A 55,381-nucleotide genomic window follows, 5' to 3' on the forward strand; every position below is an offset into this window, starting at 1 on the left:
GAAATAGCTAAAAACGGTAGTAAAAACACCCCTCCCCGACGTTTGTTTAACGTAAGGAGAGGTGAATCAGGCGGGGTAACTTAGCGGGCAGCCTCGTAGATACGGCGGCTGACGTCAAGGGTGATATCCTGATGCTCGCCCAGTTTGGTCATGCCGTGCTCTTCCAGTTTCGCCAGCAGCGCCGGGATGGAGCTCCCGTCGAGACCGTAATCGGAAAGGCGGGTCGGCACCCCCATCTGCTCGAAGAACTGGCGCGTCGCGGCGATGGCGGCATCGATGCGCTGGTCGTCGGAGCCCTCGGTGATATGCCACACGCGCTCAGCATATTGCAGCAGCTTCTCGCGCTTGGTATCGCGCTTCTCATTCCACAGCGCCGGCAGAACGATAGCCAGCGTCTGGGCGTGATCGAGACCATGCATCGCCGTCAGTTCGTGACCAAGCATATGCGTTGCCCAGTCCTGCGGCACGCCAGCGCCGATCAGGCCGTTCAGCGCCTGGGTCGCGGCCCACATAATGTTGGCGCGCACGTTATAATTTTCCGGCTCCTGCAGCGCTTTCGGGCCATCCTCGATCAGGGTCAGGAGAATGCCTTCGGCGAAGCGGTCCTGAATTTTGCCGTCAACCGGGTAGGTGACGTACTGTTCGACGGTATGGACGAAAGCGTCAACCACGCCGTTGGCGACCTGGCGCGGCGGCAGGGTATAGGTGTAGACCGGGTCGAGGATCGCGAACTGCGGCTGAACGTGCGAAGACATAAACGCGCGTTTGTCGCCGGTAGTTTTCCGCGAAATCACCGCCCCTTTGTTTGATTCAGAACCGGTCGCCGGCAGAGTGAGAACCGAGCCCATTGGAATGGCGCTGGCGATCTTACTGCCATAGGTTTCCAGAATTTCCCACGGATCAATGTTGGCGTCATAGTGGGCTGCTGCCGCGATAAATTTGGTGCCATCCAGCACCGAACCGCCGCCGACCGCCAGCAGGAAAGTGACCTTCTCTTCGCGGGCGAGCTTCACCGCATTCATCAGGGTTTCGTAAGACGGGTTCGGCTCGATGCCGCCAAATTCAAGGACGTCCAGGCCATTCAGGGCGGTCAGTACCTGATCCAGGACGCCCGTTTTTTTCACGCTGCCGCCGCCGTAGGTGATCAGTACGCGAGCTTCCGCCGGGATCTGTTCACGCAGCTTTTCAATCGCGCCTTTGCCAAACAGAATGCGGGTTGGGGTATGCAGGTCAAAATTATTCATTGCTTGGGTCCTCCAAAGAGTAAAACTGCCGACAGGGACGATACCGCTGCCCGATGACGGTTATTGTGGTCCTCGCGCCGTTGCCCCTCAATGCACATTTCTGCCTATGTCTTGCCTATTTCTCCATATGGCTGGAGAATCCGCGGCGACCTGCGCACAATATATAGGTGAAGAAACATCGGGAGAGACGGTGGCAATGCAACACGCAGAGATATGTCGGACACTGACAGAGAAGGTTAACCAGCTGAAAGATAAGCACGAAATGTTAAGTTCGCTGCTACCTGACGTTCGCCTGCTGTACGGGACGCAGCCGGGACCGCGGATGCCGGTGATGTACCAGCCGGGGATCGTTTTTCTCTTTTCTGGCCATAAAATTGGTTATATCAATGAGCGGACGTTTCGCTACGATACAAACGAATATCTACTGCTGACCGTACCGCTGCCCTTCGAGTGCGAAACCTTTGCCACCCCGGAGGTGCCCCTGGCCGGGATGCGCCTGAACGTCGATATCCTGCAGCTGCAGGAGCTGCTGATGGACATTGGCGAGGATCCGCTGTTTCAGCCCGCCGTTGCCTCCAGCGGGATAAACTCCGCAGTGCTTTCGGAGGACATCTTGTGCGCTGCTGAACGGCTGCTCGACGTGATGGAACGGCCGTTGGACGCGCGGATCCTTGGCAAGCAGATCGTCCGTGAAATCCTCTACTATGTGCTGACGGGACCCTGCGGCGGCGCGCTGCTGGCGCTGGTCAGCCGGCAGACCCACTTCAGCCTGATTAGCCGCGTGCTCAAGCATATCGAGAGTCAGTACACCGAAAACCTCAGCGTCGATCGGCTGGCGGCCGAAGCGAATATGAGCGTGTCGGCGTTTCACCATAATTTTAAAGCGGTGACCAGCACTTCGCCGCTGCAGTATCTGAAAACCTACCGTTTGCACAAGGCGCGCATGCTGATGATCCATGACGGCATGAAGGCCAGCGCGGCGGCGATACAGGTGGGCTATGAAAGTCCTTCCCAGTTCAGCCGCGAGTTTAAGCGCTACTTCGGGATGACGCCCGGGGAAGACGCCGCGCGTATTCGTATGATGCAGGGGATGTAAGACCGGGGGAGGGAGCAGGCCGGGCGGGCGCAGCCCCCCGGCAGTCAACGTCAGGCGCTGCAGTATTTCTTTTTGATCACCACGAACAGCGTGCCGAGCAGGCCAGCCAGCAGTAGGGCAATTGGCAGGATCATCAGGCAGGTCATCACCTGATCTTCATGACGTTTCACGAACGGGATCATGCTCAGCGCATAGCCGAGGCCCGTGACCACGCCGACCCACAGCAGGGCGCTCAGCCAGTTGAAGAACTGGAAGCGGCGGTTCGGCAGACCGGAAATCCCCGCCATGGTTGGCAGCAGGGTACGGACAAAGGCCAGAAAGCGGCCCGCGAGCAGCGCCAGCAGACCGTGGCGGTCAAACATGCAGGTGGCGCGCTGATGGTACTTATGCGGCAGGTGCGCCAGCCAGCCTTTCACCGTTTGCGTATTGCCCAGCCAGCGCCCCTGTACATAGCTCAGCCAGCAGCCGAGGCTGGCGGCGGCGGTCAGAATGGCGATAGTGGGCACAAAGTCCATGACGCCTTTAGCAATCAGCGCGCCGGCGAGCAGCAGCAGGCTGTCTCCAGGTAAAAAGGAGGCAGGCAGCAGCCCGTTTTCCAGAAACAGGGTCGCGAACATAACCAGATATACAACGCCCACAACATGAGGGTTCGCCAGTGCGGCAAAATCATGTTGCCACAGCGCGGCGACAATCTCTTGAATGACAACCATGGACTTTCCTAAGTGGTACCGTATTGTTGACTAGTGTACTCCTGAAGAGACCCGAGCACCTTGATCCCGGGCGCAACAAAAGCGGCCGCTCCGATAAAAAGCGTCCGCTATTGTTGCCACTGACTGTCACTTTACACGATACGCGCGAAGCCCGCTGCTAAATCCGCCTGCAGATCGTCAACATTTTCGAGACCAATGTGCAAACGGATCAGCGTGCCGCTGAAGTCGACTTCCGCATCCGGTCGGATGTGAGCGATTTGCTCCGGCTGATTGGCCAGTATCAGCGATTCAAAGCCGCCCCACGAGTAGGCCATGCTGAACAGGCTGAAGTTGTCGAGATACTCTGCCAGCTCAGCGTCGGTGAGACGCTTGTTGAGCACAAACGAGAACAGCCCGCTGCTGCCGGTAAAATCGCGTTTCCAGAACTCATGGCCTTTACTGCCGGGCAGGGCGGGGTGGTTGACCCGCGCCACCTGCGGATGCTGCGCCAGCCACTCGGCGATGCGCAGGCTGCTTTCATGATGCTGACGCAGGCGGACGCCCAGAGTGCGCAGGCCGCGGCTGGTCATATAGGCGGTATCGGCGTCCAGCATTTGCCCCATCAGATAGGCATTCTCACGCAGCTGCGGCCAGCAGCGCGCGTTCGCCACCGCGGTGCCGACCATGGCGTCGGAGTGGCCAATCAGGTATTTGGTGCCTGCCTGGATGGAAATATCAATGCCAAAATCCAGCGCTTTGAACAGGATCCCCGCCGCCCAGGTGTTATCGATCATGATAATCGCTTCCGGCGCGACCTGACGCACGGCGGCGACAATCGCTGGCACATCATGCACTTCCATGGTGATGGAGCCGGGCGATTCCAGGAACACCACGCGGGTCTCCGGCCGAATAAGTTGGGCAATATCAGCGCCGATTAAGGGATCGAACCAGCTGGTGGTGACGCCGAGTTTAGCGAGAATTTTGGTACAAAAGTCCTGGCTTGGCTCATAGGCGGTATTGGTCATCAGCACATGGTCGCCCTGCTCGACAAACGCCAGGATAGTGTTGGCTACCGCGGCGGCGCCGCAGGGGAAGAGGGCGCAGCCGGCGCCGCCTTCCAGCTCGCACATCGCTTCCTGCAGCGAGAAGTGGGTCAGGGTGCCGCGACGCCCGTAAAACAGCTCGCCGTTGGCCCGATTGCGAGTGGCGTGCTTTTTGGCCTCTACGGTGTCGAAAACCAGCGATGACGCGCGCTGGATCACGCTGTTCACTGAGCCCTGGGTGTACTTTTTGCTCCGCCCGGCGTTGACCAGCGCGGTATCAAGATGTTTATCAGCCATGTTGATGAACCTGTTTTTATACGTCTGGACGTCTAAACTAGCATGATTCTTCTTTTCTGTACCAGCGCGCTGCCGATACAGGCGAAAATTTTACCAGGCCCGCGGTTAGCCACTTTTTTACTGCGTAAGCGCAAGGAAAATAAACGTGATTTGCTGCACAGTGTAAATACTAATGAGAACCACTATCAATTCGATGTCGTTTTGATATTATTGAGGGCAGATTTTGTGATTATCGTCGTGGAGATAGAGCGTGGGTAATAATTTGATGCAGGCGGATCTCTCCGTTTGGGGTATGTATCATCATGCTGATATTGTCGTTAAGGTGGTGATGATTGGCCTGATTCTGGCGTCAGTCGTCACCTGGGCCATCTTCTTCGGCAAAGGGGCGGAAATCCTCGCCAGTAAGCGTCGCCTCAAACGCGAACAGCAGCAGCTGGCGGAAGCCCGCTCTCTCGATCAGGCCAGCGATATCGCCAGCGCCTTTGAGGCGAAAAGCCTCACCACCCAGCTTATCAATGAAGCGCAGAACGAACTCGAACTCTCCGCCGGCGCCGAAGACAATGAAGGCATCAAGGAAAGAACCGGTTTCCGCCTTGAACGCCGCGTCGCGGCCGTCGGTCGCCATATGGGGCGCGGCAACGGCTACCTGGCCACCATCGGCGCCATTTCGCCGTTCGTGGGCCTGTTCGGGACCGTCTGGGGCATCATGAACAGCTTTATCGGCATCGCTCAGACCCAGACCACCAACCTTGCGGTGGTGGCGCCGGGCATCGCGGAAGCGCTGCTGGCGACGGCCATCGGCCTGTTCGCCGCCATCCCGGCGGTGGTCATCTATAACATCTTCGCCCGCATGATCGGCAGCTATAAGGCCTCGCTCGGCGATGTCGCCGCTCAGGTACTCCTGCTGCAAAGCCGCGACCTGGACCTCAGCGCCAGCGGCGTGAAGCCGGTGCGCAGCGCGCAGAAATTACGGGTAGGTTGATCGGCTATGGCGATGCGTCTTAATGAAAATCTGGACGATAACGGCGAAATGCATGAGATCAACGTGACGCCGTTTATCGACGTCATGCTGGTTCTGCTGATTATCTTTATGGTGGCCGCGCCGCTGGCGACGGTCGACGTGAAGGTGAATCTGCCGGCCTCCTCCAGCCAGCCGCAACCGCGACCGGAAAAACCTATCTACCTGTCGGTGAAGGCGGATAAGAGCATGTTCCTCGGCAACGACCCGGTGACCGAAGCGAATATGATTAACGCCCTGGATAGCCTGACCGCCGGCAAAAAAGATACCACCGTCTTCTTCCGCGCGGATAAAACCGTCGATTACGAGACGATGATGAAAGTGATGGATACCCTGCATCAGGCGGGATATCTCAAGATCGGGCTGGTGGGCGAAGAGACCGTCAAAGCGAAGTAACCTACCCCTTTTCACTTATCTCCTCAGGCTGGCCTTGCGCCAGCTTTTTAATAGGTGATGCAATAACTTGTAAGACCAATCTTATAGATGTGTGACAACTTTCTCAGTTAACAGAAAACATAAACCCGTTGCGAAAAATGACAATAGGATAGTTTTTATCCTGCCTCTACAGTGAATACCACTTCATCTGAGAGGGGTTATATTGTGAATCACGATAATAAACTGTCATTTGCGGAGAAGCTGGGATATGGCATGGGAGATGCAGCCTGCGGTATCGTTTACTCTTCGGTAACCATGTTTTTGACATGGTTTTATACGGATATTTACGGGCTCTCAGCTGCCGCAGTCGGAGTGATGTTCCTGGTGACGCGGGTTCTGGATGCGATTACCGATCCGCTAACCGGCATTGTTGCAGACCGTGTAAAGACCCGCTGGGGCCATTTTCGCCCGTGGCTTATCTGGTTTGCCGTACCTTATGCCGTGCTGGCGGTAATGACCTTCACGACCCCGGAATTTGGCGCATCGGGTAAACTGGTTTATGCCTACCTGACCTACACCTTACTCATGCTGTGTTACACCTTTATCAATATTCCTTACTGCGCATTGGGCGGAGTCATTACGCGTGATGAGAAGGATCGCCTTTCAGCCCAGTCATATCGTTTTACGATCTCTTCTCTGGCCGGTCTGATGGTTTCTGTCGCAACCCTGTTCCTGGTGGATTTTTTCGGTAAAGAAAATAAGCAGTTTGGTTTTCAGGCCACAATGGGAATCATGGGCGCGATCGCTATTGTAATGCTGGCTTTTTGCTTTTTCTCTACCAAAGAACGCGTGGCTCCAGCTGTTGAACAGCAGGGGAGCATACGCGAAGATCTCCGTCAGCTGCTGGCGAATGACCAGTGGCGTATTGTGGCGATAATTACTTTTTTCTCCAGTATGGCCGGGGTTATGCGCAGCGCCGCCACGCTCTATTATGCAACCTACCTGATGTTAGGCGGCGTGGAGTCAGCGGCAGGAACGGCCATGAAATCAGCATTTGTTTCCACCAGCGTCGTTGGCACGATTATCGGCAGCATCGCCGCCGGATGGCTGGCCAAGCGCTATCGTGCGGTATCGCTGTTTAAAAATATCAACCTCCTGCTGGTCCTGGTTGGCGTCGTAATGTTCTTTGTGCCGCCGACCTGGCTGCCGGTGGTGTTCCCTTTATACTTCCTGGTCGGCTTCTTCCATCAGATGTACCAGCCGTTTAAATGGAACATGATGGCCAACGCTGCCGATTATGGCGAATGGAAGTTTGGCCGTCGCATCACGGGATTATCCTATTCCGGTAATCTGTTTGCTTTGAAAATGGGCATGGCGGTTGCTGGTGCCGCCGTAGGTTTTTCGCTTGGGCTATTTGGCTATCAGGCGGGCGTAACGGCGCAGACTCCGCTGGCGACAATGGGAATTGTGGGGCTGTTAACGCTCGGTCCATCACTATCTTACCTGCTCCTGTGGTGGCTGGCGCGTTTCTATAAGCTGGATGACAAAATGATGCAGACAATTCAGCGCGAGCTGTCCATGCGTCAGCAGCAGGGGCATTCAGAGACGCATTTGCCGCTAAACGCCGTTCCGGAAAAGGCCTGAGGAGATGCGAAACATGACCCCTTCTGAATACCAGAATCCTATCTTATGCGCCGATTATTCCGACCCGGATATCGTGCGCGTAGGCGATGATTTCTTTATGGTCTCTTCCAGTTTTAACCATATGCCCGCTTTACCGATCCTGCATTCAACGGACCTGGTTAATTGGACTATCATCAACCACGTTATGGATGAACTGCCGCTACCTGGTTATGACCGGTATCAGCCGGGTAAGGGCGTATGGGCGCCGTCGATTCGCTGGCACGATGGCAAGCTGTGGGTCTGCTTCAGCACGCCCGATGAAGGTATTTTTATCTGCCATACCGAGGATCCATGGGGGGAATGGAGCGCTCCGCACTGCCTGCGCGAGGCCAGAGGTTGGATAGATCCCTGCCCGTTCTGGGACGACAATGGTCAGGCCTGGTTGGTACATGCCTTCGCCCATAGCCGCAGCGGCATCAAGCATAAATTGCAGTTGTTTGCGATGGCGCCGGACGCCAGCGAATTGCTGGGCGAAGGGCAGATTATCTATGACGGCTGCTGCGATTTACCTACCCTTGAGGGGCCAAAGGTTTATCAACGCGCCGGTTGGTACTACATCTTTGCTCCTGCGGGCGGGGTTGAAAATGGCTGGCAGACGGTACTGCGCGCGCGCCAGATGACGGGGCCTTGGGAAGCCAAAAACGTGCTTTTCCAGGGAAACACGTCGATAAATGGACCACATCAGGGCGGCTGGGTGGAGGGAGAGAAGGGCGAATGCTGGTTTGTTCATTTCCAGGACTTACATCTCTATGGCCGCGTGGTTCACCTCCAGCCGATGTACTGGGGCAACGATGGCTGGCCGCGTATCGGTGAGCAGGTTGGCAACTGCGGCGTCGGACAGCCGGTTTTACGTTGGCCGCGTCCTAAAGGGTTAACGCCTTCACCGGCATTGGCGCCGCAAACCAGCGACTATTTTGCGCAAGGCCAACCGGGTATACAGTGGCAGTGGCAGGCTAACCCCAGCCCTGAGTGGCTGTTGCCGGCGGAAGGCGAACTTCGATTACGCTGCGTCCCATTATCCGAAGTCGATGGACAGAGAGCGTTATACTGGGCGCCGCAGCTGTTGCTGCAGAAATTTCCGGCGCTAACTTTTAGCGCGAAAACAAGCGTAACGTTATATGCCGCTCAGGACGGTGATGCCGGAGGCCTGATCGTATACGGCGAACGCTACGCCGCTTTGCTGGTGGAGTTTGGGCAAGGGAGTTACCGGCTCGTGTGGCGACACGGTTGGATGAGCGATGCGGGCGTAGTGCGCGAAACTCGTCAGGTTCTTGCTGAGCTTAAGTGCGGCAAGTGTCAGCTGCAGGTTGCCGTAGGCGAAGGCGGCCTGTGTCAATTTTCCTGGCGAGCCGAGGAGGAGTGGCGGAAGGTTCCTCTTTGTTTTGCTGCCGGGAAGGGAAAATGGGTCGGTGCGAAATTTGGCCTGCTGGCTGCTTCAATGGTTGGCCTACAAAGCGAGGGCTACTCCGCTTTGCAGGACTTTGAGGTCATACTTTAAAGCAACCGTTTCTGGCCGCCTGCAGATGACGCGGGCGGCTGATGTTGCATAAGCGTTACCCTGTTGCGATATAATGGCGGCCGTTTATGTTAACTGACAGGATCTTATGGAACGCTTTCTGGAAAATGCTATGTACGCCTCGCGCTGGCTGCTGGCGCCGGTTTATTTTGGCCTCTCGCTCGGTCTGATTGCGCTGACCATCAAATTTTTTCAGGAGATCTTCCACATACTGCCGCATATTTTTAGCGTCAGTGAGTCGGATATGATTCTGACCCTGCTGTCGCTGGTGGATATGACCCTGGTGGGCGGTTTGCTGGTGATGGTGATGTTCTCTGGATATGAAAATTTTGTCTCGCAGCTGGATATTAACGAGGGTAAAGAAAAACTCAGTTGGCTGGGCAAAATGGACGCGACTTCGCTGAAAAATAAGGTTGCCGCCTCCATCGTGGCGATCTCCTCTATTCACCTGCTGCGGGTGTTTATGGATGCGAAAAACGTCCCGGACAATAAGCTGATGTGGTACGTGATTATCCACCTGACCTTCGTGCTGTCGGCCTTTGTGATGGGCTACCTCGATCGTCTGACCAAAGTGAAACACTAATCCCTTCTCTCCCGGCGGTGGCAGCTGCCGGGCTTTTTTCTCCCCGTTTCTGCTTTACTGCGCTGGCGTATGTCCGGGCTTCTGCTTTGCTTAAAAGGCGATAAACAATGGAGGCAGGGTGATGACGCGATTAACGGCCAAAGATTTCCCGCAGCAGCTGCTCGAGTATTATGACTACTATGCCCACGGTAAAATCAGCAAACGCGAGTTTCTCCAGCTGGCGGGGAAATATGCCGTCGGCGGGATGACCGCGCTGGCGCTGTTTAATCTGCTGAAGCCCGACTATGCCCTGGCAGAGCAGGTACCGTTCACCGACCCGGATATCCGCCCGGAGTATATTCATTATCCCTCTCCTGACGGCCACGGCGAAGTGCGGGCTTACCTGGTGACGCCGACGAAAATAGCCGATAAAGCGCCCGCCGTTGTGGTGGTACATGAGAACCGCGGCCTGAATCCCTATATTGAAGACGTCGCCCGGCGGGTAGCGAAAGCGGGGTATATTGCGCTGGCGCCGGATGGCCTGAGCTCCGTCGGCGGCTATCCGGGGAATGATGATGAAGGCCGCGCGCTCCAGCAGAAAGTCGATCCCGTGAAGCTGATGAATGATTTTTTTGCGGCGGTCGCGTTTATGGCGAAGCATCCGCAGGCGACGGGGAAGGTCGGTATCACCGGTTTTTGTTACGGCGGCGGCGTCAGCAACGCGGCGGCGGTCGCCATTCCGGAGCTGGCCTGCGCGGTGCCGTTTTACGGCCGCCAGCCGCCGCTGAAGGAGGTCGATAAAATTCAAGCGCCGCTGCTGCTGCACTATGCCGGCCTCGATAGCGGCATTAATGAAGGCTGGCCTGCCTATGAACAGGCGTTGAAGGAACACCATAAAGTCTACGAGGCCTATCTCTATCAGGGCGTGAATCACGGCTTTCATAATGATTCTACGCCGCGCTACGATCGGGCTGCGGCTGATCTGGCCTGGCAACGCACGCTGGCATGGTTTGATAAGTATTTACGCTAACGCAAACGTCATAAATAGCACTACCGCTCGCTCAAAAAAACGCTATATAATTTATTATATAACGATTGGGAGAGCTTGATGGAAAATCATTTTGGCAAAGGCTTAATGGCGGGGCTACAGGCATCCTATGCTGATACCGCCGCGCATGCGGCGAATTTTTGCGCCGACTATAAACGCGGGTTTGTGCTTGGTTACTCGCACCGCATGTTTGAAAAAACCGGCGACCGCCAGCTCAGCGCGTGGGAGGCGGGGATCCTGACCCGTCGCTATGGCCTTGACAGAGATATGGTGATGGACTTCTTCAAAGAGAGTGGTTCCTCGACCGCGATGCGCTACTTTATGGCGGGCTATCGGCTGGAAAGCTAACAACCGGAGGCGGTTGCCTCCGGTGGGTCAGAGCGTTACGCCTGGCGCTTATCTTCCGTTTGGGTGTCAAAGTCGCGGGCGTCGTGGCGCTCATGCAGCTGCTCATTGAGCGGGCCGTTGGTGCGGTTCACGATGCGTCCCCGCTTGACCGCCGGGCGGTTGCCCACATCCTGCGCCCAGCGCAGCACGTTTTTATAGCTCCCGGCGTCGAGAAACTCCGCTGCGTTATAGACATTGCCCAGCACGACGTTGCCGTACCACGGCCAGACAGCCATATCGGCGATGGTGTACTCCTCGCCGGCTACATAGCGACCGCGGGCGAGCTGTTTGTCCAGCACGTCGAGCTGGCGTTTGGCTTCCATCGTAAAGCGGTCGATCGCGTACTCGATCTTCACCGGCGCATAGTTATAGAAGTGGCCGAAGCCGCCGCCGAGGAACGGCGCCGCGCCCTGCAGCCAGAACAGCCAGTTGAGGGTTTCGGTGCGACCGGCAGGATCTTTCGGCAGGAAGAAACCAAATTTTTCCGCCAGATAGAGAAGAATGTTGCCGGACTCAAATACCCGGGTCGGCGGCGTGGTGGAATGGTCGCTGAGGGCCGGGATCTTCGAGTTCGGGTTGATGTCGACAAAGCCGCTGGAAAACTGATCCCCTTCGCCAATGCGTATCAGCCAGGCGTCGTACTCCGCGCCGCTGACGCCTAACGCCAGCAGCTCCTCCAGCATGATCGTCACCTTCTGGCCGTTGGGCGTGCCGAGTGAGTATAGCTGGAGCGGATGGGTTCCCACCGGCAGGACGCGTTCATGCGTCGCGCCGGAAACGGGACGGTTGATGTTGGCGAACGCGCCGCCGCTGTTTTGCTTCCATTCCCACACTTTTGGTGGCTGGTAGTTTTGCTCTGACATGCTGGTTTGCCTTTTTCGTGGATGTACAAAAAGTGTAGCAGGTGACCTCAGGCCATAATCCGCGCGGCCCACACGCTGACATCATCGCCGCTGCCCAGATCCGGCTGCACCAGGCCATTGACCATAAAGGTCGGCGAGACATGGATGCCGTTCTGGCGGGCATATTTACTGTGCCATTTGATCACGTCCTGCAGCTCCGGGCGGGCAAAGGCGGCCCCCAGCAGCACGTGACTGTAGCGCTCAATGCGTTCAATGATTTGCTGCGGGGTGGCATTCATGTTCGGCCCGCTGCAGTGATCGGTAAACTCAAACTCTTCCCGATGGTCTGCCACGGCCTGCATCACCTTATGCGCCTGCTCTCTGCCATGCGGCAGGGTGGACGCGGCGAGGATGCAGCGGACAATCACCCCAGAGAACAGATGCCACGGCTGCGATTGCAGCCGTATCTTGATGGTTACGTTATCGGCGCCGACCTCATCGAGCAGATCGTCGAGTTTATTAAACGCGCGGACAGAGTAGGGGCAGGTGGGCTCAAGGAACACCTCAAACGTCCGCGGGCCGTGTCCCCAGACCAGCGGTTGGGCATTCAGATGCGAGGGTGTGCTCATTGTCGACTCCTGATGTTGCGTTGTTTTTTGTTATATCACCGATAACGATATCACTTCTGCTTCCGGCTGCAGGGTTATTTTCCTTAACGGCACGATTAGCGAAACGAATGAGTGGTATCATCGTTACACCTCTGTCTGGTAAGTGCCTGCGGCAGGATAAGAAGAGGGAGTTTTGTTTCGCCAACTGCCCGGGCTGCATTAATTTGAGGTCAGGCTAAATGAGCAAAGGATCGACAAGCAGTGACGCCCCGTTTGGGACATTGTTAGGCTACGCGCCCGGCGGCGTAGCGATTTATTCATCGAATTACAGTAGCTTAAATCCACAGGATTATCCGGATGACGCGACGTTTCGCAGCTACATCGGCAATGAGTATATGGGGCATAAATGGCAGTGCGTGGAGTTTGCGCGCCGCTTTCTGTTCCTGACCTACGGGTTTGTCTTTACCGATGTGGGGATGGCCTATGAAATCTTCTCCCTGCGCTTTCTGCGCGAAGTGGTCAATGACAACATTCTCCCGCTTCAGGCCTTCGCCAACGGCTCCCGTCGTCCGCCGATCGCTGGTTCGCTGCTGATCTGGCAGAAGGGCGGCGAGTTCAAGCACACCGGCCATGTCGCGGTGATCACCCAGCTTGTCGGCAATAAGGTGCGTATCGCCGAGCAGAACGTCATTCACTCGCCGCTGCCGCAGGGCCAGCAGTGGACCCGCGAGCTGACCCTCGAGGTCAACGCCGGCCGGTACACCATCAAAGATACCTTTGCCGATACCGAAATTTTAGGCTGGATGATCCAGACCGCCGATACCGAACACAGCTTGCCGCAGCCGGTACTGCCGGGTGAGGCGATGGCGATCAAGGGCGCGCGGCTGCCGAACAACGGCCAGTTCCGCGGCAAATGGCTGAACGAGAAAGATCCGCTGCAGAAAGCCTACGTGGCGGCCAACGGCCATTTTATCAATCAGGATCCTTATCAGTATTTCACTATCAGCGAAAGCGCCGAACAGGAGCTGATTAAAGCCACCAACGAGCTGCACCTGATGTATCTGCACGCCACCGATAAGGTGATGAAGGATGATAACCTGCTGGCGCTGTTCGATATCCCGAAAATCCTCTGGCCGCGTTTGCGTCTCTCCTGGCAGCGCCGTCGTCATCATATGATCACCGGGCGCATGGATTTTTGTATGGACGAGCGCGGGCTGAAGGTATACGAGTACAATGCCGACTCCGCCTCCTGCCATACCGAAGGCGGGCTGATCCTCGAGCAGTGGTTGAAGCAGGGCTACTATGGCACTGGTCACAATCCGGCGGAAGGTCTGCTCGATGAGCTGGCGGGAGCGTGGAAACACAGCCGGGCGCGGCCTTTCGTGCACATCATGCAGGACAAGGATCTGGAAGAGAATTACCACGCGAAGTTTATCCAGCGTTCGCTGACCCAGGCCGGTTTCGAGAGCAAAATTCTCTTTGGCCTCGATGAACTGCGCTGGGATGCGGCCGGCCAGCTGATTGATGCCGACGGGCGGCTGGTCAACTGCGTCTGGAAAACCTGGGCATGGGAAACCGCCATTGAGCAGGTGCGCGAAGTCAGCGCCGATGAGTACGCGGCGGTGCCGATTCGTACCGGGCATCCGCAGAATGAGGTGCGACTGATTGACGTCCTGCTGCGTCCTGAAGTATTGGTATTCGAACCCCTGTGGACGGTAATCCCGGGCAACAAAGCGATCCTGCCGGTGCTGTGGTCGCTGTTCCCGCATCATCGCTATCTGCTGGATACCGATTTTGTGGTTAACGACGAGCTGGCGAAAACCGGCTATGCCGTGAAGCCCATTTCCGGGCGCTGCGGGAACAATATCGACCTGATCGGCCCTCAGGATGAGGTTCTGGATAAGACCAGCGGCCAGTTTGTCGATCGCAAGAATATCTACCAGCAGCTGTGGTGCCTGCCGAAAGTGGATGGCAAGTATATCCAGGTGTGCACCTTTACCGTCGGCGGTAACTACGGCGGTACCTGCCTGCGCGGCGATTCGTCGCTGGTGGTGAAAAAAGAGAGCGACATAGAGCCGCTGATCGTATTGAAAGACAAAGCGTGACGTGCTGACCCCGGATAGCGGCTCCTGCCCTGTCCGGGGAGAGCGCAGAGACACGAACAAGGATAGCCCGGACTGGTAAGCGCCGCCGGGGAACACCTGCAACAAAGCCAAGATAATTAACACAACAACAAGACAGAAAAGGAAAATAGTATGCACGATCGGCGTCTCGCCGCCCGCGCGGGTGAACTCAAGCCCTCCGCCGTCCGCGAACTTCTCAAGCACAGTAAACTGCCGGGCGTGATCTCGCTTGGCGGCGGCATTCCGGCCCCGGAACTGTTTGATACCGAAGGCCTGGAGCTGGCGGTGCAGAAGGTGATGAGCGAGCGTTTTCATGACGCATTTCAGTACGGTCTGACGGAAGGCTACCCGCCGCTGCGTCAGGCGGTGAGTGAAATCTGCCACTCCCGTGGCGTGACCTGTTCAGCCGCTCAGGTCTATATCACCTCCGGCTCCCAGCAATCGCTGGATATCGTTGCCCGCACGCTGCTCGATCCAGGCGATACTATCGTCGTTGAGCGACCCACCTATCTGGCGGCGCTGCAGGTGTTTCAGCTGGCGCAGGCCAATATTCTCAGCGTCGATACCGATGATGACGGGATGCTGGTGGAGCAGCTGGCTGACCTGCTGGAGACCACCCGCGTCAAAGCTGTTTACCTGGTGCCGACGTTCGGCAACCCCGGCGGTAAAACGCTGAGCGAGGCGCGTCGTCGCCGGCTGGTCGAGCTGGCGAAAAAATATGACTTCGTCATTCTGGAAGACGATCCCTACGGTGAAATTAGCTTTACTGACGCCGTGCGACGCCCGCTCTATCAGCACGCCGTTGAGCTGGGCTGTGAAGATCAAGTGATTTACACCTCGACGTTTTCAAAGATCCTCGCGCCGGGGATGCGTATCGGCTGGATCGTCATGCCGGACTGGCTGGCGCAGCAGACGGTGATCGTGAAGCAGGCGGCGGATCTGCATACCAATATGCTGTCGCAGGTGATCACCGCGGAATACCTCAGTCTGAACCGGCTGGATAACCAGATTGCGTTGATTCGCGAAGACTATCGCAAGAAGTGCGTGGCGCTGGCCGATGCGCTGGAAAGCCGCCTTTGCGAGCACCTGGAATTCAGCCGCCCGCAGGGGGGGATGTTCCTGTGGGCGCGTTTCCGCTATCCGTTCGATACCATGGAATGGATGAAGAAAACGCTGGAAAACGGCGTGGTGTACGTTCCGGGAGAAGCGTTTTATCACGATAATCCGGATACCCGTACCCTGCGTCTTTCCTACTCAACGGTGTCGGAAGCCGGGCTGCTGACCGCCGTTGAGCGGCTGGCGGCCTCCCTGTAACGGCCCTGCTGTGCGCCGCTTACCGGCGGCGCATCCTCTTCGCTTCAATAGCGAGAGGGAGTGACGCTAGCGTTCAGCGCTGGAATCACTCCGTATCGACGATGCGATCATCCAGCCAGACCAACATCAGCGCTGCGAGAAAAGCTACCGCAAAGGTACCAATAAACAACCACATAGATGTCCCTCACGGGTTTATTATTTTGCTGATTTTACCGGAGAACGATCGTTTCGGTCGGAGATGGAGATTTTTGTCCCAGCCGAATGGCTGGCGAGAGAGAAAAAGTCATCGGCATCAATATCGAAGTTAAGAATAATTTCCCTGTATTCCCCACCGTTAATTAACGCTTTGGCTTCTTTAACACTACTGGCAATAATGACAGGCATCAGTTTTATCTCATTTTGAAAACTGAGAAGCAAAATAAGAGTTAGTTCGTACCAGATCAACTACTTTTTATCGTATACGACTGCAGAAAAAAATGTCCTCCTGTGGCTCGGTGATAGAGGAGGATTTTGTGACAGCGATCGGCTCGTCAACAGCGGGATCTTATCGGGCGCTGTGACGGGCTGCGGTTTCGCCAGCCCGCCGGGATTATTTACCCTGCTGTTTTGCTCGTAATATCTCGCCACAGCGCTGCTGGTCCTGACGCAGCGCCTGCTGTTCCTGCGGGCTGAGCTGATGCCAGGTGTCCAGCATCCGCTGCCCCAGCGCCGGCAGGTAATGTGCTTTATGCAGCGCGTAGTCAGAATTCCCCCCCTCGACGATATTCTGCATATCGTGGAGGAACTGGCGGCTGTCGTCATGATCGATCACGCAAAATACCGCCCGGTAGTAAGCTTCGTCTTCCTCGGTGTAATGCGGAGTGAACCACCAGACCAGCAGCACGGTAAGCGCCAGCAGCGGGATAATAAAGAGTAATTTTTTCAACATCAGTTTTTCGGCCGGAGACAATCAGCCGTCAGTGTACCTGCAACAACGTCAGGATGTAAGCGCCGGCCCCGGCGGGCCGGCACTGGCTAGTAGCCGACCGGGTAGATGCGGCCGGTTTGCACCCCTTCAATGCTGCGGCGATAGGCCTGTGCTACGGCGGCGGCGGGAACGCTGGCAAAGCCCGGGAAAAAGTCGCCGTAGGCCGCCAGCGACTCGCTGAGCACGGTGGGGCTGATGAGATTGATGCGGATCCCGCGCGGCAGTTCGCAGGCGGCGGCCCGTACAAAGCCTTCCAGACCGGCGTTGACCGTCGTGGCATTGACGCCCTGAGCAATGGGTTCCTGCGCGACAATACCGCTGACCAGAGTAATCGACCCGCCGTCGCGCAGAAAATGCTGGCCGACCAGCGCCAGGCGAATTTGCCCCAGCAACTTGTCCTGCAGACCGAGGTTGAACTGGCTGTCGGTCATGGTGCTTAACGGCCCAAAGTGCAGATTGCCGGTGGTGGAGACGATGGCATCTACTTCACCCGTTTGGGCAAATAGCGTCTCGACGCTCTCCTGCGAGGTGATATCCACCTGATAATCTCCCCGGGTGCGGCCAACGCGGATAACGTCATGTCTCTGACTCAGTTCTTCGCTGACCGCGCGACCGATGGTGCCGCTGGCACCGATAACGATAATTTTCATGGCAGACTCCTGATGAGGTGAGAGGCTATTCTTTAATAAAACGGATATCGGATAAACTGGCTAAAAGTTAGAACATTACTAACCAGAGGTTAGCAATATGGATAAGCTGCGAGGGATGGAGACGTTTATTGCCGTGGTGGAGTGCGGCAGCTTTACCGGGGCGGCGTCGCGCCTGGGGCTGTCGGCGGTGATGGTCGGGAAATATATCGCCCAGCTGGAAACCCAGCTGGCGACGCGCCTGCTGGAGCGTAACACCCGACGCCAGAGCCTCACCGACGCCGGGCGGGTCTATTTTGACGAAGCGAAACGGGTGATGGAGCAGGTCTCCATCGCCGAAAGCGCGGTCGAGCGGCTGCGGCTGGCGCCCGCCGGCACCCTGCGGGTGAGCGCGCCCACCTCGTTCGGCGCCAGCGTGATTGCGCCCCTGACCGCCACCTTTCTGCAAGCCTGGCCAGCGGTCCGGGTGGAACTGGATCTGACCAACCGGATGGTCGATCTGGTAGATGAGGGTTTCGACCTGGCGATCCGCATTGGCGAGATCCATCAGGAGGATCTGGTGGCCCGCTATCTGGCGCCCTATCGGATGGTGATCTGCGCCGCACCGGCTTATCTGGCGCGTTACGGAACGCCAGGGAGGCCGGAAGATCTCGCCGATCATCTCTGCCTGTCCCATACGGTCTGGACCGCCCGCAACGAGTGGCGGCTGCCGGGCATGGAGGGGGAAGTGCGCTGGAAGCGCGATGCGGTTTTGCGCTGCAACGATGGCTATGCGCTGCGCCAGGCGGCGATCGCCGGGGCTGGGCTGCTGATGCAGCCGGAGGTGCTGCTGGCCGATGCGCTGGCCAGCGGCAGCCTGGTGCGGGTGCTGGAGGCGTGGACCCCACAGCCGCGGCCCGTGCATCTGCTCTGGCGCCAGGATCGCCGGCCCCTGCCGAAGCTGACGCAGTTTATCGCCCACCTTCAGCAGGGAATGCCTGACGCGCTGGCGACGACCTGCGCGTCGGAATAATCACTCCTCCCGAAGCGCCTGCTGCCAGTCGGCAATCAGATCGTGAGGATCTTCGATCCCGACCGACAGGCGGATCAGCTGCGGTGTGATGCCGTTCGCCAGGCGCTTCTCCAGCGGGATCGAGGCATGGGTCATGCTGAAGGGCTGGCTCACCAGGCTCTCGACGCCGCCCAGACTCTCCGCAAGGGTGAACCAGCGCAGCTTGCTGATGATGCGTTCGGCGTAACCGTCATCGCCTTTCACCACTACCGAAATCATGCCGCCGGGCAGGGCCATTTGCCGGCGCGCCAGCTGATGGTGCGGGTGCGAGGCCAGCCAGGGGAACCAGACTCGCTCTACCTCCGGCTGCTGTTCCAGCCATTCGGCGAGCTGCAGCGCGTTCGCGCTGTGGCGCTCCATCCGCAGCGCCAGGGTGCGGATGCCGCGCAGCGTCAGGAAGCTGCTGAACGGGTCGAGTACGCCGCCTACCGCATTCTGCAGGTAGCCAAGCTTCTCCGTGAGCGCGGCGTTATCGCCGACCACCGCCAGGCCGGCGACGACATCGGAATGGCCATTGAGGTACTTAGTCGCGGAGTGGACCACAATATCAAACCCGTGCTCCAGCGGGCGATGGATCGCCGGCGAGGCGAAAGTGTTATCGGCGACGCTGATCAGGTTATGGCGGCGCGCGATAGCGGCGATAGCGCTGAGATCCGCCAGCTTCAGCAGCGGGTTGGTGGGCGTTTCCACCCAGATCATGCGCGTATCGGGGCGGATCGCCGCTTCAATTCCCGCCAGGTCGTCGGGTTTCACCCAGCTCACCTGCAGACCAGCGCTACGGCGGCGTACGTTTTCCAGCAGGCGGTAAGTGCCGCCATACACATCATCGACCGCCACCAGGTGACTGTCCTTATCCAGCAGCTCCAGCACGGTGGCGATGGCGGCCAGCCCGGAGGCGAACGCGTAGCCACGCGTACCGTTTTCCAGGTCGGCGATCGCCGTCTCCAGCGCATGGCGGGTAGGATTCCCGCTGCGGGAATATTCATAGCCAGTATGCTGCCCCGGCGCCGGCTGAGCGAAAGTGGAGGTGGCATAAATAGGCGGCATCACTGCGCCGTGGCTGTCGGTGAAGGTTCCGCTATGTACGCTCAGGGTGTGGATAGATGACATAAAAAATTCCTTATTGTGCTACTTGGTTACGCCAGGCGGTCAGTACATCGCTGCGGGTGACCAGGCCAAGAAAACGCGCGTTGTCAGCGATCACCGCCACCAGACCGCGATCGAGAATGGCCTGCAGTTCGCTCTCTGGCGCACGCTTATCGAGAGTTTCAACATGGCGGCTCATCGCTTCGCTGACCGGCAGGGAGAAGCGTTGGCGATCGCCCTGTACGTGGCGGATCAAATCCCACTCATCGACGATGCCGACCACGCGGCCATCCTCCAGAACCGGCAGCTGGGAGATGTCATACAGCCGCATGCGGGTAAAGACCGCGGCCAGGGTGTCGTCCGGCGCGGCCGTGACGGTAGCGCCTTCGTCATGGCGCAGGGCGATAAAATCACTGAGATCGCCCTGTTCGGGGCGGGCGATCAGCCCTTGCTGGCGCATCCAGTCGTCGTTGAACATTTTTGACAGGTATTTATTGCCGCTGTCGCAGGCGAAGGTCACCACCCGCTTCGGACGGCTTTGCGCCCGGCAGTAGCGCAGCGCGGCGCTGAGCAGGGTGCCGGTGGAGGATCCGGCCAGCACACCCTCGACCTGCAGCAGCTGGCGCGCGGTGTGGAACGCTTCGCGGTCGCTGACGCGATAGGCGGTATGCACCCCCTCCAGCCTGGCCAGCGGCGGGATGAAATCTTCTCCAATCCCTTCGACCAGCCAGGATCCCGTTTCGCCGTAGCGTCCGGTATCAACCTGATCGGCAAGGATCGAGCCCGCCGGATCGGCGAGGATAAATTCCGTTTTCGGCGAGTGTTCTGCAAACCAGGCCTGAAGCCCGCCCAGCGTGCCGCCAGAGCCAACGCCGACGACGATGGCGTCGATGTCGCCCTCCAGCTGCTGGAAAAGTTCTGGCGCGGTGGAGGTCGCGTGCGCCAGCGGATTAGCGTCGTTGTTAAACTGGTCGATATAAAAAGCCCCCGGCGTTTCATCGGCAAGGCGGCGGGCATAATCCTGGTAATAGGCCGGGTGACCTTTATTGACGTCGGAACGGGTGAGCAGCACCGTCGCGCCCAGCGCCCGCAGGTGAAAGATTTTCTCGCGGCTCATTTTGTCCGGCACCACCAGGATCAGGCGGTAATTTTTCTGCGCCGCGATCAGCGCCAGGCCGAGGCCGGTATTGCCGGCAGTGGCTTCGATAATTGTCCCGCCGGGCGCCAGTTTGCCCTGACGCTCGGCTTCGTTAATCATCGACAGCGCAACCCGATCTTTAATTGATCCGCCCGGGTTCTGATTTTCCAGTTTTAAAAACAGACTGCAGGGCCCGGTATCCAGTTTGTGCAACTGGAGCAGGGGAGTATGACCGATCAGGTCGCTCACGGAATGAAACAGTGACATAACCATTTACCCACTCGTTTAAGATATTTTTGCATGGTAGGTCTGTGAAATCGGTAATTTAAAGAACATTTATCTGTCATTTAGCGCAAAATGGAATATAAGATGCTGTTCAGCCATCCGGAGGGAAAGCAGGGTAGCCGCCTGGGCGGATCGATTGCCAGAAAAGGGCGTTTTTAGCCGCTTTTAACGACAGAATGGCGATTTGAATCAGCGGGTTATCTGATATTTGAAAATGTATTTGCGAAAAGATTCTATGGGGAGAGGCGGTCTGCGCTGGCCGTTAAGTGGCAGCTGGCTCACCAGGAGAAAAGTGCAGCAGAGAATCACGGGTTAGCGATGTTCGATGAAGAGTCTGGCTACAGAAAAGCAAAAAACTGCCTTGTGGGCGGGTTCTTTAAATAATAGTGGTGCCCGGACTCGGACTAACGCCGCAGGCGTTGAACAGCGCGCGTGTCGCGCTGGCCCCGAAGGGGTGAGCCGCTGTGCGGCGAATAATCGAACGCAGTTCGATGGAGAGTCCGGCTACAGAAAAGCAAAAACCCAGCCATAGGCTGGGTTCTTTAAATAGTGGTGCCCGGACTCGGAATCGAACCAAGGACACGGGGATTTTCAATCCCCTGCTCTACCGACTGAGCTATCCGGGCAACGGGGCGCATTAAACCGTAATCGCCGCGCCTCGTCAACGAAATTTATCTGTTTTGCAGCAGACTGAACAATCTATCACCACATTGCGCTAAAAGCACGCGTCTTCAGGCAAAAAACAGCGTCCAGGCCGCTGAGATCGGCATCGCCAGCACCAGCGCAGGCAGCATATTCACCACGGCAAACATTTTTATTCCGCAGATGCGCAGCCCGGTGGCCACCAGCAGCATACCGCCGACGGCGCTGAAATCCGCCAGCATCATCGGCGTGGTGAGCGGCATAATGATCGCCGCGCAGGCCGCGAGGGTCAGCTGGATAAGTAGCATCGGTACGCTGATGGCGGCGACGGCAATGCCCAGGGTACAAGCGAAAATGGTGGCGGTGAAAAAATCGAGAAACGCTTTGGCAATCAGAATGCTGGCGTCGCCGGTCATCCCTTCGCGCATGGCGCCGAAGACGCCGGTGCCGCTGGCGCAGAACAGGACGATAATCGCCACATAGCTCTGAATATAGGAGTCATGAGCCGAGGCTTTTTTCTTACCCTTCGGCGTCAGCAACTGCTGGAGCTGACTGACCAGCGTATTAATCCCTTTTTCCATATTACAAATTTCGCCGAGCAGCGTTCCCACCAGGGTCGACAGCACCATCACCGGCAGATTGGCGCATTTGATCACCAGTAAAATGCCGATGCCTAATGACGCCAGACCAAAAATTGAGGTCATGGATGTGCGGATCCGTTCCGGCAACCGCTGGCTGAGTAAGGCGCCTAACACGCCGCCGACCAGCACCGCGCTGGCATTAATAAAAGGTCCTGTAACCACGCTGACTCCTGTTAAATATCCCTGATAACCGAATGATTATGACGTTAACCCGCCGTGAAAGCTTGTGTATCCGTGATATAAGTGCATACGGTTTTCATCTTGCGCCTGTCGGGGAAAGGTGCCATGATTGCGCGAATTTTCTCCTCCCTGATATGAGGCCGCCGATGACGACACTGCCATTACCTCGCCAGCGACGCCGCGCACAGATGCGTGGGCTGCCTCATCTTGCTACGCTTACCCCTCTGTTCACCATGCGGTGAAGGACACGTATGCTCACTGTAGGGCAACAGTAAGATCGGACGCGTCTGCTTTTACTGATGTCCGGCGGTCGGAGCTGAATCCGTCAGACCCGGACACATCGTTGGGCAAGGTTTCCCTTGCCTGAGATTTTTACACTCCCGATACGGGCATTTGCGCTTATGAAATCCATGCACATTGCCGCCAGCTGCGAGCTGGTCACCCGCTTGTCCACCCACCGTCGCGTTGTGGCGCTGGACAGTACCGATTTTACCGATGTGGCGGCAGTCGTCATCACCGCGGCGGACAGTCGCAGCGGTATCCTCGCCCTCCTCAGGCGTAGCGGATTTAACCTGCCGGTCTACCTGCTGAGCGAGACGGCGGTCGATAAGCCGGAGGGGGTACAGGCGGTGATCGCCGGTAAAGATCAGGAGTGGCTGGAGCTGGAAGCGGCGGCCTGCGATTATGAAGCGCGTCTGCTGCCGCCGTTTTTCAATACGCTGACCCAGTACGTCGAAATGGATAACAGCACCTTTGCCTGTCCGGGACACCAGCACGGGGCCTTTTTCAAAAAGCATCCCGCAGGCCGCCAGTTCTATGACTTTTTTGGCGAAAACGTCTTTCGCGCCGATATGTGTAACGCCGACGTAAAATTAGGCGATCTGCTGATCCACGAAGGGTCGGCCAAGCACGCGCAGAAGTTCGCCGCGAAGGTCTTTAATGCGGATAAAACCTACTTCGTCCTTAACGGCACCTCGGCGGCCAACAAAGTCGTGACCAACGCGCTGTTGACCCGCGGCGATCTGGTGCTGTTCGATCGCAACAACCACAAGTCAAACCATCACGGGGCGCTGATTCAGGCTGGAGCGACGCCTGTCTATCTTGAAGCCGCGCGCAATCCGTTCGGCTTTATCGGCGGTATTGACGAGCGCTGCTTTGATGAGCGCTACCTGCGGGATCTCATCCGTGAAGCGGCGCCAGAGAAAGCCACGGCCTCTCGCCCGTTTCGTCTGGCGGTGATCCAGCTCGGAACCTATGACGGCACGGTCTATAACGCCCGCCAGGTGGTCGATAAAATCGGCCACCTCTGCGATTACATCCTGTTCGACTCGGCGTGGGTGGGCTATGAGCAGTTTATCCCGATGATGGCCGACTGTTCGCCGCTGCTGCTGGAGCTGACCCCGGACGATCCGGGCATTTTTGTCACCCAGTCCGTTCACAAGCAGCAGGCCGGTTTCTCGCAGACGTCGCAGATCCATAAAAAGGATAACCATCTGCGCGGCCAGGCGCGCTTCTGTCCGCACAAGCGGCTGAATAACGCCTTTATGCTGCATGCCTCTACCAGCCCGTTTTATCCGCTGTTCGCCGCACTGGACGTCAACGCCAAAATCCACGAAGGCGAGAGCGGCCGCCGCCTGTGGGCCGAATGCGTGGCGCTGGGCATCGAGGCGCGCAAAGCGATCATCGCCAATTGCAAGATGATCCAGCCTTTTATTCCGCCGATAGTGGCGGGGCGCCCGTGGCAGGATCACCCGACTGAGGCGATCGCCCGGGAGCGCCGTTTCTTCAGCTTCGAACCGGGCGCGCGCTGGCATGGCTTCGAGGGCTATGCCGACGACCAGTATTTTGTCGACCCGTGCAAGCTGTTGTTGACCACCCCGGGCATCGACGCGGAGAGCGGAGAGTACAGTGAGTTCGGCATCCCGGCGACCATTCTGGCGCATTACCTGCGGGAAAACGGCATCGTGCCTGAGAAGTGCGATCTCAACTCGATTCTGTTCCTGCTGACGCCGGCGGAAAGCGCCGAAAAAATGGCGCAGCTGGTGGCGATGCTGGGGCAGTTTGAACAGCATATTGAAGCGGATACGCCGCTGGCCGATGTGTTGCCGACCATCTATAACAAATATCCGGTGCGTTATCGCGACTATACCCTGCGCGAACTGTGCCAGGAGATGCACGATCTGTACGTCAGCTTTGACGTGAAGAGCCTGCAAAAAGAGATGTTCCGTAAACGGAGCTTCCCGCGGGTGGTGATGAATCCCCAGGATGCCAACCGCGAATTTATCCGCGGCGACGTGGAGCTGGTGCGTCTGAGCGAGGCGGAGGGCCGCGTCGCGGCGGAAGGGGCGCTGCCGTATCCGCCGGGGGTATTATGCGTGGTGCCCGGTGAGGTCTGGGGTGGCGCTGTACTGCGCTATTTCCTTGCGCTGGAAGAGGGGGTTAATATGCTGCCGGGCTTCTCGCCGGAGCTGCAGGGGGTATATAGTGAGACGGATTCGGACGGCATTAAGCGGCTGTATGGCTACGTGCTGAAGGGATAAAAAACGCCCCGCTGAACCGGCGGGGCGTTTTGCTTTTGACGATCACGCGCTCTGCTGCGCGGCGGTCGGTTGTCTGACGTGTTTGTATTTGAACAGCGCCACGAAGGCAAAAGCCAGCACCAGCGAATAGCCGGCGAAAATCAGCCACACGCTCTGCCAGTTAGTGATCCCTTCGACGGTAAAGTGCTCCACCACTTTGCCGCTCACCATGCCACCGAGAATACAGCCGAAGCCGTTGGTCATCATCAGGAACATGCCCTGGGCGCTAGCGCGGATTTCCGGACGCACCTCTTTCTCCACGAACACTGAACCAGAGATGTTGAAGAAGTCGAAAGCGCAGCCGTAGACGATCATCGACAGCACCAGCAGCACGGTGCCGAACGGTGTCGGATCGCCGAAGGCGAACAGGCCGAAGCGCAGCATCCACGCCACGATACTGATAAGCATCACGTTCTTAATGCCGTAGCGGCTGAGGAAGAACGGAATGGTCAGGATAAACAGCGTCTCGGAGATCTGCGAGATCGACATCAGCACCGAGGCGTGTTCGACGATAAAGCTGCCGGCAAACAGCGGATCTTTATCGAAGCTGTGCAGGAAGGTATTACCGAACATGTTGGTGATTTGCAGCTCGGCGCCTAGCATCATCGAGAAGATAAAGAAGATTGCCATGCGCTTGTTTTTAAACAGCGCAAAAGCGTTAAGCCCCAGCATCTCCGTCCAGCTTTGATTACGCTGGGCGTTAGCCACCGGGATCGTCGGCAGCGTCAGGGTGAACAGCGTCAGCAGGACCGACAGCGTCGCGCCAATGTACAGCTGCATATGGCTCAGTTCGAAGCCGGAGAAGCTGACGCCCCACATGGCGAAGATAAAGCCGATGGTGCCCCAGATCCGGATCGGCGGGAAATCGGTGACGATATCCAGCCCCGCCGACTGCAGGCGGTAGTAAGAGATGGTGTTAATCAGCCCCAGCGTCGGCATATAGGCCAGCGAGTTGAGGAGGATCACAAGGAACATCTCGCCCGGCGTGGTGACCTGCGCCGCCAGATACAGCGTCAGCGCGCCCACCAGGTGGCAAGCGGCATACACCCATTTGGCGCTGATCCACTTATCGGCGACGATGCCGAGCAGCGTCGGCATCAACACCGCGGCGATACCGAGCGAGCTATACACTGCGCCGATAGCCGCGCCATCAAACTTCAGCGTGACAAACATGTATGAGCCAAGCGTGGTGAGCCAGCTCCCCCAAAGGCAGAACTGCAGGAACGACAGTATTTTGAGCTGCAGCTTAAGATTCATGTAGTTATCCTCACGAATGTGGGCTTGTTATGTTTTTAAAATAACATTAATCCCGTTATTTTGATGCGATTCTATCATTCACCAGCTGAAGGCTTCTGTTAACTGCCGCAGAAAACCGAAAGATATTCCACAGTATGGCGCAGAAAAAAAGCGGCCTCAGCGCGTGGCAGAGGCCGGTGTCAGGAGGGGGTTATTTACGGCGGTAGCTTTTCTGCGCCGTGTTAACTTTATACAGATAGCGGCGCGATTCCGCCGACGGATGACGGGTGGTCAGCGTCTGGTAGACGTCACCTGGCGCCATGCTGTTGATGATATTGGCCGCCTGGACTTTATCGCTGGAGAAGACCCGCAGCACGCTGCCGGCGCCGCCGTTATAGGCGGTGATCACCGCGTAGCGACGCGAGGTGGGGTTATCGATGCCAGCAAGGTAGACATTGTTCAGCATCGCCAGGTAGGCAGTACCGGTGTCAATGTTATTCGCCGGGTCGAACAGATAGCTACGGCTTGGCAGGCCCGATTTACCCTGGGAACGGAAGACGTCTCTTCCGGCGCTGTGCTGGACTACCTGCATCAGCCCCATGGCGTCGGCATGGCTGACCGCATAAGGGTTAAAGGAGGATTCGGTCTGCATAATCGCGAGGATCAGCGACTCATCAACCCCGTACTTACGCGAGGCCTGACGCACCATGCCGAGGTATTTATGCGCACGTTTGTCGAGGTGGTTCGGCACCAGGTTGATGGTGATGCTGTAGACCACGCGCAGGCCGTTGTTGCGGCTCTTCAGGCGGGTTTGCAGCAGATAGTCGGCAAAGCGCGCGGCGCGCCACTCCCAACGAATCGATGCCCCGGTGTTATCCACCACCTGGCCATAGAGGAACGGCTCTTTGGAGATCTGAATGTCATCGACATCGGAATAGAGGTCGATGGAGTTGGGGTCATCGCCCATCAGCAGGGTTTTGACGATCGCCTGGCGCAGTCGTCCGCGCGGATCGGTGCCGGCGATGGTCTCGACGGTGATCGTCCCTTCATCGAAGTTGATGTGGCTGCGGGTTTGATACTGGTCGGTGTATTTGACGTAGTCCTTCGGCCCGGCGAGCAGGACTTCGTTGTACCCCCAAATGTTCTCGATGTTGTGGGCAAACTGGCCCATCAGGATATCAAAACCGTTGGTATCCTTGACCCAGGCCTCGTTGTATTCGGCGCCTTTTTTATTGGAGCTGGAACACGAAACGAGCAACGGCGCAATCAGCGCGAGCGCTAAGTATTTTTTCATCATTCCGGGCGTGCGTGTTGTGTTTGTTTTTAAAAGGCCGCAGGGCCCTTACTGTTTTTCCGGCGGCGTATAGCCTTCGATGTGCACGTCTTTCCCTTCAAACAGGAACTGCACCATTTCCTGCTCCAGCAGCTTGCGGTGCTCCGGGTTCATCATGCTGAGCTTTTTCTCGTTGATCAGCATGGTCTGCTTGTGCTGCCACTGCGCCCAGGCTTCTTTGGAGATTTCGTTGTAAATGCGCTTCCCGAGTTCGCCCGGATACAGCTGAAAATCCTGGCCGTCCGCTTCACGCTGCAGGAAGGTACAAAAAATGGTTCTGCTCATAATCAATCCTCTTTGATAGCCGAAAATTTATACCGGCGTTCCGGCTTTTAACTGTTGCAACAAGCGCTCCACGGGGGCCGCCAGACCAACCGACGGCGGCTGCGCTAAGTTATACCAGAGTGCGTTGCCTTCATCCATGTATGCGCCAGATGAGTGCACTGTAAGCCACATCGGCACAATATCCAGGTGGAAATGGCTGAAAGTGTGGCGAAAAGCGGTGAGCTGCGTCAGATTATCGGCCTTAATCTGGCGCTGTGCCAGCCACTCGCGCAGGCCCGCTTCGTCGGCAAACTGCGGAAAACAGAACAATCCGCCCCACAGACCCACCGGCGGACGTTGGGCGAGAAACACCTCGTCACCGTGCTGCATCAGCAGAAAATAGCCGGTGCGTTCCGGAATGGTCTGCTTCGGTTTTTTGCCCGGATATTCTGCCCATGAATGATTGGCGTAGGCCACGCAGCCGTTGCTCAGCGGGCACAGTTCGCACTTCGGCTTCGAGCGGGTGCAAACCATCGCCCCGAGATCCATCATCGCCTGGTTAAAACGCTCCACGCCCTTCGCCGGCGTGACCGCTTCGCTGATCTCCCACAGCCGTTTTTCCACCTCTTTTTTCCCCGGCCAGCCGCTGACAGCATAGCAGCGGGCGAGCACGCGCTTCACGTTGCCGTCGAGAATCGGATAATGCTGACCGAGCGAAAGCGATAAAATGGCCCCCGCCGTTGAGCGCCCGACGCCGGGAAGCGCCGCCACTTCGTCAAAGGTCTGCGGGAATTCGCCGCCGTGCTGCGTCGCCACCTGCTGCGCCGCTTTGTGTAAGTTGCGCGCCCGCGCGTAATAACCCAGTCCGGTCCACAGATGCAGCACTTCATCCAGCGGCGCGTTGGCGAGATCGACCACCGTAGGGAAACGCGCCATAAAGCGTTCAAAATAGGGGATAACCGTGGTCACCTGGGTTTGTTGCAACATCACTTCGGAGAGCCATACTTTGTAGGGCGTCTTGGCGATTTGCCAGGGCAGGGTTTTACGCCCGTATTTGTCGTACCAGTCCAGGACCTGGGCTGAAAATTGCGTGGCGAGAAAAGTCAAAGCTACGGCTCCGGGATCGCGATTACAGGGGGGCAGATTGCAGCATAAGGGCGAGTGGCTGTAAACCCTTGCATCCGCCGGGTAACTTTGGATAATGCCCGTTTTCCGAACACATTCACAAGCAGACCAAACTTTTATGAAAAACGACGTCATTTCTCCGGAATTCGATGAAAACGGTCGCCCGCTGCGCCGTATTCGTAGCTTCGTCCGTCGCCAGGGCCGCCTGACGAAAGGGCAGCAGCATGCGCTGGATAACATTTGGCCGGTGATGGGCGTTGAATTCAACGATGCGCCGCTCGATTTCGCCGCCCTGTTTGGCCGCGAAGCGCCGGTCACCCTCGAAATTGGCTTCGGGATGGGCGCATCGCTGGTGGCGATGGCAAAAGCCAAACCGGAACAGAATTTCCTCGGCATCGAAGTGCACTCCCCGGGCGTCGGCGCCTGTCTGGCCTCGGCCGAAGAAGAAGGTGTGCAAAACCTGCGCGTGATGTGTCACGATGCGGTGGAAGTGCTGCACACTATGATTCCGGATAACTCGCTGAATATGGTGCAGCTGTTTTTCCCTGACCCGTGGCATAAAGCGCGCCATAATAAACGTCGTATCGTACAGCCGCCTTTCGCCGAGCTGGTGAAAAGTAAACTGAAGCTCGGCGGCGTCTTCCATATGGCGACCGACTGGGAAGCCTATGCCGTCCATATGCTGGAAGTGATGTCCTCACTGGAAGGGTATCGTAACCAGTCGGCAAGCAACGATTACGTACCGCGCCCGGAATCGCGCCCGGTAACCAAATTTGAACAGCGTGGCCATCGTCTCGGCCACGGCGTATGGGACTTAATGTTCGAGAGGGTGAAATAATGGCCAAGAATCGTAGCCGTCGTCTGCGTAAAAAAATGCATATCGACGAGTTTCAGGAGTTAGGCTTCTCTGTCGCCTGGCGTTTCCCGGAAGGGACCAGTGAAGAGCAGATCGACCAGACGGTCAACGATCTGATCGAAGAGGTGATTGAGCCGAACAAGCTGGCCTTTGACGGCAGCGGCTATCTCTCCTGGGAGGGGCTGATCTGCATGCAGGAGATCGGTAAATGCACCGAAGAGCATCAGGCCATCGTGCGCAAATGGCTGGAAGCGCGTAAGTTAGAGGATGTGCGCACCAGCGAACTTTTTGACGTCTGGTGGGACTAAGTTTGACAAGGGTCGGCAACTGCCGGCCCGTTTTGTCTTAAGGGAGTTTTATGATGCGTAAAACGCTGCTGGCGGTGGCGCTCTCCGTCACCGCTTTGTCTGCCCATGCGGACTACCAGTGTAGCGTCACGCCGCGTGACGATGTGATCCTCACCCCTCAGCAGGTACAGGTGAAAGGGGAAAACGGCAATCTGGTGATCAAACCGGACGGCAACCTGACCTTTAACGGCAAGGCTTATGCGCTCAGCGCCGCCCAGCGCGAACAGGCGCAGGATTACCAGGCCAGTCTGCGCAGCAGCCTGCCGTGGATTGACGAAGGCGCGCGTTCGCGAGTCGAAAAAGGCCGCAAGGCGCTGGATAAAATCATTACCGAACAGGTCGGCGCCAATAGCAGTATGCACGGTCGTCTGACCAAGCTGGACGCGCAGCTGAAAGAACAGATGAACCGCATCATTGAGCGCCGCAGCGATGGCCTGACGTTCCACTATAAAGCCATCGACCAGGTGCGCGCCGACGGCCAGCAGCTGGTAAATCAGGCGATGGGCGGCATTTTGCAGGACAGCATTAACGAGATGGGGGCGAAAGCGGTGCTCAAAGGCGGCGGCAACCCGCTGCAGGGCATTCTCGGCAGCCTCGGCGGTCTGCAAACCGCTATCCAGGATGAGTGGAAAAACCAGGAGGCCGATTTCCAGCAGTTTGGTAAAGACGTCTGCAGCCGGGTGGTCTCCCTTGAGGACAGCCGCAAAGCGCTGGTTGGCTCGTTAAAATAGCTTGATTTCGCTACCTGCGCCCGCAGGTAGCGACGACGCTCAGGCGATCACATCAGCCCCAGCAGCTGTGGAATAAACAGCGAGATCGGCGGGATATAAACAATCATCATCAGCGCGATCAGCAGGGCGGCGTAGAACGGCAGCAACGGTTTGATGAGTTGCTGAATTTTCACCCCTGAAATGGAGCAGCCGACAAACAGCGCGCTGCCAACCGGCGGGGTCAGCAGGCCGATGCACAGGTTAGCGACCATCATGATGCCGAAATGAACCGGATTCATGCCCAAATCCTCAGCAATGGGCAGAAATATCGGCGTGAAAATCAGCACCGCTGGGGTCATATCCATAAAAATGCCGACGATTAGCAGCACAATGTTAATCAGCAGCAGGATCACCACCGGGTTTTCCGACACTCCCATTAGCGCATCGCTTATCATGTAGGGAATATCGGCATTGGTCATCGCCCACGACATGCCGACCGAAAAGCCGATCAGCAGCAGAACGATAGAGGTCATCACCACCGACTCCAGAATCAGCTGCGGCAGATCGCGCCATTTGACTTCCCGATAGATCAGCACCGAGAGAATAAAGGTGTAGACCACGGCGATGGCGGACGCCTCAGTGGCGGTGAAAATACCGCCGAGGATCCCGCCCATCACAATAATGACCAGCAGCAGGCTGGGTAGGGCGTCGAAAAAAGCCTTTGCCGCCTGGGCACAGGTCGGCCGTTCGGAAACCGGATAGCCGCGGCGTTTAGCGATGCAGCCGCAGACCAGCATGATGGACAGACCCATCAGAATGCCCGGCAGATAACCGGCCATAAACAGCGAGGCGACCGAGACGCCGCCGGCTGTCAGGGAAAAGACGATCAGCACGTTTGACGGCGGAATAAGCAGACCCGTGATGCAGGATGAGACGTTTACCGCTGTGGAAAAGGTCGGATCGTAGCCTTTTTGCCTCTGAATGGGATTCAGCGTCCCGCCTACCGCCGCGGCGGCCGCGACGGCTGAACCGGAAATCGAGCCGAACATCATATTGGCCAGCACGTTAACGTGCCCCAGCGATCCGGGCACTCGCCCAACCATCACCTGCGCCAGATTGATTAAGCGTATTGCAATCCCGCCGCTGTTCATCAGGGTTCCGGCAAAGATAAAAAAGGGGATGGCCAGCAGCGCGAAGTTATCAAGCCCGTTCGCCAGGCGTTGAGACACGGTTATCACCGCGATATCCCAGGGAAACATCAGCAGCATCGAGCCAACGGTAGCGATACCGATGGCGAAGGAGATGGGAACGCCGATAAAAACCAGAATAAAGAAAACGCCAAACAGCGTCAGTGCAATAGCGCTATCCATGAGTTGCTCCTTCTTCTGCATGTTTCATGTTTTTCAGGCCGTTATTGATAAAACACAATGCGTAAAACATCATCATGATGCCGGTGAGCGGCAGGATCAGATACACGTAGCCCATGGGGATCTGCATCGCGGCTGAGACCTGGGCGGTCGACAGCGTTTTTGCAATCAGTTTTACGCCGCCGGTCACAATCACTGCGCCGGCAAACAGCAGGATCAGCAGGTTAATAATGACGCTGAACAGCGCCTGCCTGCGGGGAGAGAGCGTCATGGTGAGTAAATCAATCGCCAGGTGACGCTGGGCGCCGACGGTGTAGGCCGCGCCCAGTAGCCCGACCCAGATCATTAAGAAGCGCGCCAGCTCATCGGTCAGGGTGCTTGGCTGGTTAAGCACGTAGCGGCTGAATACCTGCCAGACGACGCAGACAACCAGCGCAATCATAACAGCGACAGAGAAGGCGGCGATGGTGCGGTCCACTGCCAGCTTGATGCGGTTAAGTATCATCGTTGATTTCCTGGTGAAGACGGGCCAGCGGCTGGCCCGTTAATGGTTATTCCGCGGCAGCTTCAAATTTGGCCAGCAGGGCGGCCTGTACAGGATCTTTTTTAAAGTCATCGAATAGCGGCTGCACGGCGGCGCGGAACGGCGCTTTATCCACTTTGATAATTTCGCCCCCCATGGCTTTGGCCTGCGCGCGGGTATCGGCGTCGATTTTCCGCCACAGCTGTTGCTGATAAACCTCTGACGCTTTCGCCGCTTTGATCAGGATTTGTTGCTGATCCGGCGTCAGCTTGTCCCAGGTTTTACTGGAGATAACGAGGAAATCAGGGATGGAGGCATGCTCATCTTCAGAGAATACTTTCGCGATTTCGATATGGCGCGTCTGCACCCAGGAGGGAACGTTATTCTCCGCGCCGTCCACCACCCCCTGCTGCATGGCGGTATAAACTTCACCAAAGGAGATGGGGGTTGGGGAACCGCCCATTAATTCGACCATTTTTAACGTTGTCGGACTGGCCTGAACGCGGATCTTCAGTCCTTTTAAATCTTCCGGCCTGGTGATGGGCTTTTTTGCATAAAAACTTCGCGTCCCGGCGACATAAGCGGAAAGGGCAAAAAATCCTTTCTCTTTCGTCGAGTTCATTATTTCTTTGCCCACCTCGCCGAAGACCACGTTATTGAAGTGGTTCTGGTCGTTAAACAAGAATGGTAAATTATATATGGCGTAAATATTATCGAAAGATTCCAGATCGCTGGCGGAACCTTTGGTCATATCCAGCGCGCCATTTTGTAATAACTCCATGGTCTCGCGAGCGCTGCCCATCTGACTACTGGGGTAAATGCGAATCTTCATCTTACCGTCAGAAAGCTGGTTTACCTCTTTGGACATCTCCTCAAACGCCTGATGCACCACATGGCTGCGCTCAAGGTTATGCGCCAGTTTTAATGTTATTTTTTCAGCCGCGACGGCACCTGCAGAGAGTAGGGCCAGTAAAGCTATACCTACCAGAGAACGAGAAAAAGGATATTTTTTCATGAGTTGGCTCCATGCACTTGGGGTAATGGGTCAATATCATAAGCATCATGCTTTATTTCTGTATGACATATTATCTTTGTTGTCGTACATCTTTAAGCTGCCTGACTCACACTTTCTGGCAATGAGGTAATGAAATAACCGATCTTATTGAAGGATTGATATTTGGTTTGTATTAATTAATGCAAATTAATTTGAGAGTGGAATATTTAATAACAATGGAACGGATGTAATGAGGTATATATGGCGGAGGAATCGAGTGATTCCCATTCCCGCCATATTGCTGCCGGGAATGGGATAACGATATTTATTCGCTGAGGAATAGTTCGAGAAGAGAATTTAAAAACAGCTTTCCATGCTCGGTAATCTGCCAGTTCTGCTCGTCTTCCTGCAGATAGCCGTGGGCTATCGCCGCGTCCAGCTGCGGACGGATCGCCGCTTCATCAAGACCGGTATAACGGCGGAATTCCGCGCGCGGCGCGGCCTCCAGCAGGCGAAAACGGTTCATAAAGAACTCAAACGGTTTATCCGCCTCTTCCACATCATGCTGGCGTTCGAGGTAGCGGCCTTCCATATAGCCGCGCGGGTGGCGGGTTTTGGCGGTACGCAGGATGCGCCCGTCCGGGAAGGTTATCTTGCCGTGCGCGCCGCAGCCGATGCCGAGATAGTCGCCAAAGCGCCAGTAGTTGAGATTGTGCTGACACTGATAGCCCGGTTTGGCGTAAGCGGAAGTCTCGTACTGCTGGTAGCCGGCGGCGCTCAGCAGCTGATGTCCCTGCTCAAAAATATCCCATAGCGCGTCGTCATCCGGCAGCACCGGCGGCCGGGAACCGAACAAGGTGTTCGGCTCAATGGTCAGCTGGTACCACGAGAGATGCGGCGGGTTGAGAGCAATGGCCTGACGCAGGTCGTCCAGCGCCTCCTCCAGCGACTGGTCCGGCAAACCGTGCATCAGGTCGAGATTGAAACTGCGCAAGCCCAGGCCGCTGGCGAGGCGTGCCGCGCGTTTGGCCTCTTCCGGGCCGTGGATCCGCCCCAGCCGCTGCAGCTTTGGTTCGCTAAAGCTTTGTACGCCGATAGAGATGCGATTCACCCCGGCGCGCTGGTAATCAACGAAGCGATCGGCCTCCACGGTGCCCGGGTTGGCTTCCATGGTGATTTCCGCCCCGGCGGCCAGCGGCAGGCAGGCGCGGACGCCATCGAGCAGGGTTTGCATGGCCGGGCCTGACAGCAGGCTCGGCGTACCGCCGCCGATAAAAATGGTGCCTATTTCCCGTCCCTGGGCATACTGCACATCGGCCCGCAGATCGTTCAGCAGATGCTGGACGTAGTCATCGTGCGGCACCTCGCCTTTCAGTGCATGCGAATTAAAGTCGCAGTACGGGCATTTCTGCACGCACCAGGGAATATGAATATAGAGACTCAGCGGTGGCAAATTAGCCATTACGTAATGCATCCAGTAACAGTTTAAGCGCCTGCCCGCGATGGGAAATGGCGCTCTTTTCTTCACGGCTCAGTTCGGCCGCGGTTTTTCCCTCTGACGGGACGAAGAAAATCGGATCGTAGCCGAAGCCGCCATGACCTGCGGCTTCCCGGGCGATCACCCCAGGCCAGCTGCCGTGGCACACCAGCGGCGTGGGATCTTCGGCATGGCGTAGATAGACCAGTACGCAGTGGAACTGCGCCTGGCGCTGGTCGTCCGGCACGTCCTGCAGGGCGTCGAGCAGTTTCTCAAGATTCTGCTGGTCGCTGGCGTCGACGCCGGCATAGCGGGCGGAGTAGATGCCTGGCGCGCCGCCAAGGGCATCGACGGCCAGACCGGAATCGTCGGCGATAGCCGGCAGGCCGGTGATCTGCGCCGCATGACGCGCTTTCAGAATCGCGTTTTCAATGAAGGTCAGACCGGTCTCTTCCGCAGACTCGACGCCGAGCTCGGTCTGAGCGACGATATCGAGACCAAAATCTTCCAGCAGCGAGGCCAGTTCGCGCACTTTACCGGCGTTGCCGGTAGCGAGGACGACTTTTTGCATGATGAATCCTGTTTATTCAGTTAGCGCCGCGACCGCAGTCGGGATCTGTTGTGGGGCGATGATTTTAACTTGCTTATGGCGGCCCAGCTCGCCTTTTTCAATCAGTACCTGGCTTTTGGCGACGCGGAACTGTTTGGCGAGAAATTTCACCAGATGGGCATTGGCCTGGCCATCAACGGGCGGGGCGGTAATGGCGACTTTGAGCTCGTCGCCATGTACGCCCACGATGCTGTCACGGCTGGCCTTCGGCTGAATATACAGCCTCAGCACCAGCCCGTCAGCGCAGCGTTCAACGGCACTCATAGCGCCATCCACAGCCCCGGCAGCAGTACGTTACCGGTAGCCTGCAGCACCTCGGCGATCCCCATATTGATCACGTACAGCAGCAGCACCAGCACCATCGGCGAGAAATCGATACCGCCCATCGACGGCAGCAGGTTGCGGATTGGACGCAGCAGCGGGTCCGCCAGCTGCATCAGCACATACTCCACCGGGCTGCGTCCCTGGCTGACCCAGCTCATGATCGCCATCAGCAGCAGCACCCAGAAGATCAGCGAGCCGATGGTTTTCAGCAGAATAAGCAGGGCGGAGATCCAGATGATCGGCTGGAAGGTGATCACCATAAACAGGACGATCGCTTTGATGACGCAGAGGATGAATGCCACCAGCAGCGAGGCGCTGTCAATCGGCCCCATTGCCGGGATGATCCGGCGCAGCGGCCCGACAATCGGCTGCGTGGCCTTTACCACAAACTGCGAAAACGGGTTGTAAAAGTCGCAGCGCGCCCACTGCATCCAGACGCGTAACAACACGACCATTGTATAAAGCTCAATGACCGTTGAAAGCAGGAAAGTCAACGTCTTCATGGCGTTCCTCAGATTCCTTATTATTTGCTGTAGTCGCGCGCACCAAAAATGGCCGTGCCGATGCGCACCATCGTGCTTCCCGCCGCGATAGCGGCTTCCATATCGTCCGACATTCCCAGAGACAACGTATCGACCGTGGGGTACCGCGTTTTTAACCGCGCAAATGCTACCGCCATTTGCTGGGCGACGGCAAACTGCCTTACATATTCTGACTCAGGCGCGGGGATCGCCATCAGGCCGCGCAGCTCCAGATGAGGTAACTCAGCGATCTCCGCGGCTAAGGCATCGAGCGCTTCCAGCGGGATGCCGGATTTACTCTGCTCATCGCTGATGTTGATTTGAATCAGCACCTTCAGCGGCGGCAAATGCGCCGGGCGCTGCTCGTTCAGGCGGGTGGCGATTTTCAACCGATCGACGGTGTGGCACCAGTCAAAATGTTCGGCCACCAGCCGGCTTTTGTTGGACTGCAAGGGACCAATAAAGTGCCACTGCAGTCCACTGACGCCTGCCTGCTGGAAATGGTTAATCTTCTCCACGCCCTCCTGGACGTAGTTTTCACCAAATGCCCGCTGGCCTGCCGCGATGGCTTCTTCGATCGCGCTCGCAGGTTTCGTTTTACTCACTGCAAGCAATGTCACTTCTTCTGGCGCACGCCCGCAACGGGCGGCGGCACCGGAGATTTTGTCCCGGACCTGTGCCAGGTTATGCGCAATATCGTTCATATTCCGAGGATGAGTTATGAAGCTGGAAGAAATCGTAGCCCTTAGTGTAAAGCATAATGTCTCCGATCTACACCTGTGCAATTCCGCCGCACCGCGCTGGCGGCGGCAGGGTAAGCTGGAGCCCGCGCCCTTTCCCGCACCGGATATTGCGGATTTACTCAACGACTGGCTCGATGCCGCACAGTTACAGCACTGGCAGGAGCACGGCCAGATAGACTTTGCGCTGACTCTGGCCTGTGGTTCACGGTTACGCGCCAGCGCTTTCGCCCATACGCGCGGAATATCGCTGGTGCTGCGCCTGCTGCCCAGCCAGTGTCCGCGCCTGGAGGCTCTGGGCGCGCCGCCTGCGCTAAGCGAGCTGCTGGCGGAAGAGAGTGGCTTGCTGCTGGTCACCGGGGCGACGGGCAGCGGCAAGTCGACCACCCTGGCGGCGATGGTCGGCCATCTCAACCAGCATCTTGATGGCCATATTCTGACGCTGGAGGATCCGGTGGAGTTTATTCATCACAGCGAGCGGTGCCTGATTCAGCAGCGGGAGATTGGCCGGCACTGTCCTTCGTTCTCCGCGGCGCTTCGGGTGGCGCTGCGCCAGGATCCGGATGTGATCCTGCTCGGCGAGCTACGCGACAGCGAAACCATTCGTCTGGCGTTAACTGCGGCGGAGACCGGGCATCTGGTGATGGCGACATTACACACCCGCGGCGCGGCGCCGGCGGTGGAGAGATTGATCGATGTCTTTCCGGCAGAGGAGAAAGATCAGGTTCGTAGTCAGCTGGCCGGAAGCCTGTGCGCGGTGCTGGCGCAAAAATTATTACCCGCACGTCATGGCGGCAGAGTTGCGCTATACGAGCTTCTGGTTAATACGCCGGCAGTGGCGAATTTGATCCGCGAAGGAAAAGTGCACCAGCTGCCCGGTGTAATGCAGACCGGGATGCAGGCCGGAATGTTGACATTTACCCAGAGTTTTCAGCAACGTGTGGCCGCAGGCGAGCTGTAAGGGGAGTGTGAAGCGAGTTGGGTGGTTGAAATGGTGTGTTAACTAAATGTTTAAAAGCTGTTTCTGGATATTATTTGATAATACAAATAATCTTTGTGAATAAATTCAAATAAGATATTCAGTTGAGATATGTCGGCAGTGAATACGCATTTCCAGGAAAAAAGTTTGATTACCTTTTGACAGCTTTGAGTCATTCGATTTATGCTGTTTACGGGAATAGGATGATTCTCATGGAATAACGTTTCAATTTGTAAATTGCCAATGCTATTTATAAATTCACGGCTGATTGTATATTTTTTTATTCATTTAACCACCATGACGGTGGATAGCTGCTAAGGAGAGTTTTAAGTGATTAATTTAAATGGAAATTCATCATCTTCTCGTCAGGTAACCTTTATTACCCACCCGTCTATTCAAAGCAAAGCCTTTGCCAGCTATCTGAGTGAAACCCTGATGGCACCGGTGGTTTTACAAAATATTAATAAACCGCTGGCGCAGCGTCTGGCAAAAGATTCTGTAATATTATTTGATATTGCAGTGTCAAATAAGAAATTAAACGGGGTATGGCGGGATATTATTCGCTTGCAGGCAGATAACCCTCGTTTGTTGATTATTAATAGCGCACAAAAGTATGAGTTATACGAAATGGCGCAGTGGCCGGCTTTATATGGCGTGTTCCGCCATGACGATGATGAATCGCGCTTAATTGAGGGCGTCAAGGCCGTGCTGAACGGCGAACAGACGGCTGAATTGAGCGTGATGCACCCGGCGATGTACGCTGCGGACCATGCATCGGCGCCGGTTGAGAACTCGCCGCTGACCGAACGAGAATGCGAGATCCTCAACGAACTGCGCTGCGGCGCGACCAACCTCGATATTGCCCGCGCGCTGTTTATCAGTGAGAACACGGTGCGGACGCACCTGTATAACGTGTTCCGTAAGCTGAGCGTTAAGAATCGCACCCAGGCGGTGAGCTGGGCTAACGAACATCTGCGCCACTAGGCGGGGGAGCTGCGCCGTCTGCGGTTCGCCGGCGGCGCAGAAGAGCAGGGCTTAAAAGCTCTGCTCGAAGTAGCTTTCCAGAATGACCACCGCAGAGGCCGAATCGACGCTGCCTTTATTCAGCGCCCGATAGCCGCCATGTTCGAACAGGCCTGCCCGGGCCTCAACCGTACTCAGACGTTCATCGTGGAGAAGGATCGCGACGCCAAAGCGGCCATGAATTTTATTGGCGAAATTACGCGCGCGCGCGGTCAGCGGTTGCTCAGTGCCGTCCATATTCAGCGGCAGGCCGACGATTACCGCCTCAGGCTGCCACTCCTTAAGCAATTTTTCGATGATATTCCAGTCCGGTTTACCGTCCTGCGCCTTCAGCGCCGGCAGTGGCCGGGCGGTTGCGGTGATCCGTTGCCCTACCGCCACACCGATGCTTTTGGTCCCGAAATCAAAGCCGAGAAAGGTACCGCTCATTATGCATGCCCCGCGACGCCTGGCATCGTCACGATGTCGATGCCAATCAGTTTAGCCGCCTCGCGCCAGCGATCGGCGATGGGCGTACGGAAGAGAATATTCTGGTCAGCCGGGGCGGTAAGCCAGGCATTATCTAGAATCTCCTGCTCCAGCTGCCCTTTCTCCCACGAAGAGTAGCCCAGGGCAACCAGCACGTTGCCCGGTTGCCGGTCGGTGCCTAAGGTTTCGAGGACATCCCGCGAGGTGGTGATCACCGTGTTATCCGAGATACGGATGCTTGAGGAAAAGTCAGAGGGCGGGGTATGTAAAATAAAGCCGCGGTCTTCCGCCAGCGGGCCGCCCAGCATCACCGGTTTATCCAGGCGGATCTCCGGATTACGCGGCTCCGGGACAATTTTGAGCTTCTCAAGGATCCCTTCCACCTGCAGATTTTCCAGCGGCTTATTGATAATAATGCCCATGGCACCCTCGTCGTTATACTCGCAGATATAGACCACGGAGCGGCGGAAAATGGGGTCCTGAAGCGCAGGCATGGCAATCAGAAAGTGATGCTGTAAATTCATTGTCAGAGGTTCTGTTCCTGGTTCAAAAAGCAACACCCAGTATGCGGGCAAAGTAGAATGGTGTCGATGCACTTTATCTGGCAGGCGCCCGAGCGGCGCCTGGCTGGAAGGGTTTCGCCAGCGCGGCGATCCGCGCTCGCTGTGCCCTGAGCGGACGTTCGTCCGCCGTAGTGCTTATCGGGCGAGACGTCTTTCGATAGCGTCCATCAGCATGCCGGTGATCGAAATATCCGGGAAGGCGGCCTCGATCTCACGTACGCAGGTCGGGCTGGTGACGTTAATTTCCGTCAGACGGTCGCCAATGATATCCAGGCCAACGAAAATCAGGCCTTTAGCCTTCAGCGTCGGGCCGACGCGGCGGGCGATATCCCAGTCGCTTTCGGTTAGCGGGCGGGCTTCGCCGCGGCCGCCGGCAGCCAGATTGCCACGAGTCTCGCCGCCCTGCGGAATGCGCGCCAGGCAGTAAGGTACCGGCTCGCCATCCACCACCAGCACGCGCTTGTCGCCATCTTTAATGGCCGGCAGATAGTTCTGCGCCATGCAGTAGCGGCTGCCCAGCTCGGTCAGCGTCTCGGCGATCACGCCGAGGTTCGGATCGCCGGCTTTGACGCGGAAAATAGAGGCGCCGCCCATGCCGTCGAGCGGCTTCATGATGATATCGCCGTGTTTTTCCCAGAAGGCTTTAAGCTGGGCTTTATTGCGGGTGACCAGCGTTTCCGGGGTCAGTTCGGAGAACCAGGCGGTGAACAGCTTCTCGTTACAGTCGCGCAGGCTCTGCGGCTTGTTGACGATAAGCGTGCCTTTCTCTTCCGCTCGTTCCAGAATATAGGTCGCATAAATAAATTCGGTATCGAACGGTGGATCCTTACGCATCAGAATGACGTCAAGATCCGCCAGCGGCAGATCCTGCTCGCCGGTAAAGTCATACCATTTGTCGTAGTTCTGTTCGACGCTCAGTGTGCGCGTCCGGGCGCGGGCCTCGCCGTTGATCAAATAAAGGTCGTTCATCTCCATGTAATGGAGTTCATAGCCGCGACGCTGCGCCTCCAGCAACATAGCGAAGCTGGTGTCTTTCTTGATGTTGATGGTTGCGATGGGATCCATCACGATGCCGAGCTTGATCATGGTTCTTCTCCGTTAACGCCTCAACCTAAGTCGCCAAAACGCACCTGCAGGGCAGTAATGGCGGTGAGCGCAGTAGTCTCTGTACGCAGAACGCGCGGTCCCAACAGGATATCAGTAAACTGGTATTTCGCGGTCATTGCTATCTCTTCAGCCGACAGCCCGCCTTCCGGGCCAATCAGCAGACGGACGCGTTCAACCGGCAGCGGCAGCGTGTTAATGCTGGCGCTGGCGCGCGGGTGCAGGTTGAGCTTCAGCCCGCTGTCCTGCTCGGCGCACCACTCCTCCAGCTGCATCGCCGGACGAATTTCCGGTACCACGTTACGACCGCTCTGTTCGCAGGCGGCAATAGCGATTTTCTGCCACTGCTGGATCTTTTTCTGCAAACGTTCGGCGTCCAGTTTAACGCCGCAGCGCTCGGAAAACAGTGGCGTTATGAGGCTTACTCCGAGTTCGATCGATTTCTGGATGGTGAATTCCATTTTTTCGCCGCGGGACATCACCTGGCCTAAATGGATATGCAGCGGCGATTCCCGATCGTCGGGTTCGCCACTGAGGACTTCAACCGTGACGTTTTTCTTACCGGCCTCGGTAATGACGGCGTCAAACACCTGGTTACTGCCGTCGAATAGCTGAAGGTGCTGACCGGCGGTCATGCGCAGAACGCGCCCGACGTGGTTGGCCGCGTCATCGCTCAGCGCGATCAGGCTGCCGACAATGAGGCGTTCTGGATGATGGATGCGAGGAATGCGCATGCTTGATATTCCGTTCTTTGCGCAGATGCCAGCTTCCCGCCATTAGGCGGGAAGCACAGGGCTGCAAATTAACAATTGCCGCTAGTGTAGGTTAGCTCTTTTGCGCCTGGCAAGCCTGCTGGACATAAGGATTATGGTTGCCCTGCACTTTCGCGATGCGCTCATCGCGTTCACATTCCCAGGCGGTGACCGGATACTGTTTGTTCCAGGCGGTAAACAGCTGAGTTTGCTGGCGGGAAAGATTTAACTGGTAGCGGTCGCGCATATAGAAGTAGGTGCGGGCGATGGCGCCGCGGGCACGGGCAGGGGGCTCAGCGATTTTATCTTTAAAATCGACCTTCATGGTGCACTGGCCGTACTGGCCTTCACCGCCGTTCCACTGGCTGTACATAAAGTTGCCGCGATCGCCATTCACTTCTCCCACCGCCGGCTGCAGGTTGTGCATGTCGCTTTCCATCTTGCGGTACTCAGGATCTTTGGCGCAGTTTTTACGACCACCCTCCTGCCAGCACTGGCGCTGATGGCCGAACTGCCACGCCGGCACCACGTGTTCCCATTCAACCCGGCTGGCGCGGTTCTCATTTTTACGCACTTTATAGCCACAAGATTCCAGATCGATAACGCCTTTTTTACCCTGCCAGGCAATTTTACAGCCGCAGTAAAAGTCGCCGGGAACGTCGGCGTTTACTTTGACGCCAGCGGCCTTGGCCTGGGAAAAACTGGTAATTTCTGCGGCCGCAAGCGGGCCACTCACTGCCGTGCTCAATACTGCAACGGCTAAAACATGCATACGGGACATCGTTCACTCCGTGTCAAAACGAGCCCGCAACGTAGCGAATGAGGGTGCCGGATGCAATCAGTCAGATCAGAAAGTTTCTAATTAATTCCAATGGTTATTCTTCAGCCACCAGCAGATCGCCGCAGCGCACGCAGCGGTAAGTGGCTTCGCCGCGCACCACCCGGTTATGGCGACGGACGGTGAGCTGATGCTGCTGGCAGCGGCAGCGGTAGGGGAAGGTATTCTGGCGGACTGAATCGAGTTCAAAGCGATGGGTGCGACGTGCGGGAACGCCCAGCACGCCCTCCATCATCCATTTCCACTCTTTACCGTGCGGGGCTACCCGGCCAAAGTGTTGCCACACCAGCAGGTGCGCCAGCTCATGGGGCACCACTTCATCGATAAACGCCTGCTGATTTTCCAGCAGCAGCACCGGATTTAAACGAATTTCGTTTTTCTCCAGCCAGGCGGTGCCGGCGGAGGTACCGCGCTGCTGGTAGACCAACGTCGGCTCTGCGTAGCGGCGTTCCAGCTTGAGGTTCGCTTTGGCGAGATGCTCCCGCAGGCTGCGCATCACGGCCTGCTGAATAGCGATGGGAATACGGGGTGTTTTCATAGCACCAGAGGATAGTGCGGCGGAGGGGGGAGAGCAAGCGGAAGCTTCCTCCCGAAAGGGGAGGAAGCTCAGACGGATTAATCGCGGGCGCCGATCTCGCGCAGCGGACGACCCTGCATCAGGTTGCGTTCGATATGTTCCAGCGAGACGTTTTTGGTTTCCGGGATCAGCCACAGCGTCAGCAGAATAAACAGCACGTTCAGACCGCCGTAGACCCAGAAGGTGTTGGCGCTGCCCAGCGAATTGAGCATGGTCAGGAAGGTGGCGCCGACAATCATGTTGGCAATCCAGTTGGTCGCCGTTGAGCAGGTGATACCGAAGTCGCGGCCTTTCAGCGGCTGGATTTCGGAACACAGTACCCAAATCAGCGGGCCGGCGCTCATGGCGAAACCGACGATAAACATCAGCAGCATCAGGACGGCGATGTACTGGGCGGTTGAGGAGTGAATACCGATGTGCATCATGCTGCCCAGGACGCCCATACCCGCTGCCATGACGATAAAGCCAAGGATCAGCGTCGGTTTACGGCCCCAGCGGTCGACCAGACCGATGGCGATAAAGGTGGCCAGCACGTTAGTCAGACCGACAATGACCGTCCCCCACATCTGTTCGGTGGTGTTGGCGTAGCCTGCCAGCTCAAAGATCTTCGGCGCGTAGTACATGATGACGTTCATCCCGGTGAACTGCTGCATTACCTGCAGCAGAATGCCGAGGAACACCGCGCGGCGGAAGTTGCTGTTGTCTTTAAACAGCGACCAGCCGGACTGTTTTACCTTCAGGCTTTCGCGGATTTCGTCGAGCTCGCGTTTCGCTTCGGCGCTGGTATCGCGCAGGCGCAGCAGCACGCGCTCGGCATCGACAAAGCGGCGTTTGGCGGCGAACCAGCGCGGGCTGTCCGGCAGGAAGATAACGCCGATCAGCAGCAATACCGCCGGAATAATGATCACGCCGAGCATCCAGCGCCATGCGCCGCTGTAGCTAAAGGCGGTGTCGGAGAGGTAAGCGCCAAGGATCCCGATGGTGATCATCAGCTGGTACATGGAAATCATACTGCCGCGAATTTTCTCCGGAGCGATTTCCGATAGATACAGCGGCGCGGTGTATGAGGCGACGCCTACCGCCAGGCCCAGCAGCACGCGGGAAACCAGCAGGATCTCGACGTTTGGCGCGGCGGCGGAGAACAGAGAGCCGGCGACAAAGAGGATGGCGCCGATCATCAGGCTCTTTTTACGGCCCAGTTTGAAGGAGAGCCAGCCGCTGCCGACCGCACCGACGGCGGCGCCGAACATCATGGAGCTGACCACCCACTCCTGAGTGTGGGCGGAAATCTGGAACTCATTGGCAATAAAGGGTAAGGCACCCGCAATAACACCGATATCAAGGCCAAACAGCAGGCCAGCCAGCGCGGCGAGGAAACAGACGAAGAACGTCATGGTCTTGTTTGAACGCCCTTGTTTTTTGTTGTCAGGCATAACGCCCTCCAGTTGAGTTATTGATTCTGTCGATGGTTAGCGTAGGACACTCGTCGGTAAAAAAACGTGATTATAATCACGGCTGTGTAATCGTTTCCACAAAGGTAAAGAAACGTAATGCATTAAATGCTTTTTAAATCAGCAATATAAACAAGGATAGTCGACAATTTGAAAAACGGTAATCAGAGTTAACCGAAACAATATGTAACATTGTGAAAAACACCCCTATGAGATGACGCACGCAGGCAGCAATCGACCATTACCATAATGTAATCGCTTTCATTGAGATGTTGCGCTACGTTGAAGCAAGGTTCGGCAGGGAAGGTCAGGGAATAAAAAGGCCAGCGCGAGGCTGGCCTTAAAGAGAGGAAGCGGAGAGATTATTTCAGACCGGCCGCTTCGCGCAGCAGGGCCGCTTTGTCGGTTTTTTCCCAAGGGAAATGTTCGCGACCAAAGTGACCGTAGGCAGCGGTTTCTTTGTAGATCGGATGCAGCAGATCCAGCATCTGAATCAGGCCGTACGGACGCAGGTCGAAGAACTCGCGCACCAGCAGGGTCAGCTGTTCAGAAGGCACTTTTTCAGTACCAAAGGTTTCCACCATGATGGACGTCGGCTCTGCAACGCCGATGGCGTAGGAAACCTGAATTTCGCAACGGTCAGCCAGGCCTGCGGCAACGATGTTTTTCGCTACATAGCGAGCCGCATAGGCTGCAGAACGGTCAACTTTAGACGGATCTTTACCGGAGAACGCGCCGCCGCCGTGACGAGCCATGCCGCCGTAGGTATCGACGATGATCTTACGACCGGTCAGACCGCAATCGCCCATCGGGCCGCCGATGACGAAACGGCCGGTCGGGTTGATGAAGAATTTGGTGGACGCGCTCAGCCATTCGGTCGGCAGAATCGGTTTGATGATCTCTTCCATCACCGCTTCCTGCAGCGATTTCTGGTTGATATCTTCGGCGTGCTGCGTGGACAGCACCACCGCGTCGATGCCGACGATTTTGCCGTCGTCATACTGGAAGGTCACCTGGCTTTTCGCATCCGGACGCAGCCACGGCAGGGTGCCGTTTTTACGTACTTCAGCCTGGCGCTGCACCAGACGGTGAGCGTAGGTCACCGGCGCCGGCATCAGCACGTCGGTTTCGTTGGTGGCGTAGCCAAACATCAGCCCCTGGTCGCCTGCGCCCTGTTCCAGCGGATCGGCACGGTCAACGCCCTGGTTGATGTCCGGAGACTGTTTACCAATGGCGCTCAGTACGGCACACGAGTTGGCGTCAAAGCCCATATCGGAATGCACGTAGCCAATTTCGCGGACGGTGTTGCGGGTGATCTCTTCGATGTCAACCCATGCGCTGGTGGTGATTTCGCCGCCTACCAGCACCATGCCAGTTTTGACATAGGTTTCACATGCGACACGCGCTTTCGGATCCTGCTCGAGGATCGCATCCAGCACGGCATCGGAGATTTGGTCAGCAATTTTGTCAGGATGCCCTTCTGATACGGACTCAGACGTAAAAAGGTGTTTTGCCATATTTTATTTCACCTGTGGACGATTCGGATAGCTCATACTGTTGTGTAATGTGGCTTTGGTGGATAATCAGCGCAAAGCCGCGCAGGTAGCGACACGAGCAGTCTGAGTGTTAATCAGTATAGACGGATTAACTTCTGGACGGCCATTTTAGGTCAAATCTTGAGCCTATTTCCAGCCTTTTTTGATGGCGGTCGCATTTATCGAAAAACTCGCCTGGCAAAATTTCCTGACAACCGCGCAAACGGGCACATTTTTATTTTGCTTTTTACCCCGCTTCTCGGTATAAAACGCCGCGCGCGGCTCATTAAAAAAGCGCACGGGGCATGGCCCTGTGGTGCCACTTCCAGCCGGGTTAAGCAGTCTGTATTTACAGAATCTCGCAACGGCATAGCGCTTGTTGCCCGGTATGTATAGCTTTGGCTTGTCGCCGACCCTGTCGCAGGGCGGTGTGGAGGTGATACCAGATAATGAACCAACGTTTTTCGCTTGTTTCGTCGCGTCGTTCTGTCGCGCGTCAGCACTCCGCAACCTGCATCTCTCTCATGCAAACCAGCCGATGTTCACCCCATCTCGGCGCTTCTCAGGATTCCAGGGCCGGTCGGCCGTCAGAAAACTGAACAAGGGCGCTCTTGCCAGGCAAGAGTTTTCTCGTGGTTTCTCCGGACTGTCATACTCTGTTCGGCTACGTGTTTTACGATGATATGAATAAGAAACCGGTCGCGCAGTCGCAAAACCAGCAGATAGTGCTGGGCTTTAGGACTGTTCATGGGTTGTTATCGCATCTTTGGACTGCGATAGTAGTTAACTGTCTTACACTTATTATTAAAAATTGAGGTTCGCTATGTCTGACGACATGTCTATGGTTTCGCCTTCGTCAGCAGGCGAACACGGTGTACTACGTTCCATGCAGGAGGTAGCGATGAGCTCCCAGGAAGCCAGCAAGATGCTGCGTACTTATAATATTGCCTGGTGGGGCAATAACTATTATGACGTCAACGAACTGGGCCACATCAGCGTTTGCCCGGATCCGGACGTCCCGGAAGCGCGCGTTGATCTCGCTGAATTAGTCAAAGCGCGCGAAGCGCAAGGGCAGCGCTTGCCGGCGCTGTTCTGCTTCCCGCAGATCCTGCAGCACCGCCTGCGTTCAATCAACGCCGCGTTCAAGCGCGCGCGCGAATCCTACGGCTATAACGGCGATTACTTCCTGGTCTACCCGATCAAGGTGAACCAGCATCGTCGCGTCATCGAATCGCTGATCCATTCCGGCGAGCCGCTGGGTCTGGAAGCCGGTTCGAAAGCGGAACTGATGGCCGTGCTGGCGCACGCCGGGATGACCCGCAGCGTCATCGTCTGTAACGGTTATAAAGACCGCGAATACATCCGTCTGGCGCTGGTGGGCGAGAAGATGGGCCACAAGGTCTATCTGGTCATCGAGAAGATGTCGGAAATTGCCATCGTGCTGGAAGAAGCCGAGCGCCTGAACGTGGTGCCGCGCCTTGGCGTGCGTGCGCGTCTGGCCTCGCAGGGGTCCGGTAAATGGCAGTCCTCCGGCGGCGAGAAGTCTAAGTTCGGTCTCGCGGCCACCCAGGTTCTGCAGCTGGTGGAGATCCTGCGTGCCGCAGGGCACCTCGACAGTCTGCAACTGCTGCACTTCCACCTCGGCTCGCAGATGGCCAACATTCGCGATATCGCCACCGGCGTGCGTGAATCGGCGCGTTTCTACGTCGAGTTGCATAAGCTGGGCGTTAATATCCAGTGCTTCGACGTTGGCGGTGGCCTGGGTGTGGATTACGAAGGAACCCGCTCGCAGTCCGACTGCTCGGTGAACTACGGCCTGAACGAATACGCTAACAATATTATCTGGGCCATCGGCGACGCCTGCGAAGAGAACGGCCTGCCGCACCCGACGGTCATCACCGAGTCCGGCCGCGCGGTGACCGCGCACCACACCGTGCTGGTTTCCAATATCATCGGCGTGGAGCGCAACGAATACACCGAGGCGACCCCGCCGGCGGAAGACGCCGCGCGTCCGCTGCAGAGCATGTGGGAAACCTGGCTGGAGATGCACGAAACCGGCAATCGCCGCTCGCTGCGCGAATGGCTGCACGACAGCCAGATGGACCTGCACGATATCCATATCGGCTACTCCTCCGGCACTTTCAACCTGCAGGAGCGCGCCTGGGCAGAACAGCTGTATCTGAACATGTGTCATGAAGTGCAGAAGCAACTCGACCCGAGCAACCGCGCTCATCGTCCGATTATCGATGAGCTGCAGGAGCGCATGGCGGATAAAATCTACGTCAACTTCTCGCTGTTCCAGTCGATGCCGGATGCGTGGGGGATCGATCAGCTGTTCCCGGTGATGCCGCTGGAAGGGCTGAACAAGTCGCCGGAACGCCGCGCGGTGCTGCTGGACATCACCTGCGACTCTGACGGCGCCATCGATCACTACGTGGACGGCGACGGGATCGCCACCACCATGCCGATGCCGGAATATGACCCGGAGAACCCGCCGATGCTGGGCTTCTTTATGGTCGGCGCCTATCAGGAAATCCTTGGCAACATGCACAACCTGTTCGGGGATACCGAGGCGGTGGACGTGTTTGTCTTCCCTGACGGCAGCGTTGAGGTTGAGCTGTCCGACGAGGGCGATACCGTGGCGGATATGCTGCAGTACGTGCAGCTGGATCCAAACACGCTGCTGACCCAGTTCCGCGATCAGGTGAAAAACACCGGCCTGGACGACGCGCTGCAGCAGCAATTCCTCGAAGAGTTCGAGGCGGGTTTGTACGGGTACACTTATCTGGAAGACGAGTAGCCGCTGATGCCCGGTGGCGCTGCGCTGACCGGGCCTGCGTATGTCGGCCGCATAAGGCGAAGCCGTCATCCGGCAGACGGCGATACTCACTTGAACCCGTATGCATTACCGGCGATAATTCACGCCAATAAGCGATTTATCTATCAAACCCTTCCTCGTCGGGCCTAACGACGCGGAGGGGTTTTTTTATACTTATTTTTTACGTTCCACGACTGTGAAAAGAGGTCATATCCATGAGCACTTTAGGTCATCAATACGATAACTCCCTGGTATCCAATGCCTTTGGCTTCCTGCGTTTACCAATGAATTTCATGCCTTACGACAGCGATGCTGACTGGGTCATCACCGGCGTACCGTTCGATATGGCGACCTCCGGGCGCGCAGGCGGCCGTCATGGCCCGGCGGCGATCCGTCAGGTGTCCACCAATCTCGCCTGGGAGCACAATCGTTTTCCGTGGAACTTCGACATGCGTGAACGCCTGAACGTGGTTGACTGCGGGGATCTGGTGTACGCCTTCGGCGACGCGCGCGAAATGAGCGAGAAGCTGCAGGCCCACGCCGAGAAGCTGCTGGCGGCCGGCAAGCGCATGCTCTCCTTTGGCGGCGACCACTTTGTTACGCTGCCGCTGCTGCGCGCCCACGCCAAACACTTCGGTAAAATGGCGCTGGTGCACTTCGATGCCCACACCGATACCTACGCCAACGGCTGCGAGTTCGACCACGGCACCATGTTCTACACCGCGCCGAACGAAGGGCTTATCGATCCCAACCACTCCGTACAGATCGGTATTCGCACCGAATTCGATAAAGATAACGGTTTCACCGTGCTTGATGCGGGCCAGGTTAACGACCGCAGTGTCGATGACGTGATTGCCCAGGTGAAGCAGATCGTTGGCGATATGCCGGTGTACCTGACCTTTGATATCGACTGCCTGGATCCGGCGTTTGCGCCAGGAACCGGTACCCCGGTGATCGGCGGGCTGACTTCCGACCGAGCGATCAAGCTGGTGCGCGGCCTGAAGGATCTGAACATCGTCGGGATGGACGTGGTGGAAGTCGCCCCGGCCTACGATCAGTCCGAAATCACCGCCCTGGCGGCGGCGACTCTGGCGCTGGAGATGCTGTACATCCAGGCGGCGAAGAAGGGCGAATAAATCTGTTCCCGTCATATTTCAAGTTGCATAGGCGTGGGCAATAACTCGGCCCATCCCTGGGCCTCGTCCTTACAGGGCCAGCGCAAGCGCTGTTCAAAACGGCTAGCCGTTTTGTCCTGCAACTTATTTAGGGTATAGACGCGTTTACTGCTGCTGCGCGACGCATACGCAGCAGCAGTGCGCCGCCGGCGCACAGCGTAATCAGCTGCGATGCCACCAGTACGGAAAAACCTGAACTGACCGATCCCACTGATTTCATTACCACTCCCATCAGCAGCGGAATAAACGCCGCGCAGATGTTGCCAATGCCGTTAATGATGCCATAGGCGCTGCCTACCGCTTCGCGCGGGGCGTGATGCTGAACCACCGCGGGGATCGCTGCCCCCTGTAATCCCCAGAACACGTTCGCCGCCAGCATAAACAGCGCCAGCATCGCCGGCTGTTCGCTGAGGATTAGCGCCAGCACGGAACCGGCGGTGAGTAGACCGCCAATAATAAACAACAGCGGCGCCTGCTCCGGGCGCATTTTGTCGAGGAGCACGCCGCCAAGGAACTTTGAGCCCAGGCTTAACAGAAAGGGGACAGCCGCCAGCAGGCCGGTGGCCTGTAGCGAGAAATGATGCTCATCGCGCAGCCAGGCTGGCAGCCAGGCGCTACTCCCCCACAGATAACTGAGGGTGGCAATTTCTATCAGCAGGATCCAGCCAAGCAGCGGCGTACGCCAGGCGAGGGCAAAAGTTTGGCTAAAGCCAGGCTTCGCGCGCTGTGCAGTCACTTTTGGCGCGGGGAGAAACCGCCAGATTAACCCGCCGCCGAGCAGGAGATTCATCAGCGCCAGCGCATAGAAGGAGCCGATCCAGCCAACGTGCGCCATCAGCCAGGTGACCAGTGGGAAGCCTACCGCTAGCCCCAACGATACGCCAAGGGCGGTTACCGCATTCGGTTTGCCGATTTCATCGGCGGCAAAGTTGTCGTTGATAAAGCGTGTTTTCAGTGAAAACAGCGGTCCCTCCGCCACGCCAAGCACGATGCGCGCGATCAACATTCCCACCAGTGAACCGAGTAATGGGGAAATGGCGCACACCAGCGCCCATATAACAATGCTGATTAACAGCCCCTGACGATAATGCCATCTACTTTCTATAACTGGTGTTAATAATAATGCCGAAAACCCATAACCCAGAAGAAAGCATGTCATTAGCATGCCTTGTAACATTCTGTTTTCATTTAACTGGAAATGGGCAGCGAATTCCGGGTTAAGGATCATCACCGAGATATTTACCCGATCGACGTAGGAAATAATTATTAACAAAAGTAATGCTATTACCCCTTGCCATCTTGCCGCCATTCGTTGTCTCCACGCTTAATTTAATGATTGCCAGTTATTATTTTTTAACGCCAGAAATAGTTACGTGAGTAAAATGGTTCACCTGTGAAACTCATTGTTTTTAAATGATTAAATAAAGAGTTGTTTCATGGGTGAAACACCATGGTTTCCGCTGCTGCCCATTTTTAATGATCGATTTGAAAAGAAGTCAATAGTCGTATGTGAAATTTAAATCGGAATTTTTATTTATAATGGATCACCGCTTTAAATATCATCATTTCATCTGAATGCAGTTTTTCGTGATCAATTGCACACTTAGCTAATTTAAAAGCCATTCATTAACAAGTTCGTCACATTAACGCTTGACGAAACATTCGCCGCTTTTATATTGGTCGTATTAAATAAGAAACACAGTTTCATATATGAAACAACGGCCTGGAGGATTGCGATGAGCTGGATAGGCGTATGTGACGCGGAGCAAGTACAAGAAGATTTTCCATATAGCGGCAATATCGACGGTAAGGAGATCGGCATTTATCTGATTGATGGTGAATATTACGCGCTGGAAGACGTTTGTCCTCACGCCTATGCGCTACTGAGCCAGGGCTTTGTCGAAGATGGCAAAGTGGAATGCCCGTTGCATGAGGCGGTATTCGACGTGAAAACCGGCCAGTGCCTGCATGGCCCCGGCGGTCGCAACCTTAATCGTTACCCGGTGCGGGTATACGACAATCAGATCCAGATTACCTTTATCGAGGAGAACGTGGCATGAGCGAATCCCTGGATTTCAACCCGGCGCTACCGGAAAGCCGCCAGTTTACGCCACCGGCGGAAGGCGGAAACGGCAATATCCATAAGCCCGGCGACTATCACAATCTGATCTGGCAAACCCGCAGCCGGGTGCCGGAAAACTGGGAACTGCAGCTTATCGCCACCCTGGAAACGTTGTTCGAGCAGGGCGCGGAAAGCCTCGGTGAGCTGGTGAACGGCCTCAATGGCGTCAGGATGCATGACCAACAGGGCGAACCGTGGAGCGAAAGCAGCTTCCAGGCATTTTTACAGGTTAACGGCTACTGAGGACACAGCGATGACGACAACGGTACAAAACTATCTTGATAAAGGACTGCGCGGCCTGTGGTATCCGGTGCTGGCGAGCTGGGAAGTGCAGTCTGCGCCGGTAGGCATTACCCGTCTCGGCGAGCAGATCGTGGTCTGGCGGAATAAAGACGGTCAGGTGCAGGCCCTGGAAGACCGCTGCCCGCATCGCGGCGCGCGCCTGTCGATGGGCTGGAACTTAGGCGATCGTATCGCCTGCTGGTATCACGGCGTGGAAGTCGCCGGCAACGGCGAAGTCAAAGACGTCCCGGCGGTTGACCGCTGCCCGCTGGTCGGCCAGCAGTGCGTGCGCAGCTACAACGTGCAGGAAGCGCACGGGGCAATCTTCCTGTGGTTCGGCGTCACCGCCGACCAGCAGTCTGATGAACTGAGCTTCCCGGAGGAGCTGGCCGACCACAAAAAATACAGTCACTTCCTGTGCACCGCGGCGTGGAAATGCAACTACCAGTACGCGCTGGAAAACGTGATGGACCCGATGCACGGTACCTATCTGCACTCGTCATCGCACTCGATGGCGGAAGGCGATCGCAAAGCCGATATGGTGCTGCAGCCGACGAAAACCGGCTTTATCTTCGAGAAAAAAGGGCAGAGCGGCGTCAACTTTGACTGGGTTGAACTGGGCAACAGCGGCGCCTACTGGATGCGCCTGTCTATTCCGTACAAAAAGCGTTTCGGGCCGGGCGGCCACTTCTGGATCGTCGGCATGGTGGTTCCGGAAGATAACGACAACTGCCGCGTTTTCTTCTGGCGCATCCGCGGCGTACAGGGCTGGCAGCGCGATCTGTGGCGCTTTATGTACCGCAACCGTCTGGAAAAACTGCACTGGGAAGTACTGGAGCAGGATCGCGTGGTGCTGGAGAGCCTGGCGCCGAACGCCCGCGATCATGAATACCTTTATCAACATGACGTCGGTTTGTCCCGCCTGCGCCGCATGATGCAGAAAGCGGCGAAAGAGCAGTTAGCGCTCCGCGAAGCGCAGCAGGGTGCCGCCTGATGAACGGCCTGCTAAACGGTAAACGTATTGTCGTCACCGGCGCGGCGCGCGGCCTGGGCTACCACTTTGCCGAAGCCTGCGCCGCGCAGGGCGCGACGGTGGTGATGTGCGACATCCTGCAGGGGGAGCTGGCGGAAAGCGCTCATCGCCTGCAGCAGAAGGGCTATCAGATCGAATCCCACGCCATCGATCTTGCCAGTCAAGCGTCGATCGAGCAGGTCTTCAGCGCCATCGGTGCGCAGGGGCCTGTCGATGGCTTAGTCAATAACGCGGCGATGGCCACCGGCGTCGGCGGTAAAAATATGATCGATTACGATCCGGACCTGTGGGATCGGGTGATGACGGTCAATGTCAAAGGCACCTGGCTGGTGACCCGCGAGGCGGTACCGCTGCTGCGCGAAGGGTCGGCGATCGTCAACGTCGCTTCGGATACCGCGCTGTGGGGCGCGCCGCGGCTGATGGCCTATGTCGCCAGTAAGGGCGCGGTGATTGCGATGACCCGTTCCATGGCCCGCGAACTGGGTGAAAAGCGGATCCGTATCAACGCCATCGCGCCGGGACTGACCCGCGTTGAGGCCACGGAATACGTTCCCGCCGAGCGTCATCAGCTGTATGAGAACGGCCGCGCGCTCAGCGGCGCGCAGCAGCCGGAAGATGTCACCGGCAGCGTGGTCTGGCTGCTGAGCGATCTTTCGCGCTTTATCACCGGCCAGCTGATCCCGGTCAACGGCGGTTTTGTCTTTAACTAACAAGTGAGGCGGTATGGCGAACGATCAGGAAGTGAAGTACCTGGTACCGGGTCTGGAGCGCGGTTTACAACTGCTGCTGGCGTTTGGCGAACAGCATCGCGATCTGACCTTTGCCGAGCTGCATCGGCTGGTGGATATGCCGAAAGCGACCGCCTATCGCGTGGTGCAGACGCTGGAATATATGGGCTTTCTCGAGCGTAACGCCCGCACCAATACCTTTTCGCTGGGCATGAACGTACTGCGTCTGGGCTTTGAATATATCGCCTCCCTGGATGTCGCTCAGGTGGGTCAGCCGGTCATCGAGCAACTGCGCGATATCAGCCAGTGCAGCAGCCATCTGGCGATCCGCGACGGCCGCGACATTATCTACATCGCCCGCGTCAGCGCCGCCGGTTCGCGTATCAACCAGGTCAGCGTCGGAACGCGGCTACCGGTGCACTGCACCTCGCTTGGTCGCATGCTG

58 protein-coding genes and 1 tRNA gene (1 of these 59 only partly in view) are annotated in these 55,381 nt (G+C 56.9%); 26 read left to right on the plus strand and 33 right to left on the minus strand.

The window, feature by feature from the left end:
• Positions 1-80: 80 nt before the first annotated feature.
• The gene (gene yqhD, locus KHQ24_RS15900; protein WP_044524721.1) at positions 81-1,244 is read right to left on the minus strand and encodes an alcohol dehydrogenase; all 1,164 of its coding nucleotides are present in this window, start codon (positions 1,242-1,244) and stop codon (positions 81-83) included.
• A gap of 196 nt (positions 1,245-1,440) precedes the next feature.
• Between yqhD and KHQ24_RS15905 the strand changes: the two genes are divergently transcribed.
• On the plus strand, positions 1,441-2,340 hold the full coding sequence (locus KHQ24_RS15905) for an AraC family transcriptional regulator (RefSeq protein WP_023319156.1): 900 nt from the start codon (positions 1,441-1,443) through the stop codon (positions 2,338-2,340).
• A gap of 50 nt (positions 2,341-2,390) precedes the next feature.
• On the opposite strand, the gene yghB is transcribed toward KHQ24_RS15905, so the two are convergent.
• Both yghB and metC read right to left on the minus strand, forming a co-directional pair.
• Positions 2,391-3,050, minus strand: a complete 660-nt coding sequence (gene yghB / locus KHQ24_RS15910; RefSeq protein ID WP_004205217.1) for a DedA family general envelope maintenance protein YghB — start codon at positions 3,048-3,050, stop codon at positions 2,391-2,393.
• Positions 3,051-3,181: 131 nt separating this feature from the next.
• Positions 3,182-4,369, minus strand: coding sequence for a cystathionine beta-lyase (metC, locus tag KHQ24_RS15915; protein ID WP_053809951.1), 1,188 nt, complete (start codon positions 4,367-4,369; stop codon positions 3,182-3,184).
• A 250-nt stretch (positions 4,370-4,619) separates the two neighbouring features.
• Between metC and exbB the strand changes: the two genes are divergently transcribed.
• The 7 genes from exbB to KHQ24_RS15950 all read left to right on the plus strand — a co-directional run bounded on the left by exbB (position 4,620) and on the right by KHQ24_RS15950 (position 10,919).
• Positions 4,620-5,351 carry a tol-pal system-associated acyl-CoA thioesterase gene (gene exbB, locus KHQ24_RS15920; protein WP_004174395.1) on the plus strand — a complete coding sequence of 244 codons (732 nt, stop codon included), beginning with the start codon at positions 4,620-4,622 and terminating at the stop codon, positions 5,349-5,351.
• A 6-nt stretch (positions 5,352-5,357) separates the two neighbouring features.
• Complete coding sequence (exbD, locus tag KHQ24_RS15925) at positions 5,358-5,783, plus strand: TonB system transport protein ExbD (protein ID WP_002916785.1); 426 nt, start codon at positions 5,358-5,360, stop codon at positions 5,781-5,783.
• 204 nt (positions 5,784-5,987) lie between these two features.
• Complete coding sequence (locus tag KHQ24_RS15930; RefSeq protein ID WP_002916782.1) at positions 5,988-7,406, plus strand: glycoside-pentoside-hexuronide (GPH):cation symporter; 1,419 nt, start codon at positions 5,988-5,990, stop codon at positions 7,404-7,406.
• Between the two features lie 13 nt (positions 7,407-7,419).
• Positions 7,420-8,943: a glycoside hydrolase 43 family protein gene (locus KHQ24_RS15935; RefSeq protein ID WP_064189585.1), complete on the plus strand. Its 1,524-nt coding sequence runs from the start codon at positions 7,420-7,422 to the stop codon at positions 8,941-8,943.
• A gap of 106 nt (positions 8,944-9,049) precedes the next feature.
• The gene (locus KHQ24_RS15940; protein WP_004105804.1) at positions 9,050-9,544 is read left to right on the plus strand and encodes a TIGR00645 family protein; all 495 of its coding nucleotides are present in this window, start codon (positions 9,050-9,052) and stop codon (positions 9,542-9,544) included.
• 121 nt (positions 9,545-9,665) lie between these two features.
• Positions 9,666-10,553 (plus strand): YghX family hydrolase, encoded by an 888-nt coding sequence (yghX, locus tag KHQ24_RS15945; protein WP_043520944.1) that lies wholly within the window; start codon positions 9,666-9,668, stop codon positions 10,551-10,553.
• Positions 10,554-10,631: 78 nt separating this feature from the next.
• Positions 10,632-10,919: a DUF2623 family protein gene (locus tag KHQ24_RS15950; protein ID WP_004205207.1), complete on the plus strand. Its 288-nt coding sequence runs from the start codon at positions 10,632-10,634 to the stop codon at positions 10,917-10,919.
• 35 nt (positions 10,920-10,954) lie between these two features.
• Here the strand turns inward: KHQ24_RS15950 and yghU are convergent, their stop codons facing one another.
• The gene (gene yghU, locus KHQ24_RS15955; RefSeq protein ID WP_008806496.1) at positions 10,955-11,821 is read right to left on the minus strand and encodes a glutathione-dependent disulfide-bond oxidoreductase; all 867 of its coding nucleotides are present in this window, start codon (positions 11,819-11,821) and stop codon (positions 10,955-10,957) included.
• 47 nt (positions 11,822-11,868) lie between these two features.
• Entirely contained in the window at positions 11,869-12,429 is a 561-nt protein-coding gene (locus KHQ24_RS15960; RefSeq protein WP_004150918.1) for a DsbA family protein, read from the minus strand.
• 34 nt (positions 12,430-12,463) lie between these two features.
• Between KHQ24_RS15960 and KHQ24_RS15965 the strand changes: the two genes are divergently transcribed.
• From KHQ24_RS15965 to KHQ24_RS15975, 3 genes are all read left to right on the plus strand, one after another.
• Entirely contained in the window at positions 12,464-12,571 is a 108-nt protein-coding gene (locus KHQ24_RS15965; RefSeq protein ID WP_032426103.1) for a hypothetical protein, read from the plus strand.
• A gap of 76 nt (positions 12,572-12,647) precedes the next feature.
• Positions 12,648-14,513: a bifunctional glutathionylspermidine amidase/synthase gene (gene gss / locus KHQ24_RS15970; protein WP_004205206.1), complete on the plus strand. Its 1,866-nt coding sequence runs from the start codon at positions 12,648-12,650 to the stop codon at positions 14,511-14,513.
• A 150-nt stretch (positions 14,514-14,663) separates the two neighbouring features.
• Positions 14,664-15,845, plus strand: a complete 1,182-nt coding sequence (locus KHQ24_RS15975) for a PLP-dependent aminotransferase family protein (RefSeq protein WP_208526961.1) — start codon at positions 14,664-14,666, stop codon at positions 15,843-15,845.
• Positions 15,846-16,040: 195 nt separating this feature from the next.
• Here KHQ24_RS15975 and KHQ24_RS15980 read toward each other — a convergent pair whose 3' ends face one another.
• The 3 genes from KHQ24_RS15980 to KHQ24_RS15990 all read right to left on the minus strand — a co-directional run bounded on the left by KHQ24_RS15980 (position 16,041) and on the right by KHQ24_RS15990 (position 17,462).
• Entirely contained in the window at positions 16,041-16,229 is a 189-nt protein-coding gene (locus KHQ24_RS15980; protein ID WP_004205204.1) for a hypothetical protein, read from the minus strand.
• A gap of 205 nt (positions 16,230-16,434) precedes the next feature.
• On the minus strand, positions 16,435-16,773 hold the full coding sequence (locus KHQ24_RS15985; RefSeq protein ID WP_025999196.1) for a hypothetical protein: 339 nt from the start codon (positions 16,771-16,773) through the stop codon (positions 16,435-16,437).
• Between the two features lie 86 nt (positions 16,774-16,859).
• Positions 16,860-17,462, minus strand: coding sequence for a short chain dehydrogenase (locus KHQ24_RS15990; protein ID WP_064150883.1), 603 nt, complete (start codon positions 17,460-17,462; stop codon positions 16,860-16,862).
• A gap of 97 nt (positions 17,463-17,559) precedes the next feature.
• Here KHQ24_RS15990 and KHQ24_RS15995 point away from each other — a divergent pair, with 97 nt between their 5' ends.
• The gene (locus KHQ24_RS15995; protein ID WP_032456620.1) at positions 17,560-18,471 is read left to right on the plus strand and encodes a LysR family transcriptional regulator; all 912 of its coding nucleotides are present in this window, start codon (positions 17,560-17,562) and stop codon (positions 18,469-18,471) included.
• Here the strand turns inward: KHQ24_RS15995 and KHQ24_RS16000 are convergent, their stop codons facing one another.
• From KHQ24_RS16000 to KHQ24_RS16015, 4 genes are all read right to left on the minus strand, one after another.
• Complete coding sequence (locus tag KHQ24_RS16000; RefSeq protein ID WP_200784364.1) at positions 18,472-19,620, minus strand: trans-sulfuration enzyme family protein; 1,149 nt, start codon at positions 19,618-19,620, stop codon at positions 18,472-18,474.
• 10 nt (positions 19,621-19,630) lie between these two features.
• Entirely contained in the window at positions 19,631-21,007 is a 1,377-nt protein-coding gene (locus KHQ24_RS16005) for a pyridoxal-phosphate dependent enzyme (protein ID WP_072500772.1), read from the minus strand.
• Positions 21,008-21,569: 562 nt separating this feature from the next.
• Positions 21,570-21,645 (minus strand) — tRNA-Phe (locus KHQ24_RS16010).
• Positions 21,646-21,750: 105 nt separating this feature from the next.
• Positions 21,751-22,464 carry a DUF554 domain-containing protein gene (locus KHQ24_RS16015; RefSeq protein ID WP_004205197.1) on the minus strand — a complete coding sequence of 238 codons (714 nt, stop codon included), beginning with the start codon at positions 22,462-22,464 and terminating at the stop codon, positions 21,751-21,753.
• A gap of 419 nt (positions 22,465-22,883) precedes the next feature.
• On the opposite strand from KHQ24_RS16015, the gene KHQ24_RS16020 reads away from it, so the two are divergent.
• Positions 22,884-25,022, plus strand: a complete 2,139-nt coding sequence (locus KHQ24_RS16020; RefSeq protein WP_017899763.1) for an ornithine decarboxylase — start codon at positions 22,884-22,886, stop codon at positions 25,020-25,022.
• Between the two features lie 42 nt (positions 25,023-25,064).
• On the opposite strand, the gene KHQ24_RS16025 is transcribed toward KHQ24_RS16020, so the two are convergent.
• The 4 genes from KHQ24_RS16025 to mutY all read right to left on the minus strand — a co-directional run bounded on the left by KHQ24_RS16025 (position 25,065) and on the right by mutY (position 29,001).
• A complete protein-coding gene (locus KHQ24_RS16025) occupies positions 25,065-26,318 on the minus strand; it encodes a nucleoside permease (protein WP_023319141.1) in 1,254 nt (417 codons plus the stop codon).
• 190 nt (positions 26,319-26,508) lie between these two features.
• Positions 26,509-27,591: a membrane-bound lytic murein transglycosylase MltC gene (gene mltC, locus KHQ24_RS16030; protein ID WP_002916629.1), complete on the minus strand. Its 1,083-nt coding sequence runs from the start codon at positions 27,589-27,591 to the stop codon at positions 26,509-26,511.
• Positions 27,592-27,639: 48 nt separating this feature from the next.
• The gene (locus KHQ24_RS16035) at positions 27,640-27,915 is read right to left on the minus strand and encodes an oxidative damage protection protein (RefSeq protein WP_004105744.1); all 276 of its coding nucleotides are present in this window, start codon (positions 27,913-27,915) and stop codon (positions 27,640-27,642) included.
• 27 nt (positions 27,916-27,942) lie between these two features.
• Positions 27,943-29,001: an A/G-specific adenine glycosylase gene (mutY, locus tag KHQ24_RS16040; RefSeq protein WP_048325734.1), complete on the minus strand. Its 1,059-nt coding sequence runs from the start codon at positions 28,999-29,001 to the stop codon at positions 27,943-27,945.
• A 136-nt stretch (positions 29,002-29,137) separates the two neighbouring features.
• On the opposite strand from mutY, the gene trmB reads away from it, so the two are divergent.
• Genes trmB through KHQ24_RS16055 form a run of 3 tightly spaced genes read left to right on the plus strand, consistent with a single transcriptional unit; the run spans position 29,138 to position 30,953 of the window.
• Positions 29,138-29,857 (plus strand): tRNA (guanosine(46)-N7)-methyltransferase TrmB, encoded by a 720-nt coding sequence (trmB, locus tag KHQ24_RS16045; RefSeq protein WP_004205192.1) that lies wholly within the window; start codon positions 29,138-29,140, stop codon positions 29,855-29,857.
• Positions 29,857-30,183 (plus strand): YggL family protein, encoded by a 327-nt coding sequence (locus KHQ24_RS16050; RefSeq protein WP_002916620.1) that lies wholly within the window; start codon positions 29,857-29,859, stop codon positions 30,181-30,183. Before trmB ends, KHQ24_RS16050 begins: the two co-directional genes overlap by 1 nt.
• Positions 30,184-30,233: 50 nt before the next feature.
• The gene (locus tag KHQ24_RS16055; protein ID WP_004205190.1) at positions 30,234-30,953 is read left to right on the plus strand and encodes a DUF2884 domain-containing protein; all 720 of its coding nucleotides are present in this window, start codon (positions 30,234-30,236) and stop codon (positions 30,951-30,953) included.
• A gap of 47 nt (positions 30,954-31,000) precedes the next feature.
• Here the strand turns inward: KHQ24_RS16055 and KHQ24_RS16060 are convergent, their stop codons facing one another.
• From KHQ24_RS16060 to KHQ24_RS16095, 8 genes are all read right to left on the minus strand, one after another.
• The gene (locus KHQ24_RS16060) at positions 31,001-32,302 is read right to left on the minus strand and encodes a TRAP transporter large permease (RefSeq protein WP_048295591.1); all 1,302 of its coding nucleotides are present in this window, start codon (positions 32,300-32,302) and stop codon (positions 31,001-31,003) included.
• On the minus strand, positions 32,295-32,804 hold the full coding sequence (locus tag KHQ24_RS16065; RefSeq protein ID WP_004205188.1) for a TRAP transporter small permease: 510 nt from the start codon (positions 32,802-32,804) through the stop codon (positions 32,295-32,297). The genes KHQ24_RS16060 and KHQ24_RS16065 overlap by 8 nt, the downstream gene beginning before the upstream one ends.
• A gap of 46 nt (positions 32,805-32,850) precedes the next feature.
• Positions 32,851-33,837 carry a TRAP transporter substrate-binding protein gene (locus tag KHQ24_RS16070; protein WP_004205187.1) on the minus strand — a complete coding sequence of 329 codons (987 nt, stop codon included), beginning with the start codon at positions 33,835-33,837 and terminating at the stop codon, positions 32,851-32,853.
• Between the two features lie 304 nt (positions 33,838-34,141).
• On the minus strand, positions 34,142-35,278 hold the full coding sequence (hemW, locus tag KHQ24_RS16075) for a radical SAM family heme chaperone HemW (RefSeq protein WP_069603391.1): 1,137 nt from the start codon (positions 35,276-35,278) through the stop codon (positions 34,142-34,144).
• Positions 35,271-35,864 (minus strand): XTP/dITP diphosphatase, encoded by a 594-nt coding sequence (locus tag KHQ24_RS16080; protein WP_004205185.1) that lies wholly within the window; start codon positions 35,862-35,864, stop codon positions 35,271-35,273. Before KHQ24_RS16080 ends, hemW begins: the two co-directional genes overlap by 8 nt.
• A 12-nt stretch (positions 35,865-35,876) precedes the next feature.
• Positions 35,877-36,167, minus strand: a complete 291-nt coding sequence (gene yggU, locus KHQ24_RS16085; RefSeq protein ID WP_023319134.1) for a DUF167 family protein YggU — start codon at positions 36,165-36,167, stop codon at positions 35,877-35,879.
• Complete coding sequence (locus KHQ24_RS16090; RefSeq protein WP_002916613.1) at positions 36,164-36,730, minus strand: YggT family protein; 567 nt, start codon at positions 36,728-36,730, stop codon at positions 36,164-36,166. Before KHQ24_RS16090 ends, yggU begins: the two co-directional genes overlap by 4 nt.
• Before the next feature lie 20 nt (positions 36,731-36,750).
• Positions 36,751-37,452, minus strand: coding sequence for a YggS family pyridoxal phosphate-dependent enzyme (locus KHQ24_RS16095; RefSeq protein WP_004205181.1), 702 nt, complete (start codon positions 37,450-37,452; stop codon positions 36,751-36,753).
• 16 nt (positions 37,453-37,468) lie between these two features.
• On the opposite strand from KHQ24_RS16095, the gene KHQ24_RS16100 reads away from it, so the two are divergent.
• Positions 37,469-38,449, plus strand: coding sequence for a type IV pilus twitching motility protein PilT (locus tag KHQ24_RS16100; protein WP_032456617.1), 981 nt, complete (start codon positions 37,469-37,471; stop codon positions 38,447-38,449).
• A 348-nt stretch (positions 38,450-38,797) separates the two neighbouring features.
• On the plus strand, positions 38,798-39,451 hold the full coding sequence (locus tag KHQ24_RS16105; RefSeq protein ID WP_004205179.1) for a LuxR family transcriptional regulator: 654 nt from the start codon (positions 38,798-38,800) through the stop codon (positions 39,449-39,451).
• Between the two features lie 51 nt (positions 39,452-39,502).
• Here the strand turns inward: KHQ24_RS16105 and ruvX are convergent, their stop codons facing one another.
• From ruvX to metK, 8 genes are all read right to left on the minus strand, one after another.
• Positions 39,503-39,919, minus strand: coding sequence for a Holliday junction resolvase RuvX (gene ruvX, locus KHQ24_RS16110; RefSeq protein ID WP_004205178.1), 417 nt, complete (start codon positions 39,917-39,919; stop codon positions 39,503-39,505).
• Positions 39,919-40,482, minus strand: a complete 564-nt coding sequence (locus KHQ24_RS16115; protein WP_002916603.1) for a YqgE/AlgH family protein — start codon at positions 40,480-40,482, stop codon at positions 39,919-39,921. The genes ruvX and KHQ24_RS16115 overlap by 1 nt, the downstream gene beginning before the upstream one ends.
• A gap of 174 nt (positions 40,483-40,656) precedes the next feature.
• Positions 40,657-41,607: a glutathione synthase gene (gene gshB, locus KHQ24_RS16120; RefSeq protein ID WP_004205176.1), complete on the minus strand. Its 951-nt coding sequence runs from the start codon at positions 41,605-41,607 to the stop codon at positions 40,657-40,659.
• A gap of 20 nt (positions 41,608-41,627) precedes the next feature.
• On the minus strand, positions 41,628-42,359 hold the full coding sequence (rsmE, locus tag KHQ24_RS16125) for a 16S rRNA (uracil(1498)-N(3))-methyltransferase (protein ID WP_049092316.1): 732 nt from the start codon (positions 42,357-42,359) through the stop codon (positions 41,628-41,630).
• Between the two features lie 91 nt (positions 42,360-42,450).
• Positions 42,451-43,158, minus strand: a complete 708-nt coding sequence (endA, locus tag KHQ24_RS16130) for a deoxyribonuclease I (RefSeq protein ID WP_004205174.1) — start codon at positions 43,156-43,158, stop codon at positions 42,451-42,453.
• 94 nt (positions 43,159-43,252) lie between these two features.
• Positions 43,253-43,753 carry a SprT family zinc-dependent metalloprotease gene (locus KHQ24_RS16135; protein ID WP_004205173.1) on the minus strand — a complete coding sequence of 167 codons (501 nt, stop codon included), beginning with the start codon at positions 43,751-43,753 and terminating at the stop codon, positions 43,253-43,255.
• A gap of 77 nt (positions 43,754-43,830) precedes the next feature.
• Complete coding sequence (locus tag KHQ24_RS16140) at positions 43,831-45,225, minus strand: sugar porter family MFS transporter (RefSeq protein ID WP_004205171.1); 1,395 nt, start codon at positions 45,223-45,225, stop codon at positions 43,831-43,833.
• A 380-nt stretch (positions 45,226-45,605) separates the two neighbouring features.
• Positions 45,606-46,760 (minus strand): methionine adenosyltransferase, encoded by a 1,155-nt coding sequence (gene metK, locus KHQ24_RS16145; RefSeq protein ID WP_064150875.1) that lies wholly within the window; start codon positions 46,758-46,760, stop codon positions 45,606-45,608.
• 701 nt (positions 46,761-47,461) lie between these two features.
• On the opposite strand from metK, the gene yqgB reads away from it, so the two are divergent.
• The 3 genes from yqgB (at position 47,462) to speB (ending at position 50,732) form a co-directional block, all read left to right on the plus strand.
• Entirely contained in the window at positions 47,462-47,593 is a 132-nt protein-coding gene (yqgB, locus tag KHQ24_RS16155) for an acid stress response protein YqgB (RefSeq protein WP_002916578.1), read from the plus strand.
• 8 nt (positions 47,594-47,601) lie between these two features.
• Entirely contained in the window at positions 47,602-49,578 is a 1,977-nt protein-coding gene (gene speA, locus KHQ24_RS16160) for a biosynthetic arginine decarboxylase (RefSeq protein ID WP_004205167.1), read from the plus strand.
• A 233-nt stretch (positions 49,579-49,811) separates the two neighbouring features.
• The gene (speB, locus tag KHQ24_RS16165; protein ID WP_004205166.1) at positions 49,812-50,732 is read left to right on the plus strand and encodes an agmatinase; all 921 of its coding nucleotides are present in this window, start codon (positions 49,812-49,814) and stop codon (positions 50,730-50,732) included.
• Positions 50,733-50,859: 127 nt separating this feature from the next.
• Here speB and KHQ24_RS16170 read toward each other — a convergent pair whose 3' ends face one another.
• On the minus strand, positions 50,860-52,080 hold the full coding sequence (locus tag KHQ24_RS16170; RefSeq protein ID WP_049004127.1) for an MFS transporter: 1,221 nt from the start codon (positions 52,078-52,080) through the stop codon (positions 50,860-50,862).
• A 427-nt stretch (positions 52,081-52,507) separates the two neighbouring features.
• On the opposite strand from KHQ24_RS16170, the gene KHQ24_RS16175 reads away from it, so the two are divergent.
• The 5 genes in view from KHQ24_RS16175 to KHQ24_RS16195 are tightly spaced (at most 13 nt apart) and all read left to right on the plus strand, a layout consistent with a single transcriptional unit that may run on beyond the window.
• Entirely contained in the window at positions 52,508-52,831 is a 324-nt protein-coding gene (locus KHQ24_RS16175) for a Rieske (2Fe-2S) protein (RefSeq protein WP_004151769.1), read from the plus strand.
• Complete coding sequence (locus KHQ24_RS16180) at positions 52,828-53,136, plus strand: recombinase-like helix-turn-helix domain-containing protein (protein WP_004144765.1); 309 nt, start codon at positions 52,828-52,830, stop codon at positions 53,134-53,136. Before KHQ24_RS16175 ends, KHQ24_RS16180 begins: the two co-directional genes overlap by 4 nt.
• Positions 53,137-53,146: 10 nt before the next feature.
• Positions 53,147-54,169 carry an aromatic ring-hydroxylating oxygenase subunit alpha gene (locus KHQ24_RS16185; RefSeq protein WP_211777354.1) on the plus strand — a complete coding sequence of 341 codons (1,023 nt, stop codon included), beginning with the start codon at positions 53,147-53,149 and terminating at the stop codon, positions 54,167-54,169.
• Positions 54,169-54,918 carry an SDR family oxidoreductase gene (locus tag KHQ24_RS16190; RefSeq protein ID WP_057212961.1) on the plus strand — a complete coding sequence of 250 codons (750 nt, stop codon included), beginning with the start codon at positions 54,169-54,171 and terminating at the stop codon, positions 54,916-54,918. Before KHQ24_RS16185 ends, KHQ24_RS16190 begins: the two co-directional genes overlap by 1 nt.
• 13 nt (positions 54,919-54,931) lie before the next feature.
• Positions 54,932-55,381: the 5' portion of an IclR family transcriptional regulator gene (locus tag KHQ24_RS16195; RefSeq protein WP_004205158.1), read on the plus strand. 339 nt of this gene lie beyond the right edge of the window; only the first 450 of its 789 coding nucleotides appear in the window; the start codon lies at positions 54,932-54,934; its stop codon lies beyond the right edge, outside the window.

The organism is Klebsiella sp. 54 (assembly GCF_018223875.1).
GTDB lineage: Bacteria > Pseudomonadota > Gammaproteobacteria > Enterobacterales > Enterobacteriaceae > Klebsiella > Klebsiella quasipneumoniae.

Excerpts from the sequence above, each read along its gene's own strand:
- KHQ24_RS15950 (WP_004205207.1), top strand. The coding sequence starts at position 10,632 with ATGGAAAATCATTTTGGCAAAGGCTTAATGGCGGGGCTACAGGCATCC.
- yggU (WP_023319134.1), bottom strand. The coding sequence starts at position 36,167 with ATGAGTGCCGTTGAACGCTGCGCTGACGGGCTGGTGCTGAGGCTGTAT.
- yghU (WP_008806496.1), bottom strand. The coding sequence starts at position 11,821 with ATGTCAGAGCAAAACTACCAGCCACCAAAAGTGTGGGAATGGAAGCAA.
- KHQ24_RS16060 (WP_048295591.1), bottom strand. The coding sequence starts at position 32,302 with ATGGATAGCGCTATTGCACTGACGCTGTTTGGCGTTTTCTTTATTCTG.
- yghB (WP_004205217.1), bottom strand. The coding sequence starts at position 3,050 with ATGGTTGTCATTCAAGAGATTGTCGCCGCGCTGTGGCAACATGATTTT.
- mltC (WP_002916629.1), bottom strand. The coding sequence starts at position 27,591 with ATGAAAAAATACTTAGCGCTCGCGCTGATTGCGCCGTTGCTCGTTTCG.
- exbD (WP_002916785.1), top strand. The coding sequence starts at position 5,358 with ATGGCGATGCGTCTTAATGAAAATCTGGACGATAACGGCGAAATGCAT.
- KHQ24_RS16070 (WP_004205187.1), bottom strand. The coding sequence starts at position 33,837 with ATGAAAAAATATCCTTTTTCTCGTTCTCTGGTAGGTATAGCTTTACTG.
- KHQ24_RS16190 (WP_057212961.1), top strand. The coding sequence starts at position 54,169 with ATGAACGGCCTGCTAAACGGTAAACGTATTGTCGTCACCGGCGCGGCG.
- KHQ24_RS16100 (WP_032456617.1), top strand. The coding sequence starts at position 37,469 with ATGAAGCTGGAAGAAATCGTAGCCCTTAGTGTAAAGCATAATGTCTCC.
- KHQ24_RS16000 (WP_200784364.1), bottom strand. The coding sequence starts at position 19,620 with ATGTCATCTATCCACACCCTGAGCGTACATAGCGGAACCTTCACCGAC.
- yqgB (WP_002916578.1), top strand. The coding sequence starts at position 47,462 with ATGAATAAGAAACCGGTCGCGCAGTCGCAAAACCAGCAGATAGTGCTG.
- speB (WP_004205166.1), top strand. The coding sequence starts at position 49,812 with ATGAGCACTTTAGGTCATCAATACGATAACTCCCTGGTATCCAATGCC.
- gss (WP_004205206.1), top strand. The coding sequence starts at position 12,648 with ATGAGCAAAGGATCGACAAGCAGTGACGCCCCGTTTGGGACATTGTTA.
- KHQ24_RS15990 (WP_064150883.1), bottom strand. The coding sequence starts at position 17,462 with ATGAAAATTATCGTTATCGGTGCCAGCGGCACCATCGGTCGCGCGGTC.
- KHQ24_RS16055 (WP_004205190.1), top strand. The coding sequence starts at position 30,234 with ATGATGCGTAAAACGCTGCTGGCGGTGGCGCTCTCCGTCACCGCTTTG.
- metK (WP_064150875.1), bottom strand. The coding sequence starts at position 46,760 with ATGGCAAAACACCTTTTTACGTCTGAGTCCGTATCAGAAGGGCATCCT.
- KHQ24_RS15975 (WP_208526961.1), top strand. The coding sequence starts at position 14,664 with ATGCACGATCGGCGTCTCGCCGCCCGCGCGGGTGAACTCAAGCCCTCC.
- KHQ24_RS16050 (WP_002916620.1), top strand. The coding sequence starts at position 29,857 with ATGGCCAAGAATCGTAGCCGTCGTCTGCGTAAAAAAATGCATATCGAC.
- KHQ24_RS16025 (WP_023319141.1), bottom strand. The coding sequence starts at position 26,318 with ATGAATCTTAAGCTGCAGCTCAAAATACTGTCGTTCCTGCAGTTCTGC.
- KHQ24_RS16185 (WP_211777354.1), top strand. The coding sequence starts at position 53,147 with ATGACGACAACGGTACAAAACTATCTTGATAAAGGACTGCGCGGCCTG.
- gshB (WP_004205176.1), bottom strand. The coding sequence starts at position 41,607 with ATGATCAAGCTCGGCATCGTGATGGATCCCATCGCAACCATCAACATC.
- metC (WP_053809951.1), bottom strand. The coding sequence starts at position 4,369 with ATGGCTGATAAACATCTTGATACCGCGCTGGTCAACGCCGGGCGGAGC.
- KHQ24_RS15985 (WP_025999196.1), bottom strand. The coding sequence starts at position 16,773 with ATGTTGAAAAAATTACTCTTTATTATCCCGCTGCTGGCGCTTACCGTG.
- KHQ24_RS15940 (WP_004105804.1), top strand. The coding sequence starts at position 9,050 with ATGGAACGCTTTCTGGAAAATGCTATGTACGCCTCGCGCTGGCTGCTG.
- KHQ24_RS16115 (WP_002916603.1), bottom strand. The coding sequence starts at position 40,482 with ATGAATTTACAGCATCACTTTCTGATTGCCATGCCTGCGCTTCAGGAC.
- KHQ24_RS16180 (WP_004144765.1), top strand. The coding sequence starts at position 52,828 with ATGAGCGAATCCCTGGATTTCAACCCGGCGCTACCGGAAAGCCGCCAG.
- KHQ24_RS16175 (WP_004151769.1), top strand. The coding sequence starts at position 52,508 with ATGAGCTGGATAGGCGTATGTGACGCGGAGCAAGTACAAGAAGATTTT.
- KHQ24_RS15960 (WP_004150918.1), bottom strand. The coding sequence starts at position 12,429 with ATGAGCACACCCTCGCATCTGAATGCCCAACCGCTGGTCTGGGGACAC.
- KHQ24_RS16020 (WP_017899763.1), top strand. The coding sequence starts at position 22,884 with ATGAAATCCATGCACATTGCCGCCAGCTGCGAGCTGGTCACCCGCTTG.
- rsmE (WP_049092316.1), bottom strand. The coding sequence starts at position 42,359 with ATGCGCATTCCTCGCATCCATCATCCAGAACGCCTCATTGTCGGCAGC.
- yqhD (WP_044524721.1), bottom strand. The coding sequence starts at position 1,244 with ATGAATAATTTTGACCTGCATACCCCAACCCGCATTCTGTTTGGCAAA.
- KHQ24_RS16170 (WP_049004127.1), bottom strand. The coding sequence starts at position 52,080 with ATGGCGGCAAGATGGCAAGGGGTAATAGCATTACTTTTGTTAATAATT.
- endA (WP_004205174.1), bottom strand. The coding sequence starts at position 43,158 with ATGTCCCGTATGCATGTTTTAGCCGTTGCAGTATTGAGCACGGCAGTG.
- KHQ24_RS16140 (WP_004205171.1), bottom strand. The coding sequence starts at position 45,225 with ATGCCTGACAACAAAAAACAAGGGCGTTCAAACAAGACCATGACGTTC.
- yghX (WP_043520944.1), top strand. The coding sequence starts at position 9,666 with ATGACGCGATTAACGGCCAAAGATTTCCCGCAGCAGCTGCTCGAGTAT.
- KHQ24_RS16090 (WP_002916613.1), bottom strand. The coding sequence starts at position 36,730 with ATGAAGACGTTGACTTTCCTGCTTTCAACGGTCATTGAGCTTTATACA.
- KHQ24_RS16065 (WP_004205188.1), bottom strand. The coding sequence starts at position 32,804 with ATGATACTTAACCGCATCAAGCTGGCAGTGGACCGCACCATCGCCGCC.
- KHQ24_RS15980 (WP_004205204.1), bottom strand. The coding sequence starts at position 16,229 with ATGCCTGTCATTATTGCCAGTAGTGTTAAAGAAGCCAAAGCGTTAATT.
- KHQ24_RS15935 (WP_064189585.1), top strand. The coding sequence starts at position 7,420 with ATGACCCCTTCTGAATACCAGAATCCTATCTTATGCGCCGATTATTCC.
- trmB (WP_004205192.1), top strand. The coding sequence starts at position 29,138 with ATGAAAAACGACGTCATTTCTCCGGAATTCGATGAAAACGGTCGCCCG.
- KHQ24_RS16135 (WP_004205173.1), bottom strand. The coding sequence starts at position 43,753 with ATGAAAACACCCCGTATTCCCATCGCTATTCAGCAGGCCGTGATGCGC.
- KHQ24_RS16095 (WP_004205181.1), bottom strand. The coding sequence starts at position 37,452 with ATGAACGATATTGCGCATAACCTGGCACAGGTCCGGGACAAAATCTCC.
- KHQ24_RS16035 (WP_004105744.1), bottom strand. The coding sequence starts at position 27,915 with ATGAGCAGAACCATTTTTTGTACCTTCCTGCAGCGTGAAGCGGACGGC.
- speA (WP_004205167.1), top strand. The coding sequence starts at position 47,602 with ATGTCTGACGACATGTCTATGGTTTCGCCTTCGTCAGCAGGCGAACAC.
- KHQ24_RS15905 (WP_023319156.1), top strand. The coding sequence starts at position 1,441 with ATGCAACACGCAGAGATATGTCGGACACTGACAGAGAAGGTTAACCAG.
- KHQ24_RS15995 (WP_032456620.1), top strand. The coding sequence starts at position 17,560 with ATGGATAAGCTGCGAGGGATGGAGACGTTTATTGCCGTGGTGGAGTGC.
- KHQ24_RS16005 (WP_072500772.1), bottom strand. The coding sequence starts at position 21,007 with ATGGTTATGTCACTGTTTCATTCCGTGAGCGACCTGATCGGTCATACT.
- KHQ24_RS16080 (WP_004205185.1), bottom strand. The coding sequence starts at position 35,864 with ATGCAAAAAGTCGTCCTCGCTACCGGCAACGCCGGTAAAGTGCGCGAA.
- hemW (WP_069603391.1), bottom strand. The coding sequence starts at position 35,278 with ATGGCTAATTTGCCACCGCTGAGTCTCTATATTCATATTCCCTGGTGC.
- ruvX (WP_004205178.1), bottom strand. The coding sequence starts at position 39,919 with ATGAGCGGTACCTTTCTCGGCTTTGATTTCGGGACCAAAAGCATCGGT.